The sequence below is a fragment of the Psychrobacter sp. UBA6739 genome (genome assembly GCF_002453835.1).
GTDB lineage: Bacteria > Pseudomonadota > Gammaproteobacteria > Pseudomonadales > Moraxellaceae > Psychrobacter > Psychrobacter immobilis_A.
Genome location: NZ_DKHR01000051.1, coordinates 57,672 through 98,408, shown reverse-complemented (window position 1 = coordinate 98,408; position 40,737 = coordinate 57,672). Strand labels below are relative to the sequence as shown.

The 40,737-nt window shown below is 42.9% G+C and carries 30 protein-coding genes (1 of these 30 cut by a window edge); 15 read left to right on the top strand and 15 right to left on the bottom strand.

The window, feature by feature from the left end:
* The 3 genes from B2575_RS11005 to B2575_RS10995 form a co-directional block, all read right to left on the bottom strand.
* Positions 1-162, bottom strand: a 162-nt coding sequence (locus B2575_RS11005; protein WP_296242024.1) for a helix-turn-helix domain-containing protein, incomplete at its 3' end; no start/stop codon positions are given.
* A gap of 287 nt (positions 163-449) precedes the next feature.
* Positions 450-1,418 (bottom strand): c-type cytochrome, encoded by a 969-nt coding sequence (locus B2575_RS11000; protein WP_226950204.1) that lies wholly within the window; start codon positions 1,416-1,418, stop codon positions 450-452.
* Positions 1,418-2,794: a cytochrome c gene (locus B2575_RS10995; RefSeq protein WP_227675911.1), complete on the bottom strand. Its 1,377-nt coding sequence runs from the start codon at positions 2,792-2,794 to the stop codon at positions 1,418-1,420. The genes B2575_RS11000 and B2575_RS10995 overlap by 1 nt, the downstream gene beginning before the upstream one ends.
* Before the next feature lie 254 nt (positions 2,795-3,048).
* Here B2575_RS10995 and B2575_RS10990 point away from each other — a divergent pair, with 254 nt between their 5' ends.
* Together B2575_RS10990 and B2575_RS10985 are read left to right on the top strand one after the other, a co-directional pair.
* Entirely contained in the window at positions 3,049-5,154 is a 2,106-nt protein-coding gene (locus B2575_RS10990; protein WP_087815045.1) for a PhnD/SsuA/transferrin family substrate-binding protein, read from the top strand.
* A gap of 36 nt (positions 5,155-5,190) precedes the next feature.
* The gene (locus B2575_RS10985; protein WP_176393072.1) at positions 5,191-5,868 is read left to right on the top strand and encodes a response regulator transcription factor; all 678 of its coding nucleotides are present in this window, start codon (positions 5,191-5,193) and stop codon (positions 5,866-5,868) included.
* A gap of 100 nt (positions 5,869-5,968) precedes the next feature.
* Here B2575_RS10985 and B2575_RS10980 read toward each other — a convergent pair whose 3' ends face one another.
* The 6 genes from B2575_RS10980 to B2575_RS10955 form a co-directional block, all read right to left on the bottom strand.
* Complete coding sequence (locus tag B2575_RS10980; protein ID WP_045446787.1) at positions 5,969-6,763, bottom strand: ABC transporter ATP-binding protein; 795 nt, start codon at positions 6,761-6,763, stop codon at positions 5,969-5,971.
* A gap of 31 nt (positions 6,764-6,794) precedes the next feature.
* Complete coding sequence (locus B2575_RS10975) at positions 6,795-7,694, bottom strand: ABC transporter permease (RefSeq protein WP_045446789.1); 900 nt, start codon at positions 7,692-7,694, stop codon at positions 6,795-6,797.
* A 430-nt stretch (positions 7,695-8,124) separates the two neighbouring features.
* Positions 8,125-9,165, bottom strand: coding sequence for an ABC transporter substrate-binding protein (locus tag B2575_RS10970; RefSeq protein WP_296242014.1), 1,041 nt, complete (start codon positions 9,163-9,165; stop codon positions 8,125-8,127).
* A 147-nt stretch (positions 9,166-9,312) separates the two neighbouring features.
* The gene (locus B2575_RS10965) at positions 9,313-10,365 is read right to left on the bottom strand and encodes an ABC transporter substrate-binding protein (RefSeq protein ID WP_109590279.1); all 1,053 of its coding nucleotides are present in this window, start codon (positions 10,363-10,365) and stop codon (positions 9,313-9,315) included.
* A 313-nt stretch (positions 10,366-10,678) separates the two neighbouring features.
* Entirely contained in the window at positions 10,679-12,790 is a 2,112-nt protein-coding gene (gene metG, locus B2575_RS10960; protein WP_296242011.1) for a methionine--tRNA ligase, read from the bottom strand.
* 397 nt (positions 12,791-13,187) lie between these two features.
* Positions 13,188-14,603 carry a GntP family permease gene (locus tag B2575_RS10955; RefSeq protein ID WP_296242010.1) on the bottom strand — a complete coding sequence of 472 codons (1,416 nt, stop codon included), beginning with the start codon at positions 14,601-14,603 and terminating at the stop codon, positions 13,188-13,190.
* A gap of 347 nt (positions 14,604-14,950) precedes the next feature.
* Here B2575_RS10955 and B2575_RS10950 point away from each other — a divergent pair, with 347 nt between their 5' ends.
* From B2575_RS10950 to dcd, 7 genes are all read left to right on the top strand, one after another.
* A complete protein-coding gene (locus tag B2575_RS10950; RefSeq protein ID WP_193009394.1) occupies positions 14,951-15,664 on the top strand; it encodes a CoA transferase subunit A in 714 nt (237 codons plus the stop codon).
* Between the two features lie 176 nt (positions 15,665-15,840).
* Positions 15,841-16,470: a CoA transferase subunit B gene (locus B2575_RS10945; RefSeq protein ID WP_296242007.1), complete on the top strand. Its 630-nt coding sequence runs from the start codon at positions 15,841-15,843 to the stop codon at positions 16,468-16,470.
* A 61-nt stretch (positions 16,471-16,531) separates the two neighbouring features.
* Entirely contained in the window at positions 16,532-17,332 is an 801-nt protein-coding gene (locus B2575_RS10940; RefSeq protein WP_296242004.1) for a 3-hydroxybutyrate dehydrogenase, read from the top strand.
* Positions 17,333-17,503: 171 nt separating this feature from the next.
* The gene (gene mgtE, locus B2575_RS10935; protein ID WP_296242002.1) at positions 17,504-18,856 is read left to right on the top strand and encodes a magnesium transporter; all 1,353 of its coding nucleotides are present in this window, start codon (positions 17,504-17,506) and stop codon (positions 18,854-18,856) included.
* Positions 18,857-19,027: 171 nt separating this feature from the next.
* Entirely contained in the window at positions 19,028-20,251 is a 1,224-nt protein-coding gene (gene apbC / locus B2575_RS10930) for an iron-sulfur cluster carrier protein ApbC (protein WP_296242000.1), read from the top strand.
* Between the two features lie 419 nt (positions 20,252-20,670).
* Positions 20,671-21,813 carry a DUF2804 domain-containing protein gene (locus B2575_RS10925; RefSeq protein WP_060490793.1) on the top strand — a complete coding sequence of 381 codons (1,143 nt, stop codon included), beginning with the start codon at positions 20,671-20,673 and terminating at the stop codon, positions 21,811-21,813.
* A gap of 136 nt (positions 21,814-21,949) precedes the next feature.
* Complete coding sequence (dcd, locus tag B2575_RS10920) at positions 21,950-22,525, top strand: dCTP deaminase (protein ID WP_011513914.1); 576 nt, start codon at positions 21,950-21,952, stop codon at positions 22,523-22,525.
* Between the two features lie 279 nt (positions 22,526-22,804).
* Here the strand turns inward: dcd and B2575_RS10915 are convergent, their stop codons facing one another.
* The 6 genes from B2575_RS10915 to B2575_RS10890 all read right to left on the bottom strand — a co-directional run bounded on the left by B2575_RS10915 (position 22,805) and on the right by B2575_RS10890 (position 29,249).
* Positions 22,805-23,242 carry a ClpXP protease specificity-enhancing factor gene (locus B2575_RS10915; protein ID WP_045446801.1) on the bottom strand — a complete coding sequence of 146 codons (438 nt, stop codon included), beginning with the start codon at positions 23,240-23,242 and terminating at the stop codon, positions 22,805-22,807.
* 253 nt (positions 23,243-23,495) lie between these two features.
* Positions 23,496-24,110, bottom strand: coding sequence for a glutathione S-transferase N-terminal domain-containing protein (locus B2575_RS10910; protein ID WP_201501509.1), 615 nt, complete (start codon positions 24,108-24,110; stop codon positions 23,496-23,498).
* Between the two features lie 195 nt (positions 24,111-24,305).
* A complete protein-coding gene (locus B2575_RS10905) occupies positions 24,306-25,022 on the bottom strand; it encodes a cytochrome c1 (protein WP_045446804.1) in 717 nt (238 codons plus the stop codon).
* Positions 25,022-26,242: a cytochrome b gene (locus tag B2575_RS10900; protein ID WP_372815435.1), complete on the bottom strand. Its 1,221-nt coding sequence runs from the start codon at positions 26,240-26,242 to the stop codon at positions 25,022-25,024. Before B2575_RS10900 ends, B2575_RS10905 begins: the two co-directional genes overlap by 1 nt.
* A 7-nt stretch (positions 26,243-26,249) precedes the next feature.
* A complete protein-coding gene (gene petA / locus B2575_RS10895; protein ID WP_045446807.1) occupies positions 26,250-26,834 on the bottom strand; it encodes a ubiquinol-cytochrome c reductase iron-sulfur subunit in 585 nt (194 codons plus the stop codon).
* 471 nt (positions 26,835-27,305) lie between these two features.
* Entirely contained in the window at positions 27,306-29,249 is a 1,944-nt protein-coding gene (locus B2575_RS10890; protein ID WP_201501508.1) for an ATP-binding cassette domain-containing protein, read from the bottom strand.
* Between the two features lie 241 nt (positions 29,250-29,490).
* Here B2575_RS10890 and B2575_RS10885 point away from each other — a divergent pair, with 241 nt between their 5' ends.
* The 6 genes from B2575_RS10885 to B2575_RS10860 form a co-directional block, all read left to right on the top strand.
* Positions 29,491-29,763 carry a SlyX family protein gene (locus B2575_RS10885; RefSeq protein WP_296241994.1) on the top strand — a complete coding sequence of 91 codons (273 nt, stop codon included), beginning with the start codon at positions 29,491-29,493 and terminating at the stop codon, positions 29,761-29,763.
* Between the two features lie 378 nt (positions 29,764-30,141).
* Entirely contained in the window at positions 30,142-31,371 is a 1,230-nt protein-coding gene (locus B2575_RS10880; RefSeq protein WP_422662640.1) for an outer membrane protein transport protein, read from the top strand.
* 406 nt (positions 31,372-31,777) lie between these two features.
* Entirely contained in the window at positions 31,778-33,184 is a 1,407-nt protein-coding gene (locus B2575_RS10875; protein ID WP_201501506.1) for a hypothetical protein, read from the top strand.
* Positions 33,185-33,686: 502 nt separating this feature from the next.
* Positions 33,687-35,075 (top strand): OmpP1/FadL family transporter, encoded by a 1,389-nt coding sequence (locus B2575_RS10870; protein WP_201501505.1) that lies wholly within the window; start codon positions 33,687-33,689, stop codon positions 35,073-35,075.
* Positions 35,076-35,317: 242 nt separating this feature from the next.
* The gene (locus B2575_RS10865; protein ID WP_296241992.1) at positions 35,318-37,303 is read left to right on the top strand and encodes a transferrin-binding protein-like solute binding protein; all 1,986 of its coding nucleotides are present in this window, start codon (positions 35,318-35,320) and stop codon (positions 37,301-37,303) included.
* Between the two features lie 686 nt (positions 37,304-37,989).
* Positions 37,990-40,737, top strand: partial view of a transferrin-binding protein-like solute binding protein gene (locus B2575_RS10860; RefSeq protein WP_296241990.1) — the 5' portion only. The gene runs 1,215 nt beyond the window's last position; 2,748 of the gene's 3,963 nt are visible here — the first part of the coding sequence; its start codon is at positions 37,990-37,992; its stop codon lies off the right edge, out of view.

The window sequence follows — 40,737 nt, the reverse complement described above, 5'->3', positions numbered from 1 at the left end:
CAGATTGGTGGCATTAATAAACTCATCTTTAGCAAACATCTCAAATGAGATTGCCAGCATTTGATTCCAAACAAAACGTGCAGAGCCGACAAGATTATTTAAAATAACCTCTTGCTCCGTATTAGGCTCAAGCCTAAATTTATACGCTTTGTTGATTTTCATAAATGCTCGTGGTGAGTTATAAGTATTACAATAATTAATTATTATACTGGATTCAGGCGCATATTATGTAATTTAAACATTGAAAATGATGCGAAATTCACCGCCACCCTAATGTCGGATGGCGTCCTCTTTCGCGGGTTTGATAGATAACAAAAAAACCTTTAAGAAAAATGCATTTTCTTAAAGGTTTATCGTGTCAATGCTCACTCACAAGCGAGCATAGAATGATGTCTGCTAAGTGAAGTCCTCTTAAGTAAAGTCTTTATAAATACCGTCTTCTTAAGATATCAGTAACGCGCGTCTTTAGGTTTTTTACCATTTGGCCAATCATTGACCTTACCAGCAAAGTCAGGGCGCGGCTGATGAGTAAAGAAGTGCGCCACATCGACGGCATCTTGATCGCTCAGCACATTTCCGTGACCCCATAAGCCTTTGGTCTGAATACCCATGGGCATGTTGTATTTTACAAAGGCTGCCGCCTTGTAAGTACGTGCCATACCAGCACCGATATTAAAGGATTCATCGCCCCACAGTGGCGGGAACACGATATCGCCGCGACTGTCTTTGATGCCTTCGCCATTATCACCATGACAAGTTGCACATTGAGCTTTATAAATTTGTTCGCCGCGGACAGGGTCTGGGGTTAATGATTCATCCACTTTACCCGTATTTTGGATATCGACTTTTTGCTCTTTTGGGGTGTTTTGCGATAGCCACTTCATATAAGCCAACATTGCCAGCATTTCAGGGGATTCAGGTTTCAACGGTTTGCCATTCATTGAGCGCTGGAAGCAGCCATTAATACGTTTGGTTAAATCAACTTCCTTACCAGATCGTGGCATCACGCGCGGATAGAAGTTATAACTATTGATGTACGGATCACCCAGTGGAATTTTACCTTGTGAAATATGGCAGCTGTTACAGTTCATTTGCGCGCCCACATGCTCTGGCAGTAAGCGCTTAGTTTCGTTTAATAAGCGTTTACCATAAAATATCTCATCAGCATTTGGTTCATCCAAGATAGCCGTATCTTGCGGCAGCACATAAGTGCCGATATCTTCGTTGGCATCATCAGTGGTGACTAAGCCGTACTCAGGTGCATTCTGCTCGATAGGCTCGGGCTGCGAGCAACCACTACTGATAGCGGCGATACTAAGCGCTGAAGCAGTAAGGATAGCGGTGGTTAAGTTGCCTATGGTCATTTTTTGAGAGATAACGCGAGCAATAGTAGGCAAGTTGAGTGGAGATTTTTTCATTATTTTGCTCCTTTTGTTTGCGCGTCAATACTTAAGTCTGGAGCAATATCCGTACTGGTTTTTGGTTTTTTGGCGAGGAAAGCCCGCATTTTTACCACGTCATTGACATCGATTTCAGGCGCTTGGTTGGTCCAGCTATTGCGGACATAATTGACCACTTCTGCCACATCTGCATCGCTAAGATTGCTGAATTCAGGCATAGTAAATGCCATACGGTCATGTGGAGTTTCAGGCATACGACCACCGCTCAAGGTAATCTGTAAGACCGAATCGGCATTGTTAGAATAAACCGCACTATTGCCATCAAGCGCTGGGAAAATACGCGCGACTCCTTTACCATCGACACGGTGACAAATTTGGCAATATTCGGCGTACAAAATCGAACCGCGCGAATCATAGTCACCATCTAGTAATTTTTGCGTAGTGATGTCTTTTTTCGCAGGCAGTGTGGCTTCTTTGTTTGGTGCTGGCGTTAATGTTTTTAGATAAGATGACATGGCGTTGATGTCGTAGTCGGTCATATACTGGGTGCTATGCTCAACCACTTCGGCCATGGCACCAAAGGCAGCAGTGGTATCAGTACGACCAGTTTTGAAGAAGTCATTTAATTCTGCAACCGTCCAAGTGCCAAGTCCGCGATGCTCACCGCGGATACTTTTGGCGCGCCAACCATCGATGATGGCACCGCTCAAATACTTGTTAGAATCTGCATTACTTAGAGCGATTTCTTGAAAGCCAATACCGCGCCCAGTATGACAAGAGCCGCAGTGCCCAGGACCTTCGACTAAGTATTGACCACGAGTCAATAGTGCGTCGTCTGTCTCAGGGACAAAGTCACGCTTGCGATCAAATAAGACCTGCCAGTATGCCAAGGGCCAGCGCCAGTTTGCTATCGGAGGTAGCTCGCTTTTTAGATTGGCTTGCTTGACGGCTGTGACATCGGACATAAAGAAGGCGTACATCGCGGCTAAGTCTTCTTCTGGCATGAGCTGGTAAGAGGGATACGGCATAGCAGGATATAAGGCTTTATTATCACTGCGTACCCCATGCTTAACGGCATTTTTAAAGTCGGCGAAACTGTAGTTGCCGATGCCAGTTTCTTGATCGGGTGTGATATTGGTCGAGTAAATTGCCCCAAGTGGCGTTAGCATAGGCAGACCGCCTGCATAAGTCTCGCCATCGAGCGTGGTATGACACGCAATACAGTCAGCAGTGCGAGCGATATATTCGCCCTGCTTGATGAGAGCAGGATCAGTGATATTGACCTCGATATCGTTACTGCTGGTGCGCATATTTGGCAGTAATTTCCCAATAATAAAGGCAACCACCAGCCCGATGATGGCTGCTATTATTATAATCAGTGGCCATTTTTTCATAAGCCCGCCCTCCATAAGATATTTTTACCAAGCTTATAATTCATCACCCATATTTCATGAGGTGTATTAATCATTCTTATTGAAATCAAAATTGAAATCGAATATTTGTGACTTAAGCTCAGCGAATTAAAAGTTACACGACTGTCATCTAGTATAGGGTAGCGGGTAATATTGTGATATTGTGGAAAACCACATTATGATTAAGGTTTTTAATTATAATGTACGTTTGGTAGGTCAAATATAAGGCTAGGTGTATGCATAAAAAGTCTAAAATTTGGACTATCTTAAAGGCTTGTTTTATTACCGTGGTAGCATGGGCTGCTTGGTTGCCGCTATCTAATGCCACCGCCCAGACTTACTATTTGGGTGTGCTGGCACCGCAAGGCGAGACAGCCGCACAAAATCGCTGGCAGCCGTGGCTTGACGAGCTTAATGATCAGTTATCAGATGACACCGTGATATTGGTACCTTTGGCGCTGGAAAATTGGCAACAGCAAATAGAAGCACAGCAGTTTGCGCTAGTGCTTGGCCCGCAAGTGCAGTTTATAAAAATGAATACTATCAGATGGCGCTGGCTGGCTACCTTACAAACAGAGACGGCTCAATTAAATAGCAATGCGCAAAACGCTCGTGATAAAAGTTCTCGTGATAAAATTTTTAGCAATCAAGGATTTGATGCTGAGGGTATTAATGGGCAACAATCGCAAAATCAGCTATCGACGACAGTCACCCTCGCCAATGAATTTAATAAGCTAAATGAATATACGCCATTAAAACAGCCGAGTGCGATGGAAGAGGTCGCCAGTGCTTTATGGGTCGCTGCCGACAGTGATATTTATCGTTTGCAGGATTTGGAGCAACGTCATATTGCTGCCGTCGACACTGACGCATTTGGCGGTTATTTATTGGGCGCACATTTATTACAGAAAAATGGCATTACGCCAAATCACTATCAAACACAGTTTGTCGGTTATCCGATAGAGCGCACTTTGCATGCCTTGGCTAGTGGCAAAGTAGACGCTGCCATTACGCCGCTTTGTTTGATGGAGGATATGGCAAGGCGCGGTCAAATCAATGACAAGCAATACCGTCTCATTCATCCAGTCGCCACTGTATCCAGCTGCCACTCTTCAACGAAAATATATCCAAATTGGACACTGGCAGCGACCGAGCAAGCGCCAGATGCTTTGGTGCGCCAGATCAATCAACATCTATTTGGCAAGCGTCAATTAGAGCAGCGCTGGTTACCAGCAGAATCAAGTAGCGATGCTGAGCGCATCCTTTATGAGATGAATCGCCATCCCGCCCAAAAGCAGCTGAGCGCGCATATGATCGACTGGATAAAGGCGCATCGATTATGGATGGCTGTGATTATTTTGGTTGTCCTGATATCGACAGTAAATTATGCTTGGATGAGCTGGCTGGCATGGCGGCGGCAAAAAAAGATAGTGCGGCAAAATAGACTAATCCGTGATTATGATCAGCAGTTACACCAATCAGAGCGCTTTGCGGTCATCGGTGAGATGAGCGGTGCTATCGCTCATGAAATCAATCAGCCGCTGGCAACCATTCAAAATTATGCGCAAGGATTATTGATACGCAGTCAACATGCAAGGTTGTCTAAAAATGCTATCGACATAACGCCACTTGACAATGCGGCAACAGAGAATGCTCTACAGCAGATTGTCAATGAAACAGAACGCGTCGCTGCTGTGGTGACTAATATCCGCCGCTGGGCTGGACGGTCGCAAGCGAATGAAACTCGTGTCGATATCGCAGCTATCTATCAACAGTGCATCTTATTATTGGGTGAGCAAGCAGTAGGTGTCAATTTTTGGCTGGCAAGTGATTATCAGCATTTAACCTTGCCAAATTTATTATTAGATCAGTTACTGATAAATAGCATGACCAATGCTGCACAGCAAGGGGCGACCAATATCATGCTACGCTGTCAGGCAGAGAGGTATAATAATAAGCAATGGTTGGTATTGCATCTAAGCGATGACGCTGGCGGCTTTGATCAAACTCAGCTGAATAGGCAGCACCTACCAGAGAGCCTACCCAGTCAATATGCTACCCAGTCTACGAAAACAGACGGTCTAGGATTAGGACTGATGATATGTCAGCGCTTATGCAAGTCGCTGGGCGGTATGATGCAGCTAAACAATATTGATGTCGAGCATGAAATTGAGCAAGTTTACCAAGTAATGAGCAGCGAGCAGCACCGCTTTAAACGTAGCTTAAACGGTAAAATCCAACTGCTACAAACCAATGCTAACTATCAGCTGTCAAACACGGTGGGCGCACAAATATCTTTTTATCTGTCATTATCTTTAGCGAATAATGACGAAAAACTCTAATGAATATCAATAATGTATTTAGCCATAAGGTCACATATGACGTCTAATCAACTCTCAAATGAGCCTACGTGCTGGCAAGATGAAAGCAGTCATCTGTCTGACGATTTATCAGGCATTACGCCAGAATCGCTTATCATTCATATCATTGACGACGAAGAAAGTGTGCGCATGTCCTGTGATTTTTTGATTAGCAGCTTAGGGCTATCGACCCAAGTGTGGGCAAGTGCTCTGATATTTTTACAGCAAGTCAATATCTATCGTCCAGCAGTGATTGTGAGTGATTTGATGATGCCAGAGATGAGTGGTCAAGCGCTACAAGTGCACCTTAGTCAACAGGACAGCCCTATGGCATTGATAGCGCTAACGGGAAATGGCGAGATTGCTGATGCTGTCAATATGCTGAAGCAAGGTGCGGCTGACTATCTGGAAAAACCGATTAATAGCCGCCGGCTACAAGAAGCGCTTGCGCGTGCGCAAGACCTCACTCTAAAACGCGCCACGCTTTATGATATTAAAAATCTTTATGCGCAGCTGACCGATAAAGAAAAGCAGGTCGCCAATGAGTTACTGCAAGGCAATCTGAATAAAAATATCGCCAACCATTTAGATATATCGGTCCGCACGGTAGAGGTGCATCGCTCACAAGTGATGAAAAAAATGCAGTCACAACATGTCAGTGAGTTGATTCAAAAGTTAGTATTGCTTGATGCTTAAAAATTAAGACAGTCGTATCAATTAAAGCAGTCATAAAAAAACGCCTGATATTAAACAGACGTTCTATTTTTTCAAGAGTTGAAGAATTTTGCTAAGTTATTTAACTCAATATCAAGCTATCATCTTCGACTTTTTCGCCGCGAGTTTGTTCAAACATATCAAGTAAGTCATGTACAGTCATGCCTTGACGTTTATCGCCAGCCACATCTAATACCACTTGTCCTTGATGTAACATCACTGTTCTGGTGCCATGGGCCAATGCCTGCTGCATCGAGTGGGTAACCATCATCGTTGTAAGCTGATTGTCCGTTACAATTTTATCAGTCAATTCTAAAACGAAAGCAGCAGTCTTAGGGTCGAGGGCAGCAGTGTGCTCATCAAGCAATAAAATTTTGGAAGGTTGCAGTGAAGCCATCAATAGGCTAACAGCTTGACGTTGACCACCGGATAACAGACCCATACGATCGGTCAAACGATTTTCTAGCCCCAATTTTAATACTGATAATTTTTCGCGAAATAAATCACGGTTATTTTGGTTGAGTGCAAAGCTCAAACCACGTTTGCCGCCGCGCTTATAAGCCAGCGCCATATTTTCTTCGATGGTCAATGCCTCACAAGTCCCCGCCATCGGGTCTTGAAACACACGAGCCACCCAATGGGCGCGTTGGTGCGCAGTCTTTTTGGTGACATCGATACCATTTAATAAGATTGAACCACTATCGACGCGCGTGGTACCACTGACTGCATTTAAAAAGGTTGATTTACCCGCGCCATTGGTACCGATGACGGTGACAAATTCACCATCAGCGATGTTGAGATTGATACCGCGTAGGGCAGGGTTTTCAATGGGCGTTCCAGGATTAAAGGTCAACCGCAAATCTGTAGCTTGCATCATAATAATTATTCCTTATGGTTGCACATTGACATTAAGCCCGAACTTTACGACTTAAAAATTTATTTTTAGCTTTTGGCAATACCAAGGCAAATACGACGAGTAGCGCTGTAATCAAGTTTAAATCTTGCGGGCCAAAACCAATACTACGTAGCGTATCGCTCGATAGCGCCACCTGAATAAATAGCTTGTACAGCACCGCACCGACAACCACGGCAAAGGTAATCAGCCAAATACGCTTGGCAGGAATGATGGTTTCACCGATGATGACCGCTGCCAGACCAATGACAATGGTACCAATACCGATCGAGATATCTGCGCCACCTTGAGTCTGCACAAACAATGCACCTGCTAGAGCAATCAAACCGTTAGAAATCGCCATACCAATGATGGTCATCCATGAGGTATTAATGCCTTGCGCCTGTGCCATTCTGAGGTTGGAACCCGTCGCCCGCATCGAAAGACCCGTTTCGGTACTATAGAACCAGTTTAAAAATAACATGGCAGCTATCACCACGACACCAATAATTAGACAGCGCATCCAATAACCGTTGCCATCCGTGACCAAGGTGCTAAAGACCGTGGTTTCACCCAATAATGGCAAGTTCGGCGCACCCATAATCCGTAAATTGATAGAATATAGTGCGACCATCACCAAGATACTGGCAAGTAGTTGCAGGATGCCAAGTTTGACGTGTAGCCATGCCGTAACAATACCAGCGACGGAACCTGCCAACATACCAAAAGCACAGGCAAGCCATGGGTTGACACCAGCGATGATAGAAATACCAGCGACAGCGCCACCTAGTGGAAAACTACCGTCAGCGGTCAAGTCGGGGAAGTCGAGGGTGCGAAATGAGATCAGCACACCAAGTGCTACTAGGCCATAAATCAGACCGCTTTCAAGTGCACCAAAAAAAGCAATTAAAGACATAAGAGATCAGTAAGTCATAACCAAGCGTTTAGCCACTAACGTTCCAATATCGATTCATAGAATGAGTGCGTGAGATAGATCAGCGCTGTCTCATCTATACGTCAATTTTAGCTAAACGACTAAGCGGTGAATTTAACAGATTAAACAATCTGCGGTTAGGGTAAACCAAAACATGTCACGATCAACAGCTATCATAAGCTACCTAGGTTCAAAGCTTTGATTAAAAAAAAGGCAAATTTAGAAATGACGCAAATACTTTATATTTAATCAATGTAGTTTAAATAAGAAGCCCAGCCTACTGATTCATAGCTGGGTTTCTGATGTTAAACATTTAGCCTCATCGCATAACGGTAGATGACGGCTGACACCAAATCCATCAAACTCGGTATCTACCTTATGATAGCTGTAACGAGCTAGCTATAAAAGTGCGTTATTCTACCACTTCTTTTGCTTTATCGATAACCGCTTGTGACAAAGTAATGCCTTCTTCTTTGGCATGCTTTGGACTAACGTATAGATCCAACATTTGCGGGGTGTAGACAGGAATAGCACCTGCTTTTTCACCATTTAAAATACGTACCACGATTTTGCCTGTTTCGCGACCAAGCTCGTAGTAATTCACGCCCAATGCAGCAACGGCACCACGCTCAACTGAGCTAGTGTCAGACGCAATCAGTGGGATTTTGCTCTCTTTAGCGACTTGATATAGTGATTCGTAAGCCGATACGACGTTATTATCGGTTGAGGTGTAGATCATATCGACCTTACCTTCGAGGCTGCGTGCTGCCATCGCAATATCAGTACTACGCTGGGCAGGCGCTTCGAGTACATTGATACCTAGTGGTGTCAGTTTTTCTTTTAAGTTTTTCAAGATAATCGTTGAGTTGACTTCGCCTGGGCTATAAACATAGCCGACATTTTTCAGACTAGGAATGATTTGACGCATCAGCTCAATTTGTGGCTCATAAGGCAGGGCATCAGAGCCGCCAGTGACATTGGTGCCAGAGCCATCTAGTTTTGTCACTAGTTTGGCGGCAACTGGGTCAGTGACTGCTGAGAATACTAAAGGAATACTGCTAGTAGCAGCAGCTACTGACTGCGCTGATGGAGTACCAATCGCAACGATAACGTCTGAATTGTCTGCGACGAATTGCTTAGCAATCTGTCCAGCAGTGGCAGTGTTCCCCTGTGCACTTTGAAAATTAACCGTTAAATTTTCACCATCCTTAAAGCCTGCTTCATTAAGCTCGTCGATAACGCCCTTACGGACGTCATCAAGCGCCGGATGTTCGACGATAGCCGTAATTGCGACGGTCTTCATCGCTGTGGCTGTATCGCCAGTCGCAGCTGTATCAGTAGTGCTGGTATCTTGTGCTGATTGATTACAGCCAGTTAAGATGGCAGTACAAACGCCACCTAATAATAATGCTTTACTAAAGTTAAAATGACCAAAACGATTTTGATACAACATGGGTCTCACTCCTGAAAATAATAATGTGTCCGTACATTATTTAATTTATAGATAAAAGGTATAGATGGATAAAGGGTAAAGCACGCCATCGATATAGAAGGCTAAATGTTATTTGTCAGTGCTACTTGTCAGAATTATTTATCTGTACTATTTATCCGAACTCTGCGCTTGTTTGTCGACATTAATGGCATTTTTTAGCAGCTCATCAGTCAGACTGACGCCTTGCTCAGCCGCATGTTTCGGGCTTGCATATAAGGTTAAAGTATTCATCACTTCAGGCTTAACGCTGCTAACTGCTTCGCCATTTAACACACGATACACCATTTTGCCTGTGGTACGACCGAAATCATAATCATTGACACCAAGCGCCGCAGTCGCACCACGTCGCACACTAAACTCGTCCGAGGCAATGACAGGAATATCAAGCTCATTGGCAGCACCTGCCATCGCTTCAAAGGCGGATACCACATTGTTATCTAGTGAGGTATAAATCACATCAACACGACCAGCAAGGCTACGAGTCGCCATGGCCACATCCGTCGGGCGATTGGCGGTGACGTCTAATATCTTAAGCCCACGCGCAGGCGCAGCTTTTTTAAGTTGATTGAGTACCACCACCGAATTGACTTCACCTGGACTATAAACATAGCCAATGGTTTTTGCATTGGGCGCAATTTTTTGAATATTGTCTAGTTGCGGCTCGATAGGTAGCTCACTAGACAGTCCTGTCACATTAGATTGGATGGGCGTATTGTTCTCATTAATGAGCTTTGCTGCGACAGGGTCTGAAATAGCCGTATAAATAACCGGAACCGTCTTAGTTGACGCAACGATAGACTGAGCTGATGGCGTCGAGATTGCCACGATGGCATCTGGATTGTCTCCTGCAAACTGCTTAGCAATCTGACCTGCTGTCGCTGTATTGCCTTGAGCACTTTGAAAATTAATGGTTAGATTTTGGCCTTCAACATAGCCATTATCTGCCAACTCATCAATAATGCCGCGGCGCATCGCATCTAACGAAGGATGTTCGACGATTTGAGTGATGGCTAATGTCTTGGCAGGCTTGTCAGAATCTGCGGCGGCACTGGTATCTGTCGTTGCAGCAGTGTCGGTCGTGTTTGAGCAGCCAATTAATCCAAGCGCGGCGCTCATAGCAGCACCGAATAGGCTGAAGCGTAAAGTAGTAGCAAAGGTCATTTTATTGGGGCTCATAGGTTAGAGAGTGCAGGTTACCCGAGTCAATGTTATGTGCATGCTGAGATAACGGGCTAACATCAAAGTAATCAATCCATTGATCATTACGTCCATATTATGACAGTAATGTAACTTATGGCAATAAGAAATTAAAACGCGTTTGTCATTACCTCTATAAAGAACGTGCTGAATCAATATTCATCGATATTATTCTCTATATAAGCACTGATTTTTGCGATTGACCAGCGATAGTTTTTGGACAATAAAAAAGATGCCCAGCTGGACATCTTTTTTGTTTGTTGAGTAAGCCTAACTATTAAGCAAGCACATCGCCAATCACGCAGTTGTCAGGTAAAGTAACCACTGTCAGCTGAGTTTTTGGATTGCCAGTTGATAGCACCATACCTTCTGAGACACCAAACTTCATCTTACGCGGGGCAAGATTGGTCACGCAAATGACCTTTTTATCTAGCAATTGCTCAGGCTCATAGAACTTACGGATGCCGCTAAACACATTGCGCGGTTTGTCTTCGCCAACGTCCAAGGTAAATTGTAAAAGCTTATCTGCGCCTTCGACATGATTGCAGGCTAGAACGTGAGCGACTTTCATCTCAACTTTGGCAAAGTCTTCGATGCCGATATAGTCAGTTTGCTCAGTATTTGTCTCAGCATCTATATCAGTAGCAGCTTCTTTTGCTGGCTTATTATCTTTTTTAGCAACGGCTTTGCTAGCCACAGGAGCAGCAGCTTGAGCCAAAGATTCTTTTGAGGCCTCAACCATCGCGGCAACGTCTTTTTCTTCTATACGCTGCATCAAAGGCTTGAACTTATTGATCTTGTGCCCCAGTAGCCACTCATTACGGCTGGCAAAGCTTAAGTCGTCAATGTTCAAAAACGCTTTGGCATTGGCGGTTAGCTCAGGCAATACTGGCGCAAGGTAGACCATCAATTGACGGAAGATATTAATCGCGACCGAGCAAACATCTTGAACTTCTTGCTCTGCGCCTTCAACCTTAGCAAGCGCCCATGGTTTTTTCTCATCGATATATTCATTGGCTTTATCAGCACATTGCATAATCAAACGCATGGCGCGAGAAAACTCACGGTTCTCGTAAGCGGCAGCAATCTCATCGCCCGTTTTGGTAATGTCTTCTAATAAACTTGGCTCAGCGCAGACCTCTGTGAGCATGCCATCGTACTTTTTGACCAAGAATCCAGCGCTGCGACTGGCGATATTGACCACTTTACCAACTAGATCAGAGTTAACCTTTTGCATAAAGTCTTCTAAATCAAGGTTGATATCCTCGACTTTATCAGACAGTTTACTAGCAAAATAATAGCGCAAGTATTCAGGATGTAAGTGATCAGCATACGTTTCGGCTTTAATAAAAGTACCGCGTGACTTACTCATTTTTTCGCCATTGACCATCAAGAAGCCATGAGCAAAAACACCCGTTGGTGTACGGAACTCACTACCAGCAAGCATAGCAGGCCAAAATAGCGCATGGAAATAAACGATGTCTTTACCGATGAAGTGATACACCTCGGTTTTATGCTCGTTTTCTTGCATCCAATAACGGTCGAAATCAAGCGCCTCGTCTGTACCTGCGCGCTTATCGCAGAGGTTTTTGAAGCTCGCCATGTAACCGACTGGTGCATCTAGCCAAACATAAAAATATTTGTCTGGCTCATCGCTTGGGGTATCTGGAATCTGAAAACCAAAGTAGGGCGCATCACGAGATATATCCCACGTTGCCAGACCTGCTTCAAACCATTCTTGTAGTTTATTGGCGACCGATGTTTGCAAGCGATTGTCACTACGCGTCCAATCTTTCAAGAATTGCTCAAATTCAGGCAAATTAAAGAAGTAATGCTTAGAGGTTTTCAGAATAGGCGTGGCATCTGATAATGTTGAATGCGGGTCTTTAAGATCCGTTGCATCATAGGTGGTACCGCAGACTTCACAGTTATCGCCATATTGGTCGGGCGCTGTGCACTCAGGGCAAGTACCTTTGACAAAACGATCGGCCAAAAACAACTGTTTTTCAGGGTCAAATAGTTGTTCGACATCTTTGGTACTGATATGCCCAGCATCATTCAAGCGACGATAAATCAGCTCAGAAAAATGCTTGTTTTCTTCTGAGTGGGTGGAGTGATAATTGTCAAAGTTAATCAAAAATTTAGCAAAATCTGCTTCATGCGAGGCTTTCACTGCGGCAATTTGTTCCTCTGGCGTGACGCCATTTTCTTCAGCTTTTAACATGATACCAGTGCCATGAGCATCATCGGCACAGACATAGGTGACTTGATGACCTTGTGCTTTCATCGCACGTACCCAAACGTCGGTCTGTACATGTTCTAAAAGATGGCCTAAATGAAGATCGCCATTGGCATAAGGAAGAGCACTGGTTACTAGAATCTCACGCACAAAATCACCTATATTTTTATATAAACGGGTTGGTTATCAAACGTCTTCAGCGGTTTTGAGCTATTAGACGCGATACTATTAATATCAAACTATCAATACTAAAACGTATTAAGCAAATAAAAATTTAAAAAAGTGTGCCTATGATACCGTAATTCAGCCAAATTTGTGACATTACCTGAGTAATTAATATAGTCGCTAATAAAGCGATTAACTCTATACGGTATATAGAGTGTCAATCAATTATGAGAGATAAATAGTCGGTTGTATTTAGAGGTAGTAATGAGAAAGCATGCATAAAAAACCCACCAAGCAATCGCTCAGTGGGCTCTTCGGTATCAAGCAATAATCGTTACATTTAATTATCTTTAAGGTTTAGTAAATGCCTCATTCCAGAACATTAGAACGAGCCAAATATCGTCCCTAAAATGATAACGGCGACCACAGCAATAAGTGGAATCACCATTGTCACCATGGCGACGTTCAGATAAGACTGCTTATGGGTCAAACCACAAATCGCAAGTAAGGTGATGACCGCACCACTATGCGGTAGCGTATCCAAACCACCCGCTGCCATCACAGCAACACGGTGCATGAGCTCTGGGTCAATACCCGCTGCGACCGCCATTCTTAAATAGTCTTCACCCAACGTCGAGAGGGCAATACTTAAACCGCCAGATGACGAACCAGTAATACCAGCCAGCGTGGTCATCGCCACCGCTTCTGAGATTAAAGGATTGTCAGGCGTTAGATTTAAGATACTATCACGAATGATGAGGAAGCCTGCTAGCGAGGCGATAACCGCGCCGTAACCGACTTCTGAAGCGGTATTAAAAATCGGCAACATCGAATCATAAGTACCACGGTTGATGGTTTTTTGCAGATTATTCCAATGACCGATACGTAACAAAATTAACACCGCACAAGCCACGACTAACGAGATGATAATTGACCATAAACCCAGTGAGCCTGCGATATTTAGATCAGGAAACTGAGCTTGTAAGCCGCTAAAATCCACTGATGGAAAGACAGCGTAAGTTAATAGAGCATTTAAGCCAATGACCAATACCAGTGGAATCATAGCAATAGTAAATGAGGTGTGATGCGTATTTAATACCTCAGTTTCTTTTTTGGCTGCGCCAACGCCGCCCACATCCTCTTCGTCATGCTGACCATAGCCTTCGCCTGCTGCATTGGCTTTTCTGGCGCGTGATTGTAGCCATAACCAACCGCAAATAAACATGATGGTACCGCCGATAATACCCAAGATAGGCGCGGCAAAAACGTTGGTATTATAGTAAGGAATCGGAATGGCGTTTTGAATGGCAGGTGTACCTGGCAATGCCGTCATCGTAAAGGTAAATGAGCCTAAGGCAATCGCTGCCGGAATCAAGCGCTTAGGAATATCAGCGGCTTTAAACAAGTCTTTGGCGATGGGGTAAATAGCAAATGCCACGACAAATAACGAGACGCCACCATAGGTTAAAATGGCACAAACTAAGATAACCGCTAAGATGGCTTTGCTGGCACCAAGCTTTTCGACCACGGTTTTGGCAATCGCGGTCGCCGCACCAGAGTCTGCCATCAAACGCCCAAATAATGCACCCAGCAAGAATATAGGGAAAAACTTAAGTAAAAATCCACTCAATGCGCCCATAAAGACATCGGTATAGGCAGGAATTGTGCTTAAAAAATCACCTGATAATAGTACGGCTAATGTCGCCATAATCGGTGCTAATATCAGCACGGAATAACCACGATAAGCAAAAAACATCAGTAATAATAAAGTAATGACAATAGCAAAGCTACTAAACATGATCGCCCTCCTTGGCAAAGTTCAGTCAGCGAGTATGCAGAGCATAGTGATATTGGTCAATAAAATTACTTAAAATAGCCAATATTTGATATTTTATTAAACATAAATCCTGTCTTAATAAGATATTGACCCATCATATATATCGCTACTGCGCTGGCTTGTATATTCCTATGGTTATTCTCTTCTCGCTACGAGAATAATATGGTAAGTTAGCACAGGATTTTTAATTATGATATATCGATAGAAAATGTATTAATATAAATATGGAAATATTGAGTGATGTCAGCCACTCATAATCATTGATGATAGAAGTTAATAACAAAAAATAGACTTGCAAGGAGATAAGCATGAGTCAATCAAAAGTATATAGCAGTGCCGAAGAAGCGCTAAAAGGCATCGTCAGCGATGGACAAACGCTCGCTATCGGTGGTTTTGGTCTGTGCGGTATTCCGGAAGCGTTAATCGCCGCATTGCGTGATAGTGGTGTTAAAGGGTTAACTTGCATCAGTAATAACGCAGGCGTCGATGACTTTGGCTTAGGATTGCTATTGCAAACGCGCCAGATTAAAAAAATGATTTCATCCTATGTCGGTGAAAATAAAGAATTTGAGCGTCAATACTTGGCAGGCGAGTTAGAAGTTGAGCTGACGCCGCAAGGTACTTTAGCGGAAAAACTACGTTCGGGCGGCGCTGGTATTCCTGCTTTCTACACCGCAACTGGCGTTGGCACACTGGTCGCTGAAGGCAAAGAAACCCGTGATTTTGATGGTCGTACTTATATACTTGAGCACTCATTACGCGCTGATGTGTCATTAATCAAAGCGCAAAAAGCGGATAAAGCAGGTAATTTAATATTCAATAAAACGGCGCGTAACTTTAATCCAGATTGCGCTATGGCAGGAAAAATCACCATTGTTGAAGTCGAAGAAATCGTAGAGACGGGCACCTTTGATCCTGATGACGTGCACCTACCGGGTATCTTTGTGCAGCGTATCGTCTTGAATAGCAATCCTGAAAAGCGTATTGAAAAAACCACGACTAAGGCCGTTGAAGGCCCTTAGTTAAAGGCTTTATAGATTTTTTTAAAATGTTAAATTAATAATAGAATATTGTCATACTATTCCTAAAGATTTGAGTGGCAAGGAAAACGAGTGAAAGAGCTACATCTAGTAGACTAAGTGAGTTTGACACCGCTCATCATATTTTTTGGGGTCGTTATAAAAATAAGGAAGTTATCATGGCATGGACAAGAGAGCAGATGGCACAGCGTGCCGCACAAGAGCTACAAGACGGCTATTATGTCAACTTAGGCATTGGACTACCAACCTTAGTCGCAAACTATATCCCTAAAGATGTCGATGTTTGGCTACAGTCTGAAAATGGTCTATTAGGTATCGGCGAGTTTCCAACGGCAGAAAATGTCGATGCAGATTTGATTAATGCGGGTAAACAAACCGTCACTGCCGAAGCGGGCGCCAGTTATTTTAGTAGCTCAGAGTCGTTTGCGATGATTCGCGGCGGTCATGTTAATCTGGCGATATTGGGTGCGATGGAAGTGTCAGAAAAAGGTGATTTGGCCAACTGGATGATTCCCAAAAAAATGGTTAAAGGCATGGGAGGTGCCATGGATCTAGTCGCTGGTGTACAACGGGTGATTGTCTTGATGGAACAAGTCAATAAACACGGCGAGCCAAAAATCCTCGCTAACTGTGAGCTGCCATTGACTGGTAAAGGTGTTGTTGATCGCATTATCACTGAGCTTGCAGTACTCGATGTGACTAATAATGGTTTAAAACTGGTTGAGTTAGCAGATGGTGTTAGCTTTGATGAGCTACAAGAAAAAACGCCAGTGAGCATTGCTCAATAAGCTTGTTAGATATATTTGGCACAAACCTCTAAAAAACCTATTTGATAATGGACTATAAAATATGGCGACCACATTACAACAAGATTTGACTGGCAAGGTGGCATTGGTCACCGGCGCTGCCAGCGGTATCGGACGTGATATCGCAGAGACTTATGCGAAGGCAGGCGCGGCAGTTGGTATTGCAGATATTAATATTGAAGCGGCTCAGAAAACCGTTGATGCTATTGAAGCGGCAGGCGGACGCGCATTTGCCATTGCCATGGATGTGACTTCAGAGGAGGCGGTAAACGCTGGTGTGCAGCAGCTTGTCGATACCTTTGGTGGTATTGATATTCTTGTCTCCAATGCTGGTATTCAGATTATCGACCCGATTCATAAAATGGCGTTTGAGGATTGGAAAAAAATGCTTGCTATCCATTTGGATGGGGCATTTTTGACCACTAAGGCGGCGATACAGCACATGTATAAAGATGACAAAGGCGGTACGGTCATCTATATGGGCTCGGTACATTCGCATGAGGCATCCATGTTTAAGGCGCCTTATGTCACGGCAAAGCATGGGTTGCTTGGGCTGTGCCGGGTATTGGCCAAAGAAGGCGCTGAGCATAATGTACGCGCGCATGTAATTTGCCCAGGGTTTGTCAAAACGCCATTGGTCGAAAAGCAAATTCCGCAACAAGCGGCTGAAAAAGGCATCAGTGAAGAGTCGGTCATTAACGATATCATGCTAGTGAACACAGTAGATAAAGAATTCACGACCGTCGATGATATTGCCCAATTGGCATTGTTTTTAGCAGCATTCCCGAGCAATGTATTCACAGGTCAGTCTATCGTTGCCAGTCATGGTTGGTTTATGAATTAACAGAGTGGTCAATGAATAGGTTCGCGGGCTGTTTGGTTGGTTTAAGAATCATGGGCTTGCTAATAAAAGACCAATCCATTAGCATCTAGTTTTATATTAATTTGAGCCAATTAGATTGGCTCTTTTTTATGAGCGCTTGAATAGCGTTTCGGGTCGCACGGAGTAAGTATAATGAATGATAAGGATTTTGCAAAAACGCTTGCAGCAAAATTAAGCCGTGCTATCGAACAACAGCAGTTTGAGCAATCAATCAATCAACTTCAAAATTTGCGCCCGATTGATATTGCCGATGTTCTAGCACTCATGGAGCCAAATCTTGCATGGCAGCTACTTGAGCATCTGCCCAATCGTTCTACCGTGTTCTCCTATTTAGAAACGGATATTCAGGTTGCCCTTGCCTATGTATTTCCTCGGGCTGCATTAGCAAAGATAATAGGCGAGATGCCCGCAGATGAGCGTACCGACTTATATAAGCACCTCAATCAGGAGCAGCGGGATGCTTTGTTACCCGCATTGGCACAGGCACAACGTGAAGATATTCGTAAGTTATCTGCCTATGAGGAGCGCACTGCTGGTGCGTTGATGACGTCTGATTATGCGACTTTAGCTGCTCATATGACCGTCTCTGAGGCATTGGCAGTACTGCGCCTAGAAGCACCTGATGCCGAGACTATTTATCATGCGTATGTGATTGATGACGAGCGTAAGTTATTAGGCGTTGTCTCTTTACGAGTACTTATTTTAGCGGCTCCTGAACAGCTGATTAATGACATTATGATGAGTAAAGTAGTGTCTTGTAATGTCAATGATGATCAAGAAGACGTTGCGAAAGTCGTGGCTCGCTATGACTTAATTGCGCTGCCTATTACCGATGATAGTGGTGCTTTGGTCGGTATTGTTACCCACGACGATGCGATGGATGTGGCGAGTGATGAGGCAACCGATGATTTCCATAAGTCGGGCGGTGTCTCGACCATGGTTGGCAAATTAAAGGACGTAAGCGTTCGAGTGTTATACCGTAAGCGCGTATTCTGGCTAGTGTTTTTGGTATTTGGCAACTTGCTCTCAGGCTTTAGTATTGCAAAATTTGAAGATGTGATTGCCGCCAATTTGGTATTGGTGTTCTTTTTGCCTTTATTGGTCGACAGTGGTGGTAACGCTGGCTCGCAGTCAGCGACCTTGATGGTGCGAGCTTTGGCGACTGGCGATGTGGTCATGCGTGACTGGTTTTCATTATTGGGTCGAGAGGCGGTGGTTGCGTTGATGCTTGGGGCGACGATGGCGGTGGCTATCTCAATCATCGGTTATGTACGTGGTGATGCAGTGGTGTCGTTAGTGCTGGCACTGAGTATGATGTCGGTGGTGATGATTGGTTGTGTGATTGGTATGAGCTTACCTTTTGTGCTTAATAAATTGGGTTTTGATCCTGCCACTGCCAGTGCGCCTTTGATTACCTCTGTCTGTGATGCCTCGGGTGTACTTATTTATTTGTTTATTGCTTCACAGTTTTTGTCTATCGGTTAACGCTGCTATAAAGCCTAGTCCCACTAGCGTTGTGGTTTTTTTATAGTGGCAATTCAGCTACACTGTCACTATAAAAGGTCTGGCTAATACGCTCACGAGCGGTATTGTTCACGATAGTATTTGCTGAGTTTTTGCCATGCCCACCCACTTGTATAGGCAGTAATAGTCGCTATGTTTAACTTTATGAAGAAAACCTCCACCAAAAAATCAGAAACACCAGAGCAGCGAGCAGAGCGCGATAGTGCCGTGGACAAGGTGCTGCTTGGTTATGAGGTGGGTACTGTCAGTATTGCCACCATGGTAACGGGGCTCGAGCGTGATGGTGACCAGCTCACCTTAGACTTGCGTCTACCCGTAAATAGTAATCCTGAAATTATCCAACAAGAACTTGGGCAACTGTTACATCCGCACGGTATCAAGACTATTCACATGAATGTTCGTCTGCCCGCACCGACCAAAGGCTCGGGGTCAAGTCTGCCAAAAGCAATGCCAAAAACCACTAATGCCATGGACAATCAACATAAACCAGCGGCAAATACTGATAGCAATACTACTGTTGAACCACCAATTACCAAAGCCGCGCCGACACAAGCGTCACTCGCCGCGCATCCGCGTATTCGTCATATTATCGTCGTGGCGTCGGGTAAAGGCGGTGTTGGTAAATCAACGACTACCGTGAATATCGCCTTGGCATTACAAAAGCTAGGCAACCGTGTTGGCGTACTTGATGCTGATATTTATGGTCCTAGTATGCCAACGATGCTGGGCGTCGATAATGTCAAACCTGAGCTGGAAAACGAGCAGTTTGTTCCTATCAATGCGCACGGCATGGCAATGCTATCGATTGGTAGCTTGCTCGATGGTGACAATACGCCTGTCGCGTGGCGCGGACCAAAAGCCACTGGTGCGCTGATGCAGCTGTATAATCAAACCAACTGGCCGCAGCTAGATTACTTAGTGATTGATATGCCACCGGGTACGGGCGATATTCAGTTGACACTAGCGCAGCGTATTCCCGTAACGGGTGCCGTGATTGTCACGACGCCGCAGCATATTGCCTTACTTGATGCGCAAAAAGGCATTGAGATGTTTAACAAAACCAATATCCCAGTACTCGGTGTGGTCGAAAACATGGCACTGCATACCTGTAGCAACTGTAATCATACTGAAGCTATCTTTGGCACAGGTGGCGGCGAAAAAATCGCTGAACAGTATCAAGTCCCGCTGTTAGGGCAGCTCCCCCTTGCCAGTGGCATCCGTGCACAAGTGGATAAAGGTGAGCCAAGCGTATTAGCCGATGATGAGTTTGCGCCGTACTATCTTAGCATTGCCAAAAATATCGAAGCCAATATTAATAAATTCGCCAAGCCTGTCGATGATAAACGTATTTTTTAATAGTGGTTTTTAATAAGAATGAAATAGCCTAAGTGGATAGTATTTAAAGTGCTTTTATCTTTAAAAAGGGAATATTGTGAGCTTATCGATTTATCAATGACATTTAGATAATATTCCCAAACAGTACAATCTCCTAAGATTATTCCGCCTGCCGTTATATGTGATTGAGCTCTCAAACAATCAAGCGATCGCCGTTTGCTACTCTAAAGATGGGAGTAGCAAACGCCATTAGCAAATGTGATGGAAAGGTTGGCAAATGGATTGACCAGCATTGAAGTTAAGGTGATAACGGAAGCGTTTTTTGTGGCTTCAGGACAGGCAAAGAGAAGAGTGATACATACCACAGTCAGCTATCAAGGACAGATAGTAGCTGTAAATGAATAGTACCTTTAGAAAAATTTGGCTAGGATGCCTTAATCATGAATCAAAATTGCAATGAGCAAGATCAGCAACAATTATCTACCAGCATTAAGCCAGTTGTGCTCGATGAGCTGATTAAAAATGGTCAGCCTATTTTTGGTGTTTTTGCTCACGTTAAAAATATCAATTATTTGGACTATCACAGCCATCTTATCTCACAAAAGGCGCTGCCAAACTGGCGCAAAGAGTTAAAAGCCAATCAATTCTGTTTTATTCAAATTATCCAGCCGCCTTATCGGGTTTGTCTGGCATTAGCGACGATTAAACTGGCAACCAGTGCTTTCGTTTATGTTTATAACGATGAGATTGAGCAGTTAGAGGTTTGTGAAGCATTGCAGCCGTTGATGCATCAAACACAGTTAGAAGGCGATTGCTATCAAGGGCAAATGGCATTTACCCATAGTAATCTCACATTAACATTGGATTTTACGCCTTCACAAATCGAAGTAGCATTGGATAGTAAACACATTACGCTTGATGCGACGCTACAGCGGCAATCAGCGCCATTAGCAGTCTGCACACCAACAGGCAGGCGCGGCTGGACCTTTACTCAAAAAGAACCGTTGTCGGTTATATCTGGTCATTTACTGATTAAAGCCCATTCAAAATTTAACACTGATGCTCAAGCCAAACAAATTAACTTTTCCAAAACGACTATCGCCAATCTCGATTGGACGCTTGGTTATATGCGTCACAAGACCAATTGGTTTTGGACCTGTATTAATAGCTATTTGCCAGACGGTCGTCATTTTGCCCTAAATCTAGCAATGGGCGTCAATGAAACAGGGGTTAGCGAAAATGCGTGCTGGCTGGATGGGCAGATTTATTATTTACCGCCTGTGATGTTTGTCCGTGATGGTTTAAATTTGCCAGCTAATGAGCAAGATGATAATGCTAAAACCATAGATAATACGCGACAGCCTTGGCGCATCTATCATCAAAACCTAGGCTGGAGCAATGTTGATATTGACTTAACTTTCACGCCGATAACCGTTTATAAAAAGACGGATAACTTTGGTGTGCTTGCCAGTATATTTGAGCAATGGCTTGGCTTTTATAGTGGTGAGATTCGTCTAAAAGATGACGTGATTAAAATCGATAAGATAATGGGCTTAGCAGAAGATCATTTCGCAAAATGGTAGGCGGTTGTCGTATTGATTGTAGATTTATATTAAACGCAGGCAAGCCTATAAATTGAGCGCTCAATTCCGTATAATCGTCGCTATCAAAATACACTTCATATCGTAAATTTTATTTTATAGCTGCTAAGGAACAACAATGTCTATCAAGTCTGACCGCTGGATTCGTAAAATGGCTGAAGAACACGGCATGATTGAGCCGTTTGAAGCGGGTCAAGTACGTTTTAATGATGCAGGCGAGCGTCTGGTTAGCTACGGTACGTCAAGCTATGGTTATGATGTACGCTGTGCGCCTGAATTTAAAGTTTTTACCAATGTTCATTCAGTGATTGTAGATCCAAAAAACTTTGATGAAAAAAGCTTTATTGATGTCATCGGTGACGAGTGTATTATTCCGCCAAACTCGTTTGCGCTAGCACGCACCATGGAATATTTCCGTATTCCACGTGATGTATTGACGATCTGTCTTGGTAAATCAACGTATGCCCGTTGCGGAATTATCGTCAACGTGACGCCGCTGGAGCCTGAGTGGGAAGGGCATGTCACTTTGGAATTTAGTAACACCACCAATCTACCAGCGCGTATTTATGCAGGCGAAGGAGTGGCACAAATGCTGTTTTTCCAAAGTGATGCTGATGACGTATGTGAAACCAGCTATAAAGATCGCGGCGGTAAATATCAAGGTCAACGCGGCGTGACATTGCCAAGAACCTAGGGCGTGTCTTCAATTCACTCGATAGTCCTCTAAATGGGCTAAAAATGGCTAAATCTTGCCAAACATCGTCAAATAGCTGGTTAATATCCCGATATTATCTGCGCTATTTTCCTTGTTTGACGGCAATTTATCTCATTTTTATCACCATTTTTGAAATGAAGACACGCCCTAGTAATCTTACGTGTTAACTAAAAGTGCACAATGATAAATCTTTTAGATTAATCACAAAAAGGCTGACCGTATATAATACGACCAGCCTTTTTTATACCGAAAAATTGACTATTTCAATACTTTTAAACCAGCTTTATTATCACGTTTGGCTTTAGGTGTCGCAGTAGGGCTCTTCTGTGAGCTTACTATCGCATCATCTTCAGGTTGATAGTTGTCATATTCATTGGGGTCAAAAAACATCCCTTGCGAGTTTTCTTTTGCATAAATACCTAATACCGACGTCATTGGTACCCAAATCTCTTGTGACACGCCGCCAAAACGCGCACTAAAATGAATATAATCATTTTCCATACTCATATTACCAGTCGCACGGCTGGCGATATTCAATACGATACGACCATCTTGCACGTGTTCCCTTGGAATCTGTACATTTTCGGCAGTGGCATCAACCATCAGGTAAGGCGTTAGTTGATTGTCTTCTATCCACTGATAAAGCGCGCGCACCATATAGGGACGTGTTGGGGTAATAGAGGTGGTTTCGCTCATCTAAGGGTTTCCTATACTGATAATTTGAAGAAAATAATCTAAAGGTATTTTGTTGTTTTCTATTTTAAGACAGCGGTTAAGCATTGTCTAGGGCGTGTCCTGATTTTGAAAATGGTGATAAAAATTGCAGCCAAACAAGGAAAATAGTACTGATAATATCGAAATATAAGCAAGCTATTTGACACAGTTTGACAAAGATTTAGTCATTTTGGCCCATTTAAGGTTTAATGCCCAGATTGAGGATACACCCTAATTAACGCACACTTTTTTGAAAGCTAGTACGCTCAAAGACCCGCTGTTGATAGTCAAATAAGGGGCGACTAATCGCGCGTGGCAGCTCAATTCCCATTTCTTCAAGTCGCCATAACAAAGGTGCTAACAATACATCACACCAGCCAAACTCGTCTGCCATAAAATAAGGTTTATGAGCAAACAGTGGTGACAAAGTAATCAAAGAATCGCTTAACTGTTTTTTTGCAATAGCAGCTTGTGTTTTATTAAAGCTATTAGGGTGCATGAGTAGACGCTTACCGAGTACCAGCCAATCATGCTGAATACGCCAAGCCAGCTGGCGAAATTGGGCACGCTCTTGCGGTGTATCCGGTAGTAGTTTGTTTGTATGATAACGCTCTTCAAGATACTCAAAGATAACGTTAATCTCATACAGTGCGATTTCACGTTGTTGCAGAACAGGCAAGGTGTGATAGGGGTTCAGCTCGGTTAAATCTTCAGGCCGTTCAGAGTGCAAGCGTGATAGATAATAGGCAAGCTTTTTTTCCTCAAGCAATAGGCGCACTACATGACTGTCGTAGCCGTCATCAGCGTATAAAATCAGCTGACTACTTGGAATGTCGTTCGCATCAATCATGAAAGCCTAATGTTAATAGTAAAGCCTATCATCGTAAACAAAGTTGCCCTGATTATCAAGGCAAGGTACGTAAACATTGCGGGTGAGCCTTGTTTTAAATTATGGTTCAGTGTTTTATGGTCTTTTAAGAGACAAAAAAAGGCACTACCAGAGTAGTGCCTTTTTTTCGATAAAAATATATTTTTTAATACTTAATTATTTTACATCTTTCCAGAATTCTTTGTTCAATAAGTAAACTGGAATGAGTAATACTAATAAGAATAAAATCACAAAGAAGCCAATCACTTGACGGTCATGACGGTTAGGCTCTGCCATCCACGCCATAAAGTTAACCAAATCACCCACTTCGGATTCAAACTCTTCAGCACTCAGCTCTTCTTGCATATTATGCAAGACATGAGGCATCGCCGCATTGGCAAGTACTAAGTTATTGGCACCCCAAGGACGGCTTGGGTCTTCATAGAAGGATAACAGGTAAGTATATACCCAGTCATCGCCACGTAGTCTGGTCTCAAGTGATAAGTCTGGTGGTGCTGCGCCAAACCATGATGCTTGTACTTCAGGATCAATTTCAGCATTGATATGATCACCGATTTGATCGGTGGTGACCATCAAATACTTTTCGACCAACTCAGGTGGTATCTCTAAATCTTTAGCAATGCGCGAGTGACGAACATACTGTGCAGAGTGACAACCAGCACAGTAGTTCATAAAGATTTTCGCACCGTTTTGTAGCGAGCCCTTATTGGTAAAATCAATAGGAGCAGTACTACAAGCTAAGTGTTCTTCAACACCCTCAGCATTGGTGAATGTGCCACATCCACCGCCACCAGCTGCCAGTGCAGTACCAGCCGTCAAGGTTAATGCCGCGCCTAAGCCTAGACCCGCTAGGGATTTAATTAGCGTGTTCATTAGTGACCTCCGGTAACGCGTTCAGGTGGCTGTTTACACTTCTCAATAGAGGTATAAATTGGCATCAGTAAGAAAAACAAGAAATACAAGACAGTGAAGATACGAGCCATTAATGTTGCTGTTGGTGTCGTTGGCGTCGCGCCTAAGTAACCTAAAACTAAGAAACTAATCGCAAACACGGTTAAAGCAATTTTAGATAAAATGCCTTTATAGCGTATAGAGCGTACAGGCGATCTGTCTAGCCATGGTATCAAGAATAGTACGGCAATCGCACCGCCCATCGCAATCACACCACCCAACTTGTCAGGAACCGCACGTAAAATGGCATAGAATGGCGTGTAATACCATACTGGTGCAATGTGTGCTGGTGTTTTCAATGAATTCGCTGTCTCAAAATTTGGTGGCTCAAGGAAGAATCCGCCGCCTTCTGGGAAGAAGAATACCACTGCAAAGAACAAGATAAAGAAGACCACGATACCAATCATATCATGCACTGTGTAGTACGGATGGAATTCAATACCATCTAACGGCACACCATTTTTATCTTTTAGCTTTTTGATATCAATACCATCAGGGTTGTTCGAACCCACATGGTGTAGCGCTACAATATGCATGAATACTAAGCCCACAAGTACGAGTGGGATAGCAACCACATGTAGAGCAAAGAAGCGGTTTAGGGTGATACCTGAGATAATATAATCACCACGTACCCATTCTGCAAGCCCATCACCAATCACAGGTAGAGCAGCAGGAAGGTTCAAGATAACCTGTGCACCCCAAAATGACATATTGCCCCAAGGAAGTAGGTAACCGAAGAAACCTTCTGCCATCAATGCTAAGTAAATACCCATACCGATGAGCCAAATAAGCTCACGTGGTTTCTGGTATGAACCATATAGCAGTGCTCTAAACATATGCAGATAGACGACCACAAAGAACGCAGATGCGCCAGTTGAGTGCATATAACGGATGAGCCAACCACCTTTGACATCGCGCATGATGTATTCAACAGACGCAAATGCCCCTTCGGCACTTGGGTTGTACATCATGGTCAGCCAAATACCTGTTACCAATTGGTTAACCAATACCACCATTGATAACACGCCAAAAAAGTACCAAAAGTTAAAGTTTTTTGGTGCATAGTACTTTGACATATGGTATTCATAGGTTTCGGTCGCTGGAAAGCGTGCGTCCACCCAATGCATTAACTTTTTACCCATGCTCATATTAAGCCTCCCCAATCGTCAAGATGGTACCATCCATGTTGTAATCTGGGACAGGTAAGTTAAGCGGTGCAGGAACGCCACTATAAACGCGACCCGCCAAGTCATATTTAGACCCGTGGCATGGGCAGAAAAATCCGCCATACCAATCATTACCACCCAAGTCAGCCGCGCCAACATCAGGACGGTAGTTTGGTGCACAACCTAAATGTGTACAGACGCCTTCTACTACCAAGACTTCTGGCGAGATAGAGCGTTCTGGATTTTTACAGTATTCAGGTTGTAATGACGCATCAGATTCAGGGTCAGACAGTAAAGGTTTTACTGACGCTAAAGTCGCTAGCATATCTTCTGTGCGTTTGACCACAAAAATGGGTTTACCGCGATATTTGACAACGATCATCTGTCCTGCTTCGATAGAACCAATATCTTGGGTCACTGCAGCCCCTGCAGCCTCAGCTTTAGCGCTTGGGTACCAAGAACGGACAAAAGGTGTTGCCACAGCAGCTACCCCAGCTGCACCAATCGCGGCAGTCGAGGCAATAAGAACTCTACGGCGTTGTACGTTAACGCCTTCGGCTTGGCTCATTAATACTTCCTCCAGGTGAATGAAATGGGATTATCCCACACTGGGTTTGTGGCTTAGAAAATGTACAATATCAAGCCACTTTGGCTGTGCCTAATTTTGCTAATTGTTGCTATTCTAAGCTATTTCGGTGATAAAATAAATTATTGCGTTAAAAATAAAGCAACCTTGATAGAACATACTCTAAGGTTGAATAGGAGAATTGATGCAAAATAGCTGCATTATCAATGTCTCACATAGATTTTTTGGCAAGGATTATAAGCGTGATGACCTTATAATTAATAAGGATATTTTGCAATAGCGAATGATACTCGAAATTAAGGTAATGTTCACTAACTTTCACTATCTAACTACTATGTAAGTAGTCGTAAACCAATAATCACCGCTTTGTAAGAACAAAACGGTGATTATTTCATTACTTTTTATGTCTTATCAAACTCCAAGTTTTATAAAACATGGCTTTAGTCGCTAACGTTAGCTCTCAAGCTCACTCCAACGCTCAAGCTTACTCATCATCTTATCTTCAATCGTGAGTAGGCGCTCACTTGCGGCAGTCGCTGCATTAACGTCAGTGGTGAACCATGAGCCATCTGCTAGTTTCTCTTGCAATTGGGCTTGCTCAGCTTCTAATGCAGCGATTTCTTTTGGCAAATTGTCCAGTTCACGCTGTTCATTGAAATTGAGCTTTTTGGCAGCTTTGTTAGGTTTTGCTGCGGTTGTCTTATTGGTAACTTTACTGGCAGTATTTGCATTATTGGCTGGTGCTCTAGCTGCGTGTGCTGCTTGCTCACGGTTTTTTTGTACCAAGTATTCTTGATAACCACCGACATACTCTTTGACGATACCTTTGCCGTCTTCATCTTGGTCAAATACCCAAGTAGATGTAACGACATTGTCCATAAATGAGCGGTCGTGACTGATGAGCAAAATCGTACCGCCAAAGCTGGCGACGGACTCTTCTAGTAGCTCAAGTGTCGCCATATCCAAGTCGTTGGTTGGCTCATCGAGTACCAGAATGTTGGCAGGCTTTAATAGCTGCTTGGCAAGTAGTACGCGGTTACGTTCACCACCTGATAGTGCTTTGACTGGGGTACGCGCACGCTCTGGGGCAAATAAGAAATCTTGTAGATAGCTCATGATGTGTGTCTTACGACCACCCACTTCGACGAAGTCTGAGCCTTCTGAGACGTTTTGCGCCACACTGGCTTCAAGGTCTAACTGATCGCGCAACTGGTCGAAGAAAGCGATTTTTAGGTTGGTACCTAACTCAACACTACCAGTCTTTGTGACTTCGTCATCAGACATATCGAGTAGGGCTTTAATTAGTGTGGTTTTGCCCGCACCGTTGGGTCCGACAATACCGATTTTATCACCGCGCATAATAGTGGTTGTAAAGTTATCAACCAATACGTTGCCATTATACTCAAGATGTAAGTTTTTGACTTTACAGACCAGCTTACCGCTTTTCTCGCCTTGACCCATCGTGATATTAACGTTACCGACTTGCTCACGGCGATCGCTACGCTCTTCACGCAATGCTTTTAGCTCGCGTACACGGCCTTCGTTACGGGTACGACGGGCTTTGATACCTTGGCGAATCCAAACTTCTTCTTGTGCCAGTTTTTTATCAAAGTTGGCGTTATTTTTTTCTTCAGCGAGTAACTGTAGCTCTTTTAGCTCTTGATAGCGTGCATAGCCACCTTCGCCTTGAGTGACGTCATAACTGGTCAATTGACCACGATCTAGCTCAATGATGCGAGTCGATAGTTTATTGACAAATGCTCTATCATGGGTGACAAACAACAATGTTAGACCTTGCCAATCCAATAAAAAGCGCTCTAGCCATTCAATACTATCAACGTCCAAATGGTTGGTTGGTTCATCGAGCAGCAGTACATCAGGTTTGGTGACCAATGAACGTGCTAGTAGTACACGGCGCTTACGACCACCTGATAATGAAGATAAATCATCATCTGGATCCAGCCCCATGGTTTTGATAAGGCGGGTGGCTTCGCGCTCTAAATCCCAACCGTGTACCGCATCGATATCATGCTGCAAATCGGCCATACGCTCACAAGCATCCATGTCGCCATTGGCACATAAATCTGTTTGGGCATTGTAGTTGATAAGCAGCTCAGCCGTACGGCTGCTACCACCCATAACGATGTCTAGGATACGTCCGCTTGTCTCGGGAACGTCTTGTTCTAGCATCGCCACGCGCACGCTGCTATTGATAATGACTTCGCCGCTATCAGGTTGTAAGGTGCCGTTAATTAGCTTAAATAAGGTGGATTTGCCTTCGCCATTACGGCCAATTAAACAGACACGTTCACCTGCTTCAATAGCAAAATCAATGCCATCAAGAACAGGAGCGACGCCAAAAGCAAGGTGGATATCTTTTAAATGTATCAGAGCCATAGAATATCTTAAGCTTATATAATAGTGAGGTAGGGGTTGCTGCAAAATTGCGAGCAGTATAACATGCCATCACGTGACTGTAGTGAGCGTAAATGATTTTATCCGCACTATTTATGGCTTTTATTAACGGCTGCTATTTTATAAAGAGCATCGTCGTCTAATTGCTACTTTGTATCGGTCATCGAGCCATTTTATTAATGAATCCTACCAGTCTTATGTTTATGATAATTCAGAGAAAAATATGAATCAATTTAATCCTCAAAATAAGGCTCAGAACGAGGCTTTAGCTGTGCATGCTGATCTACAAACGCAACAAGTCATTGATTTGCAGATGAGTATGGCGCATCTAGAGATGACAGTAGAGCGACTCGATGAGGTGATTGCGCGGCAAGATAAAGATATTCAGACATTACAACGACAGTTGCAGCTGATCTATAAACAAGTGGAAAGTCAGGATCCTGAAGGCGGCATTGCACCTTTTGATGTAATGGCAGAAAGACCCCCTCATTATTAATACCTGCAAAATTAATATCTGCAAAAACTAAATGATTGAAAATTTATAACTATTATATCCGCATTGTGAAATACAGATACTGTTCAGTCATAATCAGGAAATAATGTGTTTTTGCAGTTGTTTTAATGTTCGAAAATCATTACTATCCTCCACCTCGGATGCTGCTTGCTTATTAAAATTAAGTAAAGTAGTAAAACAATGCGGACGTTTGGAGATACATAATGCGCGCAAATTTTCATTTGAAAACTCTCACAGTAGCTGTTGCTGCTCTTTCTATTGCTAGCGTTGCTAGTGCTGCTGGTCTTGATCGTTCAGGTCANNGCATTCTTACAAGATGGCACCTACGCCGAATCTGTTTATACTTATATCGATGCTGATGTGAGTGGTAAAGACTTGTCAGGCAATAAGCTCAATGATATCGCAGAGTCTTATGATTTTTTCCGTTATGGTGTAAAAGCAGATATTAACGACACGTTTAGCATCGGTATTTTATATGATGAGCCTTTTGGTGCCGCCGCTGATTATAACGGTCAAAACGATTTCGTTACCGAAAGTGATCGTGACGCTATCATTCAAGACTTTACAAAAAACCCTAATATTACCGAAGCTTATGTCGATAACGTATTAATACCACAATTGCAAGGGGCGCTTGCTCCAGGTAATCCAGGTGGTCTAACTGCTGAGCAGTTACAAGCCGCTCAAGGTCAGCTTATTGGTCTTGAAGCCGCTAAAGGTCTAGCAGCAGTAGCGGGCGAAGCGACGCAAGTAGAAGTACGTACTGAGAGCATTACTGGTATTCTTGGTGCTAAATTTGGCGCTAACAAAGAGTTTCAAGCTTATGGTGGTCCAGTGGCTCAGCGCGTAAAGGCAGATGTAAAATTGCGCGGTGATGCATACAGTTCAGCCAAGGGTTATACCACTCACATCAGTAATGACCAAGACTATGGCTGGATCGCTGGTATGGCTTATAGCAAGCCTGAAATTGCACTTAAAGCTGCTTTGACGTATCGCTCTGAAATCAAGCACAATGCAAAAGCTTTTGAGACTTTTCCAATTGCTACGGCTGCAGGTGCTACCGCTGGTCTAGCGTTGCCGACTACCAGACATTCTGATATTGAAATCAATACGCCAGAATCAGTCAACTTTGATTTCCAAACGGGTATCAATCCGACGATGCTAGCTACTGCGAAAGTCCGTTGGGTGCCTTGGAGTGATTTTGCTATCGTACCGTCACTATACAATGATGTCAGTAAAGTATCGACAAAAGATGATGAAGGCTTGGCATTAGTTAGTTATGATGAAGATCAATGGCAAGTTGAGCTAGGTCTCGCTAAGCGCATGACGCCAGCATTAGCAGTGACAGGTACTGTCGGTTGGGATAGTGGTGCTGGTAACCCTGTAACCTCGCTAGGTCCTATCGAAGGCTACTACAGTGCTGGTTTGGGTGCCAAGTACAATGTGACTGAAAACTGGGCAGTATCAGCTGGTGGTAAATACCTATGGTTCGGTGATGCTAAAGGCCAAATTCCGACTAAAGCCGTGGTTAGTAACTTTGAAGACAACGATGGTTTTGCACTTGGCGTGAAGCTTTCTTACCAAGCAAACTAATGTGATGTGTAATTTGCTAAATTATAAATCCATAGTCTAAATAATAAAAAGCGATCCTGATTGGGTCGCTTTTTTTTGCTTAAAATAAAGCAATTTCGACTTAGAGAGTTTTTTATTGAATATATTGGGCATTCTCAGAGGCTAAAATTAATGAACTATAGTTTAATTATTTTATATAAGTATTTATGCCTCAGCTTATAGTAAAACAATTGTTTAGATAATTGCTAATAAGATAAAACGATAACGTTATAAAAGACAAAATAATTTCTTTTAAATATTGTTTTACGATTGAAAAGTCATTACTATCGAAAGCAGGACACCTTTTATGTAAAGCAATCTTGCGATTATTAATGTCGCTTATAGTTTATGTAAATGGTTAAACAACTGGGATGTTTGGAGATAAACAATGCGCGCTACTTTTCACTTAAAAACTCTTGCCGTAGCTATTGCTACTATTTCTGTAGCTACTATGACCAATGCTGCAGGTCTTGATCGTTCGGGTCAAGATGTCACAGCCTTCCTCCAAGATGGCACCTATGCTGAAGCTGTTTACACCTATATCGATGCTGACGTTAGTGGTTATGATAGTGCCAATAACGTTCCTAGCAACAATACCTATGTTAGAGGTGATAAGACTGGCGATATCGCTGAGTATTATGACTTTTTTCGTTATGGTGTAAAAACAGATATCAATGAAACCTTTAGTGTTGGTATCTTATATGATGAGCCCTTTGGCGCAGCAGCGCAATATACTGGCGACAACAATTTTGTGTCGAAAGGCGATCTTGATGCTTCTGTCGCTGCCATTACTAACAATCAAGCTCCCACTTATGCCGCAGCTTTGGCTGGAATAGGTGCGCTCACGCCAGGAGAAGCGGCTGGAGTCTTGACAGATGAACAGCAAGCGCAGTTAGATGGTTTGCGTGGAGCAGTAGGTATCGCAAATGCTGAAGCAGCTAATGCAGGGGAAGGTACTAATGTTGAAGTACGTAGTAACAGCCTGACAGCTATTCTTGGGGCAAAATTTGGTGCCAATAAAGAGTTTCAAGTATACGGTGGTCCAGTTGCTCAGCGTATTGAGTCTGAAGTAAAATTACGAGGTTTGGCTTATGGTCCTGCTACTGGCTATACCTCACGTAACAGCCCTGATATGGACTATGGTTATATAGCTGGTATTGCCTATAGCAAACCTGAAATTGCCTTAAAAGCAGCGCTGACCTATCGCTCTGAAATCGACCACAACATGAAGATTGCTGAAAACTACCCGATTGCAGGTGCTTTAGCTGGTGATCCAGCTGCAGCCAATCGTACCAGTAATATGGAAATTACTACTCCTAAATCCGTAAACTTTGATTTTCAAACGGGTATTAACCCTACAACGTTAGCAACTGCAAAAGTGCGCTGGGTACCTTGGGGTGACTTTAAGATTACGCCACCATTATATAATGAAGTTAGTAAGAGATCTTATGGACCTGATGGTTTGAACTTGGTTGAGTACGAAGAGGATCAATGGCAAGTTGAGCTTGGTCTTGCCAAACGTGTTGCACCAGCACTTGCAATTAGTGGTACCGTTGGTTGGGATAGTGGTGCTGGCAACCCTGTCACTTCGTTAGGTCCTATCGAAGGTTATTACAGCGCTGGTTTGGGTGCAAAGTATAACGTGACAGAAAACTGGGCAGTATCAGCAGGTGGCAAATACTTATGGTTCGGCGATGCCCAAGGTGTGTTGCCAAGTGGTAAGATTGTTGGTGATTTTCAGGATAATGATGGATACATATTTGGTGTGAAATTGTCCTATCAAGATGTTAAATAGTGAGAAAATATCGCATATTAAGTGAACACTTGTTTTAATAAAATTGTATTCAGCACGATTGAAAAAGAGCAGCCCTTTGAGGCTGCTCTTTTTTAATTTTTTTTTATCAAAAAATACTGCTGTTAATCAATGCTTTATATAGATTTCGAGAACTAAACGCAAGTTTTTTTAATGACTACTCATAGAAAATAATGGTTTACATAGTCCAAATTATTATGATTTTTATACTAAATTAGTTAACATAAATCTATCTTCACAAAAAATTAAAAAGGGTGTTGCTATAGTGCTGAACTTTAATTATGATACTGAAATCAGTTACGTTATCTTACATAGTAGTAATGTCTGATAACAACGAAAGTGTGATCGTGTAATCGATAGTTACATTCAATCGTTAAGTATAAAAGTCGTTTGGCAAAGGATTGCTCAGCATAAGCTTTAGTGACTAGTCGTTATATAGCAACTAAGCTACTTGCCAGTTATTTTATTCATGGAGGATATCTAAGTGTCTCATCAGTTCCCTATCTCTAAACTCACTCTCGCTCTTATTGCCTTATCGGCTGCATCGTTGACGCAGGCGGCTGGTCTTGATCGTTCAGGTCAAGATATTAAGGGCTTTTTTAACTCTGGCACTTATGCCGAAATTGATTACGCTTATATTGATAGTGATGTTTCTGGTAACGATAATGCAGGTGCTATTCGTACCTCTCCCACTACAGAAATACGAAATGGCATAACGTCAGATGAAGCTTCATATGAGAAAGGTGCGCCTACTGGTAATATTACTGGTGATACCTATTCTTTTATGCGCTACGGTGTAAAAACGGATATCAATGACAACGTTAGTATCGGTGTATTTTATGATGAACCTTGGGGTGCAGAAGTAGAATATACTGGAAACAGCACTTTTGTATCTCAAGCAGGAAAAGATACCATAGCGGACTCATCTTCAGGTATTTCAGTGCCAAATGAAGTTATCAATCCTTCAGTACTAGATCCTGACTACGATAAAAATACTAATGTTCGCGTCCATACCGAGACATGGACAGGCTTGGTTGGTTTTAAATCTAATGGCTTCCAAGTATATGGTGGTCCAGTATTGCAAAAAGCGGAAGCGGAAGTACACTTGCGTGGTCAGGCGTATGGACCATTGACTGGCTATGATGCGAATGTAAATAACGATACTGCTTATGGTTGGGCAGCTGGTCTTGCTTATAGTAAACCTGAGATTGCATTAAAGGCCGCACTAACGTATCGCTCTGAAATCGAGCATGAGACACCAATAGGTGAAAGAGTGCCACTATTAGGGTCACCTCTAAAAGGCGTAGTACTAGATAAGCTTGGAATTGATCCAAATTCTGATCTTGGAAAATCGATTGGTGAGTATGCTACGACTGATGCTACTGTCACTACGCCAGAATCTGTTAATTTAAATATTGAAACTGGATTAAGTCAAAAGTATCAGTTATTAGGTACTTTGGATGTACGTTGGGTGCCGTGGAGTGATTTTTCTATTGTGCCGCCACTTTACAATGCCTACTCAAAAGCAGCTGTTCCAGAGGGACTACCTCTACTATCTTATGATAAAGACCAATGGAAAGTGGATGTTGGCTTAGCTAAACGTTTTAATGAGAAGCTAGCTGGCTCAGTGGTCGTTGGTTATGACTCTGGTGCAGGTGACCCTATAAGCTCACTTGGTACTATTGATGGATATTACAGTCTTGGTGGTGGTGTTAAGTACAATGTGACACCTGAATGGGCAGTTTCAGTGGGCGGAAAATATTTAAAATTTGGCGATGCTACAGGACAGCTACCTAACGGTAGTATCGTTAGCAAGTTTCAAGATAACGATGGCTACATCGCTGGTGTAAAACTCTCTTATCAGAGCCAGTAATTTATCATCTGACTATAGCCTCTCAAAATAAATGTTAGAAAACAGCTTGTTTAACCATTGAGTTAGGTAAGCTTTATTTAGGGTATGTCATCATTTAAACATTCATCGTTTGAATCGAGGACATGTTCGAATATGAATAATTTGTATGAATCAAATTTGGTCATCTACAAATATTGCCCAAATACTAATTCTATAATTAGTAGATAAAGGAATATCTATCAATCATCCATGGAGGAAGACGAATGTCACCTAACCGTCATTCAATATCAGCTGTACCTACAGCCAAGAAACTAAAAACCCCCTTAAAAGCCAGTGTTGTCATACTAACTTCTGTCATCTTGTCCGCATGCGGAAGCAGTGGAAGCGATTCATATACCTTAAATGATATTTTTGATGGTAGTAGCCCAGTAATCACACCGACTCCAACACCAACACCAACACCAACACCAACGCCAACTCCAACACCGACGCCAACACCTGAAGACACAAGAACTGGCGTTCAGTCACTAAATATCAACGCAGGCTCACTCGGTGTATTTAACACAACTACCCGAGACTTCACCATTAATGAAGATGGTTCTACTGTCGATGCAAGAGCAGATATTGCTTCACAAAATCCAGCCACACCAGACCAACCTGGTTTACTACCGAAAGTTGCTATTAACACATCAGGCTCAAATGACACCGAGCTTCAAAATGGTTTTAAAGCTCATAAAGACAGTACCGATATAGTTGTTGCTGCTCTTGGTCAAACGCTACCGTTAGACTATACCTCAACGTATAAAGACTTTGGCGATGACCTGCGCATCGGTCATATCGATGGTAAAGCAGAAGTCGTTGCTTTAGGTTCAACATTACCCGTAAATAGCGTTATCGTTACTGGTAATGCTACTCAAGCTGCCAATATACCAACCGAAGGTAAAGTAGGTTATACCGGTGATGCTACTTATCGTGAGCTTGGTCTAGACAAAGCTATTGAATATGGCACCTCAGCATTCACCGCAGACTTTGTTGCTAAGAACGTCAAAGGCGATCTCACTTTTAGTGATAAAAACATTGGTTTATCCGCTGATATCACAGGCAATGAGTTCTCAGGCACAGCAGCAGCTAATAATGGTTACAAGACCGAAGGTGGTTTTTTCGGTGGTGATGCCCAATACCTAGGCGGTGTTTACGAAGGTAACGGTGCTCAAGGTACATATGGGGCAGAAAAAGATAAGGTTGTAACGCCGACTCCGACGCCAACGCCGACGCCAACGCCAACGCCAACAGCGCCTATTAATCCAGATGCTAAAGTGGATACTGAGTTTACTGGCTTCCAAAGCAATACGTTAAGTAGTAAAAAAGGTAACTTTACAGCTGACGCCATTGGTTATGCAGAAATACGTGATGACAAGTCTGACTTTAAAGAAACGGTAGATGTAGACGGTTCTAAGGTGCCAGTAGATAATCGTGCTGGAAATAATTTCACTGGTTATGATAAATTCATAGCTCGTGCTGACATGACCAAACCTGACTCTGTGAAAGAGCAAGTTTTAATCAATATAAGTGGAGACGCAGACACAGATTACGGTAATGGATTTAAGTTGCATACTGAGTCTACTAAAGTTCAAGGTCCTGTAGCATTAGACCTCAATTACTCATCTGTTTATAAGAACTTTGATTCGCAAATGCAGATCGGTCATGTTTATGGTGATCCTAGAACTGACCTATTTGGTTTAGGTGACTTAGCTCGTGTTTCTACTGTTTACGTACAGGGTAACGGTACCAATCTTGACGACATGCAGTACATGAAAGACTTAGCACAATACAATATCGATAATAATATCAATGACGGTATGGTGGCTTATGGCGGTGTTGCTACCTACATGGAAAATCTACATCTAAAAGATGGTGTTCGTGGTGGACCAGTAGTTGATGGTACTTCAGCATTTGACGTAGACTTTGTTGGTGGTAAAGTTGCAGGTACGCTGTCTTTTGCAGCAGGTGATTATAGTTACATGCCTACTGGTAACAAGATTGATATCAATGCAGATATTACAGGAAATACTTTCGCTGGTAATAAGAATGGTATCGATACAGCAGGTGGTTTCTACGGTGAGGATGCTAACTTCTTAGGTGGCGTTTATCAAGAGGCTCTAACTCAAGGGGGTAAAGGTGCTCAGCCAGGTGAAGGTACTACTTTCCAAGGTACTTTTGGTGCTGAGAAGCAGCCTAATTCCAAATAAAGATCATATAAATTCTTAATTCAGACATAAAAAAAGTACCTTAGGGTGCTTTTTTTTATGTCTGAATCTATATACCTGATATTGTGACTGTGAAGATGAGCAGAGGGTTCTTATAAAATGATAAGAATTTTATTGATTAACTAATGTTTGTCTATATAGTCAGATTTTAGTTATATTATATAAATAATAATAATAAAATTTAAGGATATTATTTTTGAAGTAGTTGTTTTTAATAATCAATATAACTTTTTAATGTATTTATTGGCTGATATTCTATTTTTTACCTATTTTAATAAAATAACGCTATCTGTCGCTGGCATCAACCTTTTTAAAATGAAATAAATTTTTAGTGATTTTTATAGTTAAAATTATGATTTTATTGAATATTAAGGATAGTTTTTTAGGATTTTACTTAACAATAATTCGTTTTTATTTTTTCTAAAAGATAAATTTTCAGTTATACATTATATTAAAATTTTGTTGTTTATTTTTTACGTAATACGATTTATATCATTTAACTTATTGATTGAATTTATTTAGTAACTAAAGGTTACCGACATTAATATTTGAATAATATTAATTGACTTTTTATGTTACATTTGTTTATCTATTCAAGGCACTGAATATATGTTGTGTCTAAGTTAGTAAATAATGGAATATTACCAGTTCTTCATGGAGGAAGACGAATGTCATTTAATCATCATTTGATACCAGCGATATCTGCCGTAAAAAAACTACAGACACCGCTCAAAGCCAGCGTGGTTATTTTAACCACTGTCATTTTAGCTTCGTGCTCAACGAGCGGTAGTGATAGCACGGTTACGCCTAAGTCGTCACCTGTAATAGGATCAGAAAGTGGCGGAAATGTTGATAGTGGAGGCAATGTCAGCAATGCTGACGCAGTAAAGGCTATCAAAGCTGCAGAAGCAAAAACTAAAGCTGCACAAGAAGCGCTCAAGGTTGCAGAAGCAAAAACCAAAGCTGCGCAAGATGCTCTTAAAGCAGCCCAAGAGAGTTTTGGAAAAGAGTCAGAGAAGGTAATGGCGGCATCTAAAACAGCGATAGATGCTGCAAAAGATGAAGCTGCAAAAGCCAAGCTCGCTGCAGAAGCCGCTCGAGTAGAGGCGGTAACAAAAATTGAAGCGGCTGCAAAAGCTTCTAAAACGGAAATAACAGCCGCTAAAAAATCCGCCGCCGATGCAGTTGCCAAAGTGAAAGCGGCTGAAGAAAAGGCTAAAGCCGCAGATAATCGTGCAACCGTAGCAGAGGCCAAGGCTAAAGAGATTGAGACATCTTTGAAAGCTGCAGAAGAAGCCAAAACTCAAGCAGAAAAACAAGCCACAGCTGCCAAAACCCAAGCTGCGCTTGAGAAACAAAAAGCAGATAAAGCCCAAGGCGAAGCAGACAAAGCTAAAGCTGATTTATTGAAAGCAACAGATGATCTAGCAGCTGCAGAGAAAGCTTTAGCCGCCGCACTTGCCTCAGGTGGCAACACCGAAGCTTTACAAGCAGAAGTTGACCGTCGCCAAGTCGCTCTTGACGCCGCTAATGACCAAGCCGCTGCAGCTCAGCAAGCTCAAGCCGTTGCCTCTGCTCAAGCTTCCGCCCAAGTAACTGCGGCTCAAGCTGCCGCCCAAGCTGCTAAAGATGCCTTAGCTGCCGCCACCATTAAGAATGCCCCTGAAGCAGAGAAATCTGGCGTGCAGTCGCTGAATATCAACGCTGGATCATTGGGTGTATTTAATACCACCACCCGCGACTTTGACATCAGCGCAGATGGTTCCACAGTAGATGCTAGAGCTGACATCGCTTCACAAGATCCCTCCACGCCAGATCAACCTGGTCTACTACCTAAAGTCGCTATCGTAACATCAGGGGCCAACGATACTGAAACTCAGAGCGGGTTTAAAACCTATGAAGGCGATACTGAAATTATCGTCGCAGCAATTGGTCAAACCTTACCACTTAACTACACCTCAACTTATAAAGACTTTGGCGATGACATGCGCATCGGTCATATCGATGGTGCCGCTGAAGTAGCATTGTTAGGCTCAACCCTACCCGTGAATGGTGTTGTCGTTACTGGTAATGCTACTCAAGCTGCCAATATACCAACCGAAGGTAAAGTAGGTTATACCGGTGATGCTACTTATCGTGAACTTGGTTTAGGTAATGATATCGAATTTGGCAAATCAGTATTCACCGCAGACTTTGTGGCTAAAAACGTAAAAGGGGATCTCACATTTAATAAAGCCGGTAAAATTGGTTTAACCGCCAGCATTAATGGCAACCAATTCTCAGGGACTGCTGCTAACAATGCAGGCTATACAACCGAAGGTGGATTCTTTGGTGGTGATGCCCAGTACCTAGGCGGTGTTTACGCTGGCAATAATGCCCAAGGAACTTATGGCGCGACCAGCGATAAACAAACCGCTGCTGAGCAGTCTGCCAAAAACGCTCAAGCAGCCGCAGCTGCTGCTAATGCTGCCATCGCTAATGCTCAGGCACAGGCAAATGCTGCTAAAGCTGCTGCTGATAAAGCTCAAGCAGACGCTGTCAAAGCACAAGAAGCCTTACAAAGAGCAGAAGACGCTCTAGCCAATGCTGGTAATGGTGAAAAGCAATTAGCTGCTGCCCTAGAACGTGCATCCGCAGCAGAAATGGCTGAAGCCGCTGCATTACAAGCCTTGTCGACGGCAGAAGCTGCAAGAAAAGCTGCGGAGACTGCAAAAGACGCCGCATTACAAGCTGCACAAGCAGCACAAAATGCTGCAGACAAAGCGATTGGTGAGGCCAAAGTGGAAGCGGATAAAAAAGTCGCAGAAGCCAATCAGCAAGCCGCAGATGCGACAGCACAAGCTGCTGCTGCTCAAACGCGCGCTGATGAAGCTTTACAAGCGAAAGCAGATGCAGAAGCTAGAGCAAAAGCTGCAGAAGAGGCTCTTGAAGCATCGCAGCAGTTACCACCAGCACCAACCAATCCACAGTCTCCAGTGAATGCAACAATAAGTGGTTTCCAAAATACGATCTCAGGTAGTGACAATAGCGCTATCAATACCAATACTTCTGCTAACTACGATACGCTTAAAGTTAATTTATTAGAAACTGGGTCTGGACGTTTTGATAAAAATACTACTACTAACTTTAAGTTACGAGATGCAGGTGATGAGGACTACGAAGCAGGATTTAAAAAGAGTGCTTTATATTCATTGCCAGCAGGGTATTTGAACAGACGTTTCAAATATACGTCTGTTTATAAAAACTACAATGATCAGATGCAAATCGGTCATTTATACGGTGATCTCAAAACGACAAACAATGGAATTCGATTAGACACCTTATCTAATGTCTACGTACAAGGTAACAGTACAAGCACTGACGATATGCAGTACATGAAAGGCTTGTCACAATACAATATTGATAATGGTATTAAT

Excerpts from the sequence above, each read along its gene's own strand:
- B2575_RS11000 (WP_226950204.1), bottom strand. The coding sequence starts at position 1,418 with ATGAAAAAATCTCCACTCAACTTGCCTACTATTGCTCGCGTTATCTCT.
- B2575_RS10995 (WP_227675911.1), bottom strand. The coding sequence starts at position 2,794 with ATGAAAAAATGGCCACTGATTATAATAATAGCAGCCATCATCGGGCTG.
- B2575_RS10990 (WP_087815045.1), top strand. The coding sequence starts at position 3,049 with ATGCATAAAAAGTCTAAAATTTGGACTATCTTAAAGGCTTGTTTTATT.
- B2575_RS10985 (WP_176393072.1), top strand. The coding sequence starts at position 5,191 with ATGACGTCTAATCAACTCTCAAATGAGCCTACGTGCTGGCAAGATGAA.
- B2575_RS10980 (WP_045446787.1), bottom strand. The coding sequence starts at position 6,763 with ATGATGCAAGCTACAGATTTGCGGTTGACCTTTAATCCTGGAACGCCC.
- B2575_RS10975 (WP_045446789.1), bottom strand. The coding sequence starts at position 7,694 with ATGTCTTTAATTGCTTTTTTTGGTGCACTTGAAAGCGGTCTGATTTAT.
- B2575_RS10970 (WP_296242014.1), bottom strand. The coding sequence starts at position 9,165 with ATGTTGTATCAAAATCGTTTTGGTCATTTTAACTTTAGTAAAGCATTA.
- B2575_RS10965 (WP_109590279.1), bottom strand. The coding sequence starts at position 10,365 with ATGACCTTTGCTACTACTTTACGCTTCAGCCTATTCGGTGCTGCTATG.
- B2575_RS10955 (WP_296242010.1), bottom strand. The coding sequence starts at position 14,603 with ATGTTTAGTAGCTTTGCTATTGTCATTACTTTATTATTACTGATGTTT.
- B2575_RS10950 (WP_193009394.1), top strand. The coding sequence starts at position 14,951 with ATGAGTCAATCAAAAGTATATAGCAGTGCCGAAGAAGCGCTAAAAGGC.
- B2575_RS10945 (WP_296242007.1), top strand. The coding sequence starts at position 15,841 with ATGGCATGGACAAGAGAGCAGATGGCACAGCGTGCCGCACAAGAGCTA.
- B2575_RS10940 (WP_296242004.1), top strand. The coding sequence starts at position 16,532 with ATGGCGACCACATTACAACAAGATTTGACTGGCAAGGTGGCATTGGTC.
- mgtE (WP_296242002.1), top strand. The coding sequence starts at position 17,504 with ATGAATGATAAGGATTTTGCAAAAACGCTTGCAGCAAAATTAAGCCGT.
- apbC (WP_296242000.1), top strand. The coding sequence starts at position 19,028 with ATGTTTAACTTTATGAAGAAAACCTCCACCAAAAAATCAGAAACACCA.
- B2575_RS10925 (WP_060490793.1), top strand. The coding sequence starts at position 20,671 with ATGAATCAAAATTGCAATGAGCAAGATCAGCAACAATTATCTACCAGC.
- dcd (WP_011513914.1), top strand. The coding sequence starts at position 21,950 with ATGTCTATCAAGTCTGACCGCTGGATTCGTAAAATGGCTGAAGAACAC.
- B2575_RS10915 (WP_045446801.1), bottom strand. The coding sequence starts at position 23,242 with ATGAGCGAAACCACCTCTATTACCCCAACACGTCCCTATATGGTGCGC.
- B2575_RS10910 (WP_201501509.1), bottom strand. The coding sequence starts at position 24,110 with ATGATTGATGCGAACGACATTCCAAGTAGTCAGCTGATTTTATACGCT.
- B2575_RS10905 (WP_045446804.1), bottom strand. The coding sequence starts at position 25,022 with ATGAACACGCTAATTAAATCCCTAGCGGGTCTAGGCTTAGGCGCGGCA.
- B2575_RS10900 (WP_372815435.1), bottom strand. The coding sequence starts at position 26,242 with ATGGGTAAAAAGTTAATGCATTGGGTGGACGCACGCTTTCCAGCGACC.
- petA (WP_045446807.1), bottom strand. The coding sequence starts at position 26,834 with ATGAGCCAAGCCGAAGGCGTTAACGTACAACGCCGTAGAGTTCTTATT.
- B2575_RS10890 (WP_201501508.1), bottom strand. The coding sequence starts at position 29,249 with ATGGCTCTGATACATTTAAAAGATATCCACCTTGCTTTTGGCGTCGCT.
- B2575_RS10885 (WP_296241994.1), top strand. The coding sequence starts at position 29,491 with ATGAATCAATTTAATCCTCAAAATAAGGCTCAGAACGAGGCTTTAGCT.
- B2575_RS10875 (WP_201501506.1), top strand. The coding sequence starts at position 31,778 with ATGCGCGCTACTTTTCACTTAAAAACTCTTGCCGTAGCTATTGCTACT.
- B2575_RS10865 (WP_296241992.1), top strand. The coding sequence starts at position 35,318 with ATGTCACCTAACCGTCATTCAATATCAGCTGTACCTACAGCCAAGAAA.